The sequence below is a fragment of the Polynucleobacter sp. AP-Feld-500C-C5 genome (assembly GCF_018882265.1).
Lineage (GTDB): Bacteria > Pseudomonadota > Gammaproteobacteria > Burkholderiales > Burkholderiaceae > Polynucleobacter.
Genome location: NZ_JACVOW010000023.1, coordinates 112,786 through 170,456, shown reverse-complemented (window position 1 = coordinate 170,456; position 57,671 = coordinate 112,786). Strand labels below are relative to the sequence as shown.

Here is a 57,671-nt window from a genome sequence, read left to right as displayed (position 1 = left end):
TGCCAACCAAACTCAGTCTTTACTGGGTTACTCACTTCACCAATTTGCAAACGATTCATCGCTTGCTCAAACTCCGGAACCAAGTCTCCCGGCCCCATCCAACCTAGATCTCCACCATTTGGGGCAGAACCATCTTCTGAAAACTTTTTTGCTAACTCACCAAAATCTGCAGTCTTTGCGCGCACTTGATCGCGATACCCAGCAAGACGTCGCTCTGCATCTTGATCAGATAAACCAGCACGATTGCGCAATAAGATATGTCGCGACAATGTTTGTGTAATAGGAATATTTTGCGGCGAGCTAGTTGAAGCCTCCTGTGGGGCTGCTTGCTGCTGTGGATTTGCGCTGACGACTGCAGCCCTACGATCCAATACTTTTAGCACATGGTATCCCGCAGGGCTTTTAACCACTGCATTGGCGACTTGGCCGCCACCAGTATTTCGAATCGCCTCATAAAATAGTTGAGGCAACCTATCGGAAGTTCGATAACCTAAATCCTGAAACTTAATTTTAGGATTGTCTTTGGCTGCCAAGGCGCCTAATTGCAAAAAATCCATATCTCCTTTGGCATCGCGCAATAACTGCTCAGCCTTCTTTTTTACCTCAGCCTGAGCGCCAACGCCCGCTGAAGCATCAACTGGAATAAAAATCTGTGCCACATCAATTTCTTCTGCTTCGCCTTTAGCAGCAGGGGTTGAGCGGGGCGCTCCACCACCAACAGCACGGGTTCTCTCACCAATGAAATTATCAATTTCAGCATCAGAGATTTTAATCTTCCCCTCTACTTCACGTTCACGATATCGGCTAACGATAATATCGTCACGTAACATCTGTTTATATTTCTCAAATGAGGTACCGGATGCAACTACCTTCTCTTTAAATTCTGCATAACTAAGTTTATTTTTTGCAGCAATATCACCAATAATTTTATCGAGCTCTTTGTTAGTGACAACGACACCCTCTTGCTCGGCATTTTGCAGCTGAATTTTCTCAATAATGAGCCGCTCAAGAATAACTTTACGAATTGATCCATCATCAGGCAACTTGGCGCCCTGCTTTTTAAGGGCTGTAATTCGATCATCAATTTCTTTGCGAGTGACATAACCAGTATTGACGACGGCAGCTACGCCATCAATATTTCGGATTTTGCTATCCGCCAATATATTTGCTTTTGATGCGTCTTGAGCACTAGCAATCCCTCCAACAAGAGATATCCCAAAAAAAATCACCGGATAAATAAAAGGTTTCAACCTAATTCTGCAAAGCGTCATTGATAATTCTCATATATGGATGGTGGGATGGGCTTTGAAGTTGGCATGTATCCAGGAACATTTAACTTCATAATATCAACTGGATTACTTCCGGCGCTAGCAAAGCCCCTAAATTCGATCTGAAATAGCACTTGAGTGGTTGTTATGGTCGAAGTATTCAAAGCTTGAGAATAAGCCCCCCGGAAAGTCCAGCAATCTCGCGTCCACTCCAAACCTACCAAAGTATTTAATGTTCTAGTTGTCAAGGCATCATAACCCCACCGACCCAACACAGAAACTTCGCGTGTAACCGGCCATTGACCAGAAATATTGTATTGATCGGTAGTGGTAGCAGACGGTGTAGCAGTTTGATTATTTTGAGACGATGCTTGTATTGGTGGCGACCAAACATTGCGGTAACCAAAATTAAGACTTCTGCCAGGAGTTGGTCGCCAACTTCCTCCAACCGTAGTCTGAACAAAGCGATTTAATTGCGTATTGTATTGACCAAACATATCCGCACTGAAGTTACCAAGCAGACGCACCGAAGCTGAACCCAGAGTATCAGAATAAGTAGTTGGATTGGCAATGTTGCCATTTAAGCCAACTTTCTGTCCCGTAAACTGCTGCTTTTGTGCCAGTGTCACATTAGCGCGCTCAGCACCGGAATAGGCTTCAATCATGCGACTGGTTAAACCCAATGTCGCCGCATTGGAATCTGCAACACGGTCATTACCAATAAAGGTATTGGCTGTGAAAATTTGCGAAACGCCAAAACCTGCATCAGCAGTATCGAAGACTGGCGTATTAGCCTGACTTTGATATGGAGTAAAAGCATAAAACGCTCTTGGCTCCATGGTTAGTAACATATCGCGGCCGAAGAAACCCTTCAGCTCAGAGGCTTCTCTCTCAAATGCCAACCCAGAATCTAAACTAAAGGTTGGAATCGTAAACCCCTGCGCATTGGGAACGCTTCCTGATACATAAGGTGTGGCGTTATAAGTATTAGATTGAAAACTCACAGTGGGCGTAATGTAATAACCAGGGGTGATCTGTGGCAGGGCTAGCGCCCCTTTTAATACCGTTCTATCTGCCTGGGTATAAGCGCCTGGAGGAGGCGCATTAAAGTTACTCCCCAAAGCATAAGCAAAGCGGGTGTAGTCAGTCGAAAATGTTGACTTTGGCCCAGTCGGTAGAGCTAAATACTTTCCGCTTGCATCTGATACCACTGGACTCAGTTGACTGTTATAGGCAGCAGTGATATTCGGCAATACGTTGTATGGCGCCTGCACTAAATTATTGGGATCTGGTTGCAACGTTTGAAAACTAGCTGCTTTAGCGCCAACCGTCCAATTACTTAATTCACCAGTTAACTGTTTGGTAGTGCCAAGCTCTTGACGAAACTGACTGGTAACTTGCCCAGCAATACTTTGCGAAAAGTCAGTTGGATATAAGCTATCAGAGACTCTAGCCATATTTGCATATCCGCTCCATGAGCCCGGTAACGGGGCGCCGCCGGGTCCAACGCCACCCAAAAATACTTGTCTTTGTTGCCAATCGTATTTCCAACGATTAGTACCCGTCTGTTTGTCATAAGGTAAATATTCTCCCGTTGCTATGCCTGAATATTCCCTATCCAAGAATCGGTAAGAAGCGCCCAACATAAATCCGCGGTGGTTCATTTCGCGAGGCAATAAAAGTAAGTCACGATTTGGCGCGATATTGACGTAATAAGGCTGAGTGATATCTAAACCATTATTTTTGTTATAACCAACGACCGGAGCCAATAATCCCGAACGACGTTGTCCACCAGTTGGGGCAGTGAAATAAGGTAAATAAGCAATTGGTACGTCGAAGAAACGCATCACTCCATGTGTACCAACCATTTCTTTTTGTTCGTTGTCAATCTCCAAAGTACTTGCCGTGAAATACCAATCCATATTTTCTGGAGTACACGTAGTGTAAGTAGCTTTATCAAAAACAAAAATGTCAGTATTTTCAATTATTAATTTTTTTGCTGTGCCATTTCCACGAGTATCTCTAATCTCATAGGCAGGAGTATCCATGGAGCCCTCGCGAGCATCAACCCTAAATTGTCCCTTAGGCCCTTTAAAGGAAGTATTGCCTTTGGATAACTCTGCATTACCAAGCAAGTCTGCAATATCAGTATCTGGGTTGTATGTGATTTCGTCGGCTTTTAGAACAGCGCCATTGCGACGCATTTGCGCGCGTCCTTTCAGATGCATGTCGCGCTCAACCACACCATCAATCACATCACTAGAAGTAAAGGTAAGTGCTTCCCCATCGGAAATTGGCTTGCCTACTCGCAATTGATCATCTAGCTTGAGAACAGTCACATTTCCACGATCTGGTAAGAGCGTGAAATTTTGTGTCGCTTGTGAAACTGGGGGCAGTGCAGCAGGAGCTTGTGCTCTTGTCAGAAGCGCAACTTGAAGCAATATCGCCCCCAACATTACGCGCAGGGTGATGGCTAAAAAAAGAGGGGCGCAAAGGCCGGCGCGACGGCGATAATGACTCATGGATCCAGACCCGCCTTATTATACGAATCGACCATGACTGACGTTCGCTTAAATACCCTTCGAAGCTGGCTAAAAGCCCTGCAGCCTAGCTGGCAATTAGATCTTGATACCTTGGCGCCGGCCTCGGCGGATGCCAGCTTTAGGCGCTATTTTCGGGTTAAGTCAAAAAACTCAGACCTTGCCAGCCTAATCATTATGGATGCCCCTCCCCAGCACGAGCCCTTGGATGCCTTTATCAAGCTTGATTTTTTGCTCTCCGAGGCAGGTCTAAATGTGCCTAAAATTTTGGAACAAAACACTGCTGAAGGCTTTCTTCTCCTAGGCGATCTTGGTAATAAAACATACCTGAGCGAACTAAGCGATAAAACAGCAAACCACCTTTATCGGGGTGCAACAGAAGCATTAGTGAAAATGCAGTTAGCAAGTAAGCCAGACGTTCTACCAAACTATGACCAAGCACTCTTGCAACGTGAATTAGATTTATTTCCAGAGTGGTATTTGAATAAACATCTTGGCATGAAATTAACAGAGCCGCAACAAGGACAGCTCGAGAAAATATTCGAGCTCATCCTTGAGAATAATCTTGCGCAAGCTAAGGTCTATGTACATCGCGATTATCATTCTCGCAACCTTATGGTGACCGAAGAAAATAGTCCTGGCGTGTTAGATTTTCAAGATGCGGTGTATGGTCCCATTACTTATGATGCTGCTTCCTTATGGCGCGATGCATATATCGCCTGGCCAGAAGAAAAAGTGATTGATTGGGTGATTAAATTTTGGGAAGAAGGTCGTAAAGCCGGGCTACTAATGCCAGATGATTTCGGGCAGTTCTATCGCGACTTTGAATGGATGGGCTTGCAGCGTCATCTCAAAGTTCTCGGAATCTTTGCCAGACTCTTTCATCGTGATGGTAAAGACGGTTATCTCAAAGATATTCCTTTGGTATTGGAATATGCGATTGCCACCGCAAATCGTTATATTGAGCTAAAACCATTGGCACGGATTTTAGAATCTACGCGCACCCTTAAAGAATAAGTTGCAAATCATGTCTAAGAGCAATCTTCTTCCTTGCTTTTTATTAGCCGCTGGTAGAGGCGAGCGTATGCGCCCTTTAACAGATAATTTACCCAAGCCTTTGCTCACCATTCAAAATAAATCATTGCTTGCGTGGCATCTAGAAGCACTAGCAAATGCGGGGATTGAAAAGGTGGTAATAAATCACGCGTGGTTAGGTGAAAAGATTGAAGCCTCCTTAGGCAATGGACATCAATTTGGTCTCAATATCCAATACTCACCGGAAGGCACTGCTTTAGAAACCGCGGGCGGCATAGTCAAAGCGCTACCCATCCTGCAAGCTGAAGATTATTTTCTAGTCATCAATGGGGATGTATTTAGTCCGAACTTGCCAGTGAGCAAAATTTTGGGGATAGCTTCTAAGTTAAGAAATGGCCCCAACAAAATCTTAGCTCACCTCCTCATGGTGCCAAACCCTAGCTACCATCCTGATGGTGACTTTTATCTTAAAGAGGCGCAGGTAAGCCCTCAGGATCCTGGGGGAGCTGAAAAGTTGACCTTTTCAGGGATTGGCATTTATCACAAAGATCTCTTTAAAGATCTAGAAATGGGTATCCCAGCTAAGCTGGCGCCCCTCCTCAAAGCTGCCATGGCGCAAAATCAAGTGTCTGGTGAAAAATATGTCGGTCCGTGGCACGATGTAGGTACGCCACAACGCTTACAAGAGCTCAACGCAGCATATGAATAAAACCGATATTTATCAGCTTCGCAGAAATGCTTTAGCAAAACACATTTTTAGTAAAACTGGCGGTGGCATTGCTGTTATTGCAACTGCGCCAGAGCTCGCACGTAATCGCGATAGCGACTTTCCCTATCGTCATGACAGTGATTTTTACTATCTCACAGGATTTGAAGAGCCCGGCGCAACCTTAGTAATGAAAGTTGCTAGCAGTGGAAAAAGTTATCAACTCGAGTCACATTTATTTTGTAGGCCCAAAGATCTCGAACGAGAAATTTGGGATGGCATTCGTTTGGGGCCAGAAGCTGCACCAGAAATACTGGGCATCGAGTTTGCGCATAGTAACCAAGAGCTTGATCAAAAGCTTGGTGAATTATTAGCAGATCAAGATGCTGTTTATGTGCGATTAGCTGAGAGCGCAGAAGCAGATCGACGTATACGCCACTGGATGAAAAAAGTAAGAGGACAAGCTCGTAGTGGCATAAACCCACCGTCAGAATTTCATGATATTGAGGTACTGATTCATGAAATGCGCTTATTTAAAGATATTCATGAAATCGAGATCATGCGGCGTGCTGCTGCGATCTCTGCAAGAGCACATATCCGTGCGATTCAAGCCTGTAAACCTGGTATGCGGGAGTATCAACTCGAAGCTGAATTACTTCATGAATTCCGCAACAGTGGCTCACAAAGTGTTGCCTACAATAGTATTGTTGCTGGTGGCGCCAACGCTTGCATCCTTCACTATCGCGCGAGCTCTACTGAATTACTAAGCGGTGAACTTTGTCTCATTGATGCTGGTTGCGAGTTAGATGGCTATGCATCGGATATCACGCGCACATTTCCAGTCAATGGAAAATTTACCGGCCCACAACGTGCGCTCTATGACATTACCCTTGCGGCACAAGAAGCAGCCATTGCAGTAACAAAACCGGGGAATACTTTCATGCAACCCCATGAAGCAGCACTCAAAGTGCTTACCCAAGGCTTACTCGATGAAAAACTTCTCAAACTTACAGAATTAGGTTCTTTGGAAAACGCCATTGAAACTGCCGCCTACCGCCGCTTCTATATGCATCGCACTTCCCATTGGCTTGGTATGGATGTTCATGACGTAGGTTCTTATCGCGAGTCAATGCCTAGCTCAGAAGAAGAAAAACCTTGGCGCATTCTAAAAAGTGGCATGGTCATCACCATCGAACCTGGCTTATATGTCAGACCTGCAGACGATATCGATCAAGCGTTTTGGAATATTGGCATCCGCATTGAAGATGATGCTGTCATCACTGAATCAGGTTGTGAATTGATTTCTCGTGGCGTACCAGTAAAAGCCGATGAAATCGAAGCCCTCATGAAAAATAACTAAAGAATGAGTCCCAAAGACTGCGACATCTTGATTCATGGGGGCGGGCCTGTTGGGCTTGCCTGCGCTGCATGGATTTTGCAAAAGTTTCCCGAAGCAAAACTGACGCTACTAGACCGTAATCCTGCCGATGACGCAGAGCTTGTAGCTGCTGATAGTAGAGGTATTGCCCTCTCACATGGTAGCAAGCTCCTACTAGATACGATCCATGCATGGCCATCAGATTGCGCTGATATCCATCGTGTACATGTCTCGCAAGCGGGTCGCTTTGGTCGCGCACTCATGACACGCGAAGAGCTTCGTCAGGATGCACTTGGTCACATTATTCGTTATCGTGACATTCACATTACGCTTCGCCAAGCCTTAAGAAATATTCAGGTAAAGAGCCCGAATTTTATTTGGCAACCTATTGATAGCAATGTTGAGCATGACCATATCAATGCTCAGTGCGTAGTCCACGCCGAAGGCGGACTCTTTAAAAAACAAGATTGGGTGGAATCTGGTCGAGACTATGGGCAATCAGCCTTAGTAGGATTAGTTGAAGTAGAAAATGCCATACCTTATCAAGCCTGGGAGCGCTTTACTGCCGAAGGACCGCTGGCAGTATTACCGAGCCACTACGGACCCAACATTCTTAATCTCGTTTGGTGTGGCTCACCAGAATCCTCACAACAACGTTTGCAATTGAGTGATGCTGAATTTTTAACATCCTTACAAAATGAATTTGGCTCACGCATTGGCCGTTTTCTCAAAATTCAAGATCGTCGTTTATATGAACTTGGCCTGAACTATCGCAAACAAATTACTAAAGACCATGAAGTATGGATTGGCAATGCAGCTCAAGCTTTGCATCCTGTTGCAGGTCAAGGCTTGAACTTAGGTTTACGAGATGCTTACTTATTAGCGGAAAAATTGGCGGGGCTATTTTCCAGCGCGCTCAATCAGCAAACAGCAGTGCAGATTCAAAATACTTTGGAAAGTTATGCACAAAGTCGTAAAGTCGATAGAACCACAACGATTGGTTTGACAGACTTGATGGCAAGAGTGTTCACCTCAAATCTTGCCCCCGTAGTTGTCGCTCGAGGATTGGCCTTATCAGCCCTTCAGTGGCTTCCACCAGTCAAAACAGTCTTGGCTCGCCAGATGATGTTTGGCAGGCGCTAAGGGGCTTAAAAAGCCTTCAAACTCCAAGCATTCAATAGTTCATCTGAAGCAAGTAATCTGCCTAAAAAATAGGCAGATTTTGGTCTGACTGTGCTAAAGTGTCATGCTTTCCGCAAAATACCCACCGAGTCGCCCCAGCACAAACCCGCAATAGATGAAGATTGGCCCTCATACCCTCGCAAATAGACTCTTTGTCGCGCCCATGGCAGGAGTAACAGATCGTCCATTCAGACAGCTTTGCAAGCAATTAGGTGCTGGGTATGCCGTCTCAGAAATGGTGGCTTCCAATGCCCTTTTGTGGAAAAGCGAAAAAACCCAACGTCGTGCCAATCACATTGGCGAATTCAAACCGATTGCAGTCCAAATTGCTGGTGCAGATCCCGTAATGATGGCTGCAGCAGCAAAAATGAATGTGGGCCATGGTGCGCAAATTATCGACATCAATATGGGGTGCCCCGCAAAGAAAGTTTGTAACGTTGCTGCAGGCTCGGCACTACTCCGTGATGAACCACTTGTACAACAAATATTAGAAGCGGTTGTTAATGCAGTCGGCGTTGGCCCAGATGCAGTACCAGTGACTTTAAAAATTCGGACTGGCTGGGATCGTGAGCATAAAAATGCAATCGAGATTGCACGCCTTGCTGAAAATTCTGGCATCTCCATGCTTACCGTTCATGGCCGTACGCGTGCCGACCTTTATCTAGGTGAAGCAGAATATGAAACAATCACCGCCGTTAAAAACAGTGTGGATATTCCTGTGGTTGCGAATGGCGATATCAATAGCCCAGAAAAAGCAGTATTTGTTTTAGAAAGCACTGGTGCCGATGCCATCATGATTGGTCGTGCCGCACAAGGGCGCCCCTGGATCTTTCGTGAAATCAATCATTACTTAGAGACTGGTGGCAAGCTACCCACTCCAGAGATTAAAGAAATTCAGAAAATCATGAATGCCCATCTTTTAGATCACTATGAGTTCTACGGTGAATACATTGGCCTTCGCACAGCCCGCAAACATATCGGCTGGTATTGCAAAGGTTTGCGAGACTCACATGCTTTTCGTCAGCGTATGAATACTGCAGATGATTGCAAAACCCAATTACAAATGGTCAATGATTATTTTGATGAAATGAAATCTCATTCTGACCGCCTACTCTTTTTAGAAGCAGCCTAATTTTTCGACTTTAAGCACCAAATTCATATATCAATTCATATTTATGACCAATAAACACCCGATCACCGAATGCATTGAAACGCAATTACAGGTTTACTTAAATGATCTCAAGGGTACGCCACCAAACGGCATCTATCAAATGGTGTTGGCCGTGGTAGAAAAACCAATGCTTGAACTCGTTATGCAACATGCCAAACAAAATCAATCTTTAGCTGCTCAATACCTTGGTATCAACCGCAATACCCTGCACAAGAAATTAGTTGAACATCAGCTCATTAAATAAACAGTTATTTATTAAACCTTCCAAAACTTATGATCCGTACAGCGCTTCTCTCCGTATCCGATAAAAATGGCATTGTGCCTTTCGCTAAAGCTCTTCATGAGCAAGGAATCAAACTCATTTCTACCGGCGGTACAGCAAAGCTATTAGCCGAAAATAATCTGCCCGTAGTCGAAGTATCTTCTTTAACTCAATTTCCTGAAATGCTAGATGGCCGTGTAAAAACACTCCACCCAATGGTGCATGGTGGCTTATTGGCTCGCAGAGACTTTCCTGAGCACATGGCGGCCTTGAAGAAGTATGGCATCGACACAATCGATATGCTCGTAATCAATCTCTACCCCTTCAATGAGACAGTGGCAAAAGAAAGCTGCTCCTTTGAGGATGCAGTTGAGAACATCGACATTGGTGGCCCTGCGATGTTACGTGCAGCAGCAAAAAATCATCAAGATGTCACCGTCTTAATTTCACCAGAAGATTACGCGCCAGTTTTGGTTGAAATGAAAGCTAACAACAATACAGTTTCATATAAGACGAACTTAGCATTGGCTAAAAAAGTATTTGCTCATACTGCTCAATACGATGGTGCCATTGCCAATTATCTGTCCGCATTGGGCGATGACCTAAATCACAAAGCCCGCTCTACTTATCCAAAAACGTTGCACCTGGCTTTTGAAAAAGTACAAGAGATGCGTTATGGCGAAAACCCACATCAATCTGCTGCGTTCTACAAAGATATTTACCCAGTAACTGGCGCTCTTGCAAGCTATCAGCAGTTGCAAGGCAAAGAGCTTTCTTACAACAATATCGCTGATGCTGACTCTGCTTGGGAATGTGTCAAAAGCTTTTCTGGCAATGCTGACGGCGCAGCAGCCTGTGTCATCATCAAGCATGCCAATCCCTGTGGCGTAGCTGTTGGCGCAACAGCACTAGAAGCCTATCAAAAAGCTTTTAAAACAGATCCGAGTTCAGCTTTTGGAGGAATTATTGCCTTTAATGTTCTCTGCGATGGGGCTGCTGCTGAGGCGATTTCCAAGCAATTTGTCGAAGTATTAATTGCTCCAAGCTTTAGCGATGAAGCGAAAGCCATTTTTGCAGTCAAGCAAAATGTACGTCTTCTGGAAATTCCACTCGGCACTGCATTTAATCATTTTGATTTCAAGCGCGTTGGCGGTGGTTTACTAGTTCAATCGCCAGATGCAAAGAATGTTCTTCAAAGTGAGATGCGCGTTGTTAGTCAAAGACAGCCAACTCCAAGCGAAATGAATGACATGATGTTTGCATGGCGAGTAGCCAAGTTCGTCAAATCCAATGCCATTGTGTATTGCGCTAATGGCATGACCCTCGGTATTGGTGCAGGCCAAATGAGCCGGGTTGACTCTGCACGTATGGCTAGCATTAAAGCTGAAAATGCAGGCTTAAGCCTAAAAGGTTCAGCAGTTGCCAGTGATGCCTTCTTCCCATTTCGCGATGGTCTGGATGTGGTTGTTAATGGCGGCGCGAGCTGTGCGATTCAACCCGGAGGCAGTATGCGTGATGATGAAATCATTGCTGCAGCAAATGAACATGGCATTGCCATGATCTTTACTGGCACTCGTCACTTCCGTCATTAAGTAAGGGAAGAAAAAATACGCATGCGTTGGATTGGAATCGACCCGGGTTTGCGTACCACTGGCTTTGGTGTCATCGATGTTGACGGCCAAAAACTAACCTATATAGCCTCTGGAACGATTGAAAGTGGTGATCCTGCCAAGGGCTTGCCTGAGCGCTTAGGCGCCCTCTATGCTGGCCTTAAAGAAGTTCTAGAAACCTATCGCCCAGAGTCTGCTGCAATTGAAGAAGTCTTTTTAAACGTTAATCCACGTTCAACTTTGATGTTAGGTCAAGCGAGAGGTGCTGTTATCGCCGCACTCGTTGCAGAAAAGCTCCCCGTTGCCGAATACAGTGCCCTTCGCGTTAAGCAAGCCATTGTTGGAACAGGTCGCGCAGCCAAGCCTCAAGTACAAGAGATGGTGAAACGTCTCCTCAGATTAAATCGTGCACCAGGGACTGATGCTTCTGATGCATTGGGCGTCGCCATCTGCGCGGCCCATCACGCTCAAATACCAAAAGCTATTACTGCGGCATTAACTTCCAAGAAACGCAGTAAGTAAAAATACACTTCACAGGTTAAGATCTCTACATGATTGGTCGTATTCAAGGAATCCTCGTTTCAATTCATCCACCTCGCCTCTTGGTAGATTGCCAAGGCATTGGTTATGAAGTGGATGTGCCCATGAGCACCTTGTATCAATTACCCCAAGCAGGTCAAAAAATCACCCTTCTTACTCACTTCCAAGTGCGCGAGGATGCGCAGCAACTCTTTGGTTTTGCTACTGAGACAGAGCGCGAAGCATTTCGACAGCTCATTAAGATCAGCGGTGTTGGCTCTAGAACTGCATTAGCGGTTCTCTCTGGCATGAGTGTGAACGAGTTGGCTCAAGCAATCGCTCTTCAAGAAGCTGGACGTCTGACCCAAGTTCCCGGAATTGGTAAAAAGACTGCTGAGCGTCTTTGCTTAGAACTGAAAGGTAAGCTTGCCCCAGACTTAGGAATTGCTACCGGCAAACCTCAAGCATTAGATGCCAATAGTGAAGTGCTACAAGCACTGCTTGCTTTAGGCTATTCAGAAAAAGAAGCCCTCTTAGCCCTCAAGCAAATCCCGCCAGACACTTCGGTTTCCGATGGCATTCGGATGGGTTTAAAGTATTTATCTAAGACCTGATTAGCTAAACCCCACTAAACTGGCAGTATGGCAATTCATACAGACGACCTCAGCTCTATCCCTGAAGATTTACCGGAGAATAATGACCGCATTGTTAGTGGCGCAGTAGGTAATTCTGAAGCTGTCTTTGAAAGAGCTTTACGTCCAAAACAACTCGACGAGTATGTTGGTCAAACGAAAGCGCGCGCCCAATTAGAAATCTTCATTAGTGCCACTAGAGCACGTCAAGAAGCCCTTGATCATGTTTTGCTATTTGGTCCTCCAGGTCTTGGTAAAACTACGCTTGCACACATCATTGCGCGAGAGTTGGGCGTCAACTTGCGCCAAACCAGCGGTCCTGTTCTAGATAGGCCTGGCGACCTCGCTGCATTGTTAACGAATTTAGAAACCAATGATGTGCTCTTCATTGATGAAATTCACCGTCTCTCTCCAGTAGTTGAGGAGATCCTGTATCCAGCGCTTGAAGACTATAGCCTTGATATCATGATTGGTGAAGGGCCTGCAGCGCGTAGCGTCAAGATCGACCTCAAACCATTTACCTTAATTGGCGCAACGACTCGCGCAGGCATGCTTACCAATCCATTGCGTGATCGCTTTGGAATTGTGGCAAGACTCGAGTTCTACACCACTGAAGAGCTCACTAAAATCATCAATCGCTCCGCAAGTTTGCTTAAGGCTAGTATTGATCCAGAGGGATCTATAGAGATTGCAAAACGTGCCCGTGGCACTCCGCGTATTGCCAATCGCTTACTGCGTCGTGTACGTGACTATGCAGAAGTAAAAGGCACTGGCACGATTACCAAAGCCATGGCTGATGCCGCACTGAAGATGTTGGATGTTGATCCAAGTGGTTTTGATGTGATGGATAGAAAATTGCTTGAAGCTATCTTGCACAAGTTTGATGGTGGTCCAGTCGGGATTGATAACCTAGCTGCAGCAATTGGCGAGGAACGTGACACGATAGAGGATGTCTTAGAGCCTTACCTCATTCAGCAAGGTTATCTACAGAGAACGTCTCGCGGTCGTGTAGCAACTCGGCAAGCTTATGAGCACTTTGGTTTAACCCCACCTAGTGGCAGTGCTAGCCTAGACCTCTAAACTCATTAACTCAGCGTTACCTTAGCAAACTTACGCTTACCAACCTGCACAACATAGGTTCCAGCCTCAATTTTGGCTTGTTTATCTGTTACGGTAGCGCCATCAATCTTTACACCACTTTGCTCAACATTACGCATCGCTTCTGATGTAGATGGTGCTAAGCCGGCAGCCTTGAGGAGGCTGGCAATTCCCATGGGGGCTCCAGAGAGATTTACTTCTGGGATGTCATCAGGGACACCGCCTTTAGCACGGTGATTAAAGTCTTCTAAGGCCTTTTCTGCCGCAGCCTGAGAATGAAAGCGCGCAACGATTTCTTGGGCAAGCAATACTTTGCAGTCTTTTGGGTTTCGTCCAGCAGCAACTTCTTGCTTCATCAAATCAATTTCTGACATTGGGCGAAATGACAGCAATGTGAAGTAATCCCACATCAAATCATCTGAGATGCTTAAGAGCTTACCAAACATATCTCCAGCGGGCTCACTAATACCGATGTAATTCCCTTTGGACTTACTCATCTTCTCAACGCCATCTAAACCAACCAAGAGCGGCATAGTCAAAATACATTGAGGCTCTTGGCCATATTCACGCTGCAGTTCACGACCAACCAAGAGATTAAATTTTTGATCAGTACCACCAAGCTCTAAATCACTCTTCAGAGCAACCGAGTCATAGCCCTGCATCAAAGGATATAAGAACTCATGAATAGAAATCGGTACGCCATTGCGATAGCGTTTCGTAAAGTCATCGCGCTCTAACATACGAGCAACGGTATGTTTCGCAGCCAACTGAATCATGCCGCGTGCGCCTAAAGGATCACACCATTCGCTGTTGTAGCGCACTTCTGTTTTAGCTGGATCGAGCACCATGCTTGCTTGACGATAATAAGTCTCGGCATTAACAGCAATCTCTTCTGCAGTTAATGGTGGACGAGTAGCATTGCGGCCCGATGGATCGCCGATCATGCTAGTGAAGTCACCGATCAAGAAAATCACGGTATGACCTAAATCTTGCAACTGACGTAATTTATTCAGAACAACCGTATGACCTAAATGAATATCAGGAGCAGTTGGATCCAAACCCAGTTTGATTCTGAGTGGGGTCTTAGTGGCCTGGCTACGAGCCAGTTTTTGTACCCAGTCAGCCTCAACTAATAGCTCATCACAGCCACGTTTGGTGACTTCGAGTGCAGCAAAGGCTTCGGGGGTCAAAGGATATTTTTGTTCAGGTTTAGCCGTCATGCTGATTCGGTTAACTGTTTCAGTTAAATTAGTATTTAAATTGCTAAAGCATAATTGTCGCATCCTTGAGAGCTAAACCCAGAACCCCATGAACAAGTCCGATTCCCATTACATTGGCCTAATGTCTGGCACCAGCCTAGATGGGATTGATGCCGTTCTAGCTAAAATTGAGCCCAATGGTCAAGCGAGCGCAGTAGAGGCTGTTAGCACACCCTTTGTACCCGATCTTCGAAAAGCCCTTTTTGAGCTGCAAACTCCAGGCCCCAATGAGCTCGAAAGGGAGAAGCGAGCTGGTAACGCCTTGGCCCTAGCCTATGCCGAGGCTGTGGTCACATTACTTAACAAAGCGAATTTGCAGGCATCGGATATCACTGCTATTGGCGCCCATGGGCAAACTATTCGCCATCAGCCTCATCTTGGAGATTTAGCATACACACACCAAACCCTCAATCCAGCCCTCTTAGCCGAAAAGACCGGTATTGATGTCATTGCAGATTTTAGAAGTCGCGATCTTGCTGCTGGGGGTCAGGGTGCCCCATTAGTGCCCGCTTTTCATGCGCAACAATTTTCTGCAACAAAAAGCATCGCAGTCTTAAATATTGGTGGCATCGCCAATCTCACTCTTCTTCCAAATGGTGGTGAAATTACTGGTTTTGATTGCGGCCCTGGAAATATCTTGATGGACGCTTGGATACATCAACATCAAGGAAATGCTTTTGATGAGAATGGTAAATGGGCATTACAAGGTAAAGTGAATACAGAGCTGCTGGCAAGAATGTTGTCAGATTCCTTCTTTGCAAAAGCTCCACCAAAAAGTACGGGAAGAGATGATTTTCATCTTAACTGGTTGCAAGAAAAACTAGGGGATGTGAATCATTCCATTGAAGATGTGCAAGCAACCCTATTGCACCTAAGCGCTCATTCAGCGCTAGAAGCCTTGGTACGTCATGGCCCACAAACCCAGCAGCTGATTGTCTGCGGAGGCGGCGCCAAAAACCAAGCCTTGATGAATTTACTCAAAGTGAAGGCACAGCATTTCTTTACAGAGCCTTTAGAAATTACAACGAGTGATTCTGTTGGTATCGATCCGCAACTCGTTGAAGGCCTCGCTTTTGCTTGGCTTGCCTGGGCTCATAAAGAAAAACGGCCAGCAAATTTGCCAGCCGTTACAGGAGCGAAGGGCCCTAGAATTCTAGGTGCTTGCTATCCAGCGTAGTAGATTTTAAGCGGAGAAAGAAGAGCCACAACCACAAGTGGTTGTTGCATTTGGATTTTTAATCACAAATTGTGAGCCGTTGATGTCCTCTTTGTAATCAATCTCAGCACCCACTAAATATTGGAAGCTCATTGAATCGACTAACAAAGTAACGCCATTCTTTTCAAAAAGGGTGTCATCTTCATTCACAGCATCATCAAATGTGAAGCCGTATTGAAAACCTGAGCAACCACCACCTTGAACGAACACACGTAACTTCAACTCTGGATTACCTTCTTCAGCAATCAAATCAGCCACTTTTGCAGCAGCGCTATCCGTGAATACCAAAGGGGTTGGTGGCTCGGCTAAATCTTGTGCAGGTTGCGTAGCTAATTGGGTCATGATTTACTCCTAATTCAAAAGAAGATAACTCTATTCTAGGCTTTAAATGCCCAGTCTGCTGAAGGGTCATTACTGATCACCCAGATACCCGATTATGGAGAAACGGCTATTTGGTTAAGCCCAGTAGTTTCTGGTAAGCCAAACATGAGGTTCATACACTGTACGCCCTGACCTGAAGCACCCTTCACTAGATTGTCTTCCACTACCAAAATGACCAAAGTGTCCCCACCTCCTGGCCGGTGGATCGCAATCCGAATGCCATTACTACCCCGCACTGAACGCGTCTCTGGATGACTGCCAGCAGGCATTACATCAACAAAAGGCTCACCCTGATAGAAGTTCTCATAGAGCTTTTGGTAGTCAACATCCATTCCGGCATCGGTCAGGCGGACATATAAAGTCGAGTGTATGCCTCTTACCATTGGGGTGAGATGCGGCACAAATGTCAGACCAATCTGATCGTGACCTGCAATCGCCTTCAAACCTTGCACGATCTCAGGAAGATGGCGATGGCCTTTAACACCATAGGCTTTAAAGTTATCACTTGCCTCAGATAGCAATGTGCCAATCTCGGCTTTACGTCCAGCACCAGATGTTCCTGACTTGGAGTCAGAAATAATGTGATTACCATCAATCAACTGCTTGCCGCCAGTAGATTTTGGAGAGAGTAATGGTGCAAGCCCAAGTTGCACTGAAGTTGGATAACAACCCGCTAAGCCGACAACACGTGCTTTTTTAATAGCCTCGCGGTTTATCTCCGCCAAACCATAAACAGCTTCAGCCAAAATCTCTGGGCAGCTATGTTCCATGCCATACCACTTGGCAAATTCTTTGACATCTTTCAAACGGAAGTCCGCCGCAAGATCCAAAATCTTCACATTGCTTGCAAGCAATTCTTTTGCTTGTGCCATCGCAACACCATGCGGGGTTGCAAAGAACACTGCATCACATTCGTTTAATTTGGCTTCATCCGGTGTTGTAAATTTCAGATCAACACGACCACGCAAAGATGGGAACATTTCAGCTACTGGCATACCAGCCTCAGTGCGAGATGTAATAGCAACTATTTTGACTTCAGGATGCTGGGCCAATAAACGCAGTAGCTCAACCCCGGTATATCCTGTGCCGCCAACGATGCCAACCTTAATCATGTCTTTCTCCAAAATCCTGTATTCCCAATCACTCTATTTTTGCAGAGTAATACAACATTCTTACAATTTGCTTCATTGTAGAAACAAAAAGGGCCGCTTGCGCGACCCTTTCGATAAAACTGAAGCGACTGAAAGAATTAGCGCTTGCTGAACTGCTTACGACGACGAGCGCCATGCAGACCAACTTTTTTACGCTCAACTTCACGAGCATCGCGAGTAACCAAGCCTGCTTTAGACAGAGTTGGCTTCAGAGCGTTGTCGTAATCGATCAATGCACGAGTTACGCCGTGACGAACTGCACCAGCTTGGCCAGTTTCACCGCCACCAGAAACGTTTACTTTGATATCAAAGGTCGTTAAGTGGGCTGTGAGAGCCAAAGGCTGACGAGCGATCATGCGCGATGTTTCACGAGCAAAATAAGCATCGATAGGCTTACCGTTAACAGTAATTTCGCCTTTGCCAGATTTAATAAAAACGCGCGCAACAGAACTCTTGCGGCGACCGGTACCATAATTCCAATTTCCGTAATTAATAGCCATTTGGTTTCCTTAAATCTCTAACGCTTTAGGCTGTTGAGCCGTGTGCGGATGATTAGCATCACCATAAACTTTCAATTTCTTGATCATGGCATAGCCTAGTGGGCCTTTTGGCAACATACCCTTCACAGCCTTCTCCAAAGCGCGGCCTGGAAAACGGTCTTGCATCTTGTCGAAGTTAGTCGAGCTAATACCACCTGGGTATCCGCTGTGACGGTAATAAATCTTGTTCAAGCCTTTTGTGCCGGTGACACGCAGCTTAGATGAATTGATCACGACGATAAAGTCGCCAGTATCAACGTGTGGTGTGAATTCAGGCTTGTGCTTGCCGCGTAGACGGTGTGCCACTTCACTGGCGACACGACCGAGGACTTTGTCCGTAGCGTCAATCACGAACCATTCACGCTTTACCTCATGGGATTTTGCGGAAAAAGTTTTCATGATTTCTCAAATTGTTATAGTCAAAAAATTACCCCAACCAAACTACGTCCACCTTGGCCCTGCTTATGTTTGCAAGCTCGCAGATTCTGCAATCTAACTGGTACAACAAATTACCGCTGACTGGTTCGGTAATTCAGTAAAGCCCTGAATTGTAACCCAAAAAAAACCCAGGAACGAGTCCTGGGTTGGAATCCACCTATGTTTGGGTGGAGGAGACACTGGGTGGTAAGTCTCAGTCTTATACAAGACTGACTACCAATATGGTTATTCTACACAAGATTTATGGTGCAATGCAAGAAAATTGACCAAAATCAATTTTCTGATGTTTTTTAGCCCAAATTTAGGGCAATACTAATGTATAGAAATTGGTAAACTATTGATAATATTGATTAATTTATTAAGTTAGGGATCACTAATATGGAATGTCGAATCTCTTGGTTGGGTAATGGTGGTATGGCTTTTTCAGCTGAAACTGGCAGTGGGCACCTCGTCAATATGGACGGCGCCCCTGAAGCAGGCGGCAGAAACCTAGCTCCAAGGCCGATGGAGCTCCTTCTGGCTGGAGCTGGAGGCTGTTCCGCATTCGATGTGGTTTTAATCCTACAAAAGGCTCGCCAAGCAGTTACAGCCTGCGATGTCACCCTTCAGGCAGAAAGAGCCTCTGAGGACCCGAAAGTCTTTACCAAGATTAATTTGCACTTCATCGTTAAAGGCAAAGATTTAGAGCAAACCAAAGTGGATCGCGCCGTGAAGCTTTCTCATGAAAAGTATTGCTCCGCCACTACCATGCTGGCTAAAACTGCTGAGCTGACTTACAGCGTCGAAGTCATTACGGAATAAGTGCAGAGTCAATCGATAAGCCGGATTCTGTCGCCTAGATTCGCACCTAGGGGCAATCATTCCTCTAGGCCGTTAGTTACCTAACGGCTCAAGCTCCCTACCCGCAGACTCAGCGGGACGCCTCATCGTCTGCATACTTGGGATTGCTCCAGGTGGAGGTTACCGCGTTTCACCGTAACTAAATACGCTCGTCTCTGTGGCCCTATTCCTCACGTCACCGTGGATGGCCGTTAGCCATCACCCTACCCTGTGGAGTCCGGACTTTCCTCCCCCTCAATAAAGAGGCGGCGATTGCCTAATTGACTCTGCGCCTGCAGTCTAACGCAGACGGAGCAAATTGGCTTGAAAACGAAATACTAGCGTATGTAGATTTAAATCAGCGACCAGGCGATTGTTTCGCCTGCGCGTAGCGGAACAATCGTCGCATCACCTAAAGGCAATTCTGCAGGAATACTTTGCGCCTGTTTGGAAAGAGTAATTTTTTTACTATTGCGTGGCAAAGAATAAAAATCAGGGCCAAAGAAACTGGCAAAACCTTCCAATTTATCCAATTTACCAACACTCTCGAATGCCTCAGCATATAAACCCAAAGCATTAAATGCGCTATAGCAACCAGCACAACCGCAAGCAGCCTCTTTAGCGCCCTTCGCATGTGGCGCGCTATCGGTACCCAAGAAGAAACGAGGATTGCTGCTAGTAGCAGCATCTAGCAAGGCAACGCGATGCTCTTCACGCTTGAGTACTGGTAAACAGTAGTTGTGTGGACGAATACCGCCAGCAAAGATCGCATTGCGGTTCATGAGCAAATGCTGTGGGGTGATCGTCGCAACAATCGTATTCTTTCCGTCAGTCGAGGCATCACGCACATAGTGCGCCGCCTGTTTTGTCGTAATGTGCTCAAACACTATTTTGAGCTCAGGAAAATCTTTGCGCAATGGCTCAAGAACTTGATCAATAAATACAGCTTCGCGATCAAAGATATCAACATCAGCATGAGTTACTTCACCATGCACCAGCAAAGGCATTCCAACAGTTTGCATCGCCTCTAAAGCTTGATAGCAACGCTTAATATCACTAACACCCGCATCGCTATTTGTCGTAGCACCTGCAGGATATAGCTTGAATCCAACTATGCCTTCTGCCTTAGCTTTACGCACCTCATCCGCTGAAGTGTTATCAGTTAGATATAAAGTCATCAGCGGCGTAAAACTGCCAATACCTAATGATTTCAAATTCGATTCAATGCGAGCTTGATAAGCCTTGGCCAAATCTACGGTAGTGACTGGTGGCTTCAAGTTTGGCATGATGATCGCGCGTGCAAATTGACGAGCAGTGTCAGCTAATACATACTTCATTACTTCGCCATCACGAATGTGTAAATGCCAATCGTCTGGCTGAATTAATTCAATTTGTATCGGACTATTGGACATCATTATTTATCGAGCAAGATAATGCGGAAATCATTCACATTTGTGAGTGTAGGGCCAGTTTCCACTAAAGCTCCTAATTCTGCAAAGAAACCGTAGCAATCATGTGCCGCCAAGAATGTTTCTGGCACAAGCCCTTGAGGTTGAGCTAGTTTTCGAACTTCACCATCAAACCATGCGCCGGCATTTTTCTCGCTACCATCAATACCGTCGGTGTCTGCCGCTAAGGCAGCAATCTTGGATAAATCTGCACTGGCAGCAAAAAGAGATAAGAGATATTCACTGCAACGGCCGCCGCGCCCCTTAAGTCCTGCAGGAATCGTCACCGTGCATTCACCACCAGAAATAAGAGCCAAGGGCTTGTCACCTTTGGCTAAATACTCACGAGCCAAATTTGCTTGACTCACTCCAACCTCTTGAGCTTCACCGGTAATGGTGTCACCCAGAACAACAGGTTCATATCCTTGGGTACGTACATAATCAGCTGCTGCTTCTAAACTTTTATATGCGGTAGCAATCACATGATTGGCTACTTGCGCATCTACCAAGTCAATGTCTTTTAAGGTTTCTGGCTTCTCTCCGGCTAAACCTTGCTTGAGATGATTCAAAACAATTGTAGGTACTGCGTCAGTACCTAAGTGATATTTTTCTAAGATATTCAGTGCATCTAAATAGGTTGAATAGTCAGCAGCACAAGGACCGCTCGCAATATCTGCTGGAGAATCCCCAGTCACATCTGAAATTAATAAAGCTTCAACACGAGCACCGCGCGCAATCGCAACCCTTGCTAAATTGCCACCCAGAATTGCTGATAAATGTTTGCGCACTACATTCATCTCTTCAATCGGTGCACCACTGCGCAGGAGTACCTCAGTAGTCTTGCGCATATCTTCAATCGAAATGCCCTCGACCGGCAAGGTCAGAAGACTAGAGCCGCCGCCTGACACCAGAGCAATTAAGACATCCCCAGCTTGAAGCTCCTGAGCCAAAGCCAACACTTCCTTTGCGCCATCCATACCAGCTTGATCAGGTACCGGATGACCAGCCTCCACAATCTTGATGTGAGCTGTTGGAGAGCTGTGGCCATAGCGCGTCAGAACCACACCATTTATCTTTGTCTGGGGCCAGTTTACTTTTGCATAAGACTCTAGGGCACTTGCCATAGATGCACTTGCTTTGCCGGCACCAACTACCAAGCATTTACCTTGTGGCTCCTGCCCAGATGGGAATATCTTTGCTAAGTATTGCGGGACAATCATCTGCGGATCGGCTACCGATACGGCAGCAGCAAAGGCATTCTTGAGAATAGCCTCTGTAGTAACTGATGGATTCATTTGCTGCGTCATCAAGCTATTCTAATCAAGTGCCGCTCGTTCTTGCATTTGCCACATCTCGGCATACCTCCCATTAGCAGCCAGTAACTCAGGATGAGTGCCACGCTCCACAATCTGACCATGATCCATCACCAAGATTTGATCGGCATGAATAATGGTTGACAGTCGATGTGCAATGATCAGAGTTGTTCGATTTTTGGCCAAACCGAGTAATTCTTCCTGAAAAGCCCTCTCCGTTTTAGAGTCCAAGGCTGAAGTAGCCTCATCAAAAATCAACATTGCGGGTTTTTTAAGTAAAGTTCTGGCAATTGCCACACGCTGCTTTTCGCCACCTGATAACTTCAGGCCCCGCTCGCCTACTTGGGTCTCATAACCCTCAGGCAAACGTTTAATAAAGCCATCGATTTGCGCTGCCCTTGCAGCCTCATGAACTTCATCAATTGTTGCTGAAGGATCACCATAGGCAATGTTGTAACCAATGGTGTCATTGAACAAAACCGTATCTTGGGGAACGATGCCAATGGCTTTACGCAAACTTGCCTGTGTCACATCTTGAAGGTTTTGACCATCAATCAAGATTTTTCCAGACTGCACATCATAGAATCGAAAGAGCAATCTAGCTAAGGTACTCTTGCCTGCACCACTTTGACCCACAACCGCAGTAATAGTACCGGCGGGAATGTTGAAGCTGACATCACGCAAAATTTCACGCTTAGCATCGTAATGAAAAGATACATTCTCAAAACGGACGTCTGGCCCGTGACCACGATGATCGATTCGCAATGGATGTGCATTCGGTGAATCAGCAATCTCTTTATCGGTATTGAGTAATGAAAACATTCGCTCCATGTCCGTTAGAGACTGTTTGATCTCGCGATAAATCACACCCAGGAAATTGAGTGGAATATACAACTGGATCATTAAAGTGTTTACTAATACAAGGTCGCCAAGAGTCATGGTGCCGTCTACTACACCGAGTGTAGCGCGCCACAAAATTAGGACTAAGCCAATGGCAATGATTGTTTGCTGTCCAAAGTTGAGAACTGCTAAAGATTTTTGCGACTTAATAGCAGCGGCCTGGTAGCGCACTAAATTTTTGTCGTAACGACTAGCTTCAAAAGCCTCATTACCAAAATACTTTACCGTCTCAAAATTTAATAAAGAATCAATGGCTTTCTGATTCGCCTTTGAATCCATATCATTCATAGTCTTGCGAAAATGGGTACGCCACTCCGTGACTACTACAGTAAATACGATATAGAAAACCAAGGCGCATAAGGTAATTGCTGCAAACCAAATATCATATGAGTACGCCAAATAGCCCAACACCAAAATGAACTCAACAAGCGTTGGTAGGATGCTATAGAGCGAATAAGAGATTAGCGACTGAATACCTCGAGTACCACGTTCAATATCCCGACTGACTCCTCCAGTTTGACGAGCCAGATGAAAGCTCAGCGCCAAAGCATGTAAATGCTCAAAGACCTGGAGAGCCACTTTGCGGACAGCATTTTGGGTCACCCTAGCGAAGAGAAACTCACGCAACTCAGCAAACAAGGATGCAGCCATTCGGAGGAGCCCGTAAGCCAGAATGAGCCCCACTGGAACTACAAGTAAGACTTGTGGAGAGTCCGCCCTGAGGTTTAAATCATCAATTAAACGCTTCAGCAAAATAGGGATGCCTAGATTAGTAACCTTAGCAGCCACTAAGCAAGCCAGAGCAATCGCAACTCTAAATTTATATTCCAGTAGATAGGGAATTAAATCGCGAATAACCTTCCAGTCACTTCCCTGTGAGGGCTTGGAATCTGCGCTACCGTGATGGTGTCCCGATGAATGTCTCATCGCTCTATCTTATTCGCTTCTAGTTCAGTTCGCTGAAAACAATTTCAGAATCGCTTCACCATTGCTAGGAGAAAAACATTTCTGAGCTGCCTCTGCAAATGGCAACCAATCATAAGCAACATGCTCTCTTGGGGAAAGGTGAATGGAAGTATTTTCTGGAACCTGCAGCGCAAACCAATGTTCAGTATTTCTGGTGACGCCAGGCGCATATCGAAAGCGCCACTCTGGATAGATCTCATATTCGATCTGGTGATGCAAATTACGCAGCGCATCTGCTGGCAGCTGGTCAACGGCAATCCCCGTTTCTTCGAAAACCTCACGGGTAGCCGCTTGAGCTAAATCTTCATCTGACCTATCCAAGCTACCAGTAACCGATTGCCAAAAGCCTGCACGATCAGCGCGCTCTATCAATAAAACATCCCTATTCGATTTGTAGATAACAACTAAAACCGAGATAGGGATTTTCAAGATAGTGCCGATACTGCTTGAATTGTTTTAAGCAGCCGGCGCTGCTTGGCGCAAGCGGATATGCAACTCGCGCAACTGACGCTCATCTACTGGGCTAGGCGCTTGGGTTAATAAGCATTGTGCACGTTGTGTTTTAGGAAAAGCAATGACATCACGAATGGACTCAGCACCAGTCATCATGGTCACAATACGATCTAAGCCGAAGGCAATACCGCCATGTGGGGGCGCACCGTATTGAAGTGCATCTAATAAAAAGCCAAACTTTGCTTGAGCTTCTTCAGCACCAATCTTCAATGCGCGGAAAACCTGACTTTGTACCGCCTCTTGGTGAATACGAACAGAACCGCCGCCGATTTCACTACCATTTAGAACCATGTCATAAGCCTTAGCCAAGCACTTGCCTGGATCAGACTCGAGGTACTTCATGTGCTCATCCTTCGGGCTGGTGAATGGATGATGGCAAGCAACCCAACGGGCTTCGCCTTCGTCGTAATCAAACATCGGGAAATCTACTACCCACAATGGCTTCCATGCTTCGGTAAAGAGGCCATGCTCTTTACCCCAAGCAGAGTGGCCAATACGCAAGCGCAGGTTGCCGATGGCATCATTCACCACTTTTTCTTTATCAGCACCAAAGAAAATGATGTCGCCGTCTTTAGCACCAGTCCGTTTCAAGATGCCTTCGATCGCAGCATCATGCAAGTTTTTCACAATCGGTGATTGCAAACCATTGCGGCCTTCAGCGATAGAGTTCACTTTGATCCATGCCAAACCTTTGGCACCATAGATACTGACAAACTGGGTGTAGTCATCAATTTCACTACGACTGATCTCGGCGCCACCTGGTACACACAAGCCCACTACTCGGCCACCTTCTTGATTAGCTGCGCCTGAGAAGACCTTGAAATCAACGTCTTTCATCACATCTGTCAATTCAGTGAATTCAAAGTTGACACGCAAATCTGGCTTATCGGAACCAAAACGCGCCATACCCTCTGAGTAAGGCATGGTTGGAAATGGATTAGGCAATTCCACATTCATAGTTTTCTTGAAAATATGACGAATCATGTTTTCAAAGAGATCGCGAATCTCAATCTCGCTCAAGAAAGCCGTTTCACAGTCGATTTGGGTAAATTCTGGTTGACGGTCTGCACGTAAATCTTCGTCCCGGAAACACTTGGTAATTTGATAGTAACGATCAAAACCAGCCACCATCAATAGCTGCTTAAACAACTGGGGAGACTGTGGCAAAGCAAAGAACTGGCCATCATGCACACGGGATGGAACCAAATAGTCGCGCGCACCTTCAGGCGTACTCTTGGTGAGCATCGGTGTTTCAATATCAATAAAGCCCGCTTCGTCTAAATAGCGGCGGCACTCCATTGCAACATTATAACGCAAGCGTAGATTCTTTTGCATTTGTGGACGACGCAAATCCAATACACGATGAGTCAAACGAGTGGTCTCGGATAAATTCTCATCATCAATCTGGAACGGTGGAGTAATAGAAGCATTCACAATAACCAGGTTGTGACAGAGAATTTCTACTTTACCGCTAACCAAATCTGTATTCTCTGTGCCAGCAGGGCGTGCGCGAACTAAACCTTTAATCTGAATACAGAACTCATTGCGCACTTGCTCAGCAAGGGCAAACATCTCCGGACGATCTGGATCACAAACTACCTGCACAAAACCTTCGCGATCACGCAAGTCAATAAAGATGACGCCTCCGTGGTCACGACGGCGGTTAACCCAGCCTGAGAGTGTGACCTCTTGACCAATCAGTGAATCGGTTACTTGGCCGCAAGTATGGCTACGCATTGACATAACAATTTCCTAAAATCAAAAATGGCGTGGTGACTCATGTGAAGTCAGAGCACTAGAATTATTTGGTGGAACCGAGCCCATGGAAACAATATGTTTCAATGCCTCTTCTACACTCATCTCCAACTCAATCGTTTGCGCACGAGGTACGATCATAAAAAATCCGGAGGTAGGATTTGGCGTGGTGGGCAAAAATACATTGACGTAGTCTTCGCCGAGCTTAGCCGTCACTTCTTTTGCAGGCGTGCCGGTTTGAAATGCAATCACCCAAGAGTCAGCATGAGGATAACGAATCAACAGAGCCTTACTAAAGGCCTGACCATTTCCAGAAAATAAAGTGGAAGAAACTTGTTGAACGCTTGAGTAGATGGAACGAACAATCGGAATGCGATTGACAAACTTATCCCAAATCTTTAACCACCACTGGCCAGCAAAACTAATCGCCAGTAGACCGGTGAACATAATCACTGCAATCACAATCACAATTCCAACGCCTGGGAGGTCGCGGAAGTGTTGGACATCTATTGCAGCATCATGGGGAAGAACCATAATGATGGCGTGCATTACCGAGCCAAAAACACCGTCGAGTAAACCCAAGCCCCCGGCAATCACCCAAACGGTGATTGACAATGGTGCCCAAACCAGGATGCCAGCGATAAAGTATTTTTTCATGTGTTTTGCCTAACCTGCTATTTTAGCGGTTAAGGAGCCAATCGGCGAGAGGCTAATAAATGCCTAGGCTGATGATCAAAATTCCAGCCAAAAATCCTCCAGCAAAGAGCAAAGCCCCAGCTATCAGGCGGTGAGTACGTCTTTCTTCAAGCAAAAGGGCTTTTAAGACCTCTAATTCGCCATTTTGGTCTTTTGTTTGATGACGGCTTTGAGCCAAACTATCAGCAATTAAACGCGGCAAAGTAGGCAGAATTTTGGCCCAAGTGGGCGCCTCTTCCTTCAGTCCATCCAGCAAACCGCGCCAACCGAGCTGCTTATCAACCCATTTTTCCAAAATTGGCTTAGCGGTTTTCCAAAGATCCAAATCTGGGTCTAGCTCACGCGCCAACCCTTCTACATTTAAGAGTGTTTTTTGCAACAGGGTCAATTGAGGCTGTATTTCGATCTTAAAGCGACGTGAGGTCTGGAACAAACGCATCAACACAATTCCAAGAGAAATCTCTTTGAGTGGACGATCAAAGTAAGGCTCACAAACAGAACGCACAGCCCCCTCTAATTCTTCAACGCGCGTATTCGCCGGCACCCAACCAGATTCAATATGAAGTTCAGCAACGCGGCGATAGTCACGATTAAAGAACGCCAAAAAGTTCAGCGCTAAATAATTCTTATCCGATTCACTAAGCGCGCCAACGATTCCAAAATCTAAAGAAATAAATCGGCCAAAAGTTTCTGGCTCCAAACTAATCATGATGTTTCCAGGATGCATATCTGCGTGGAAAAATCCGTACTCAAATACTTGTGTGAAAAATATCTCTACGCCGTCAGCTGCCAACTTCTTAAAATCTACGCCAGCTGCACGCAAGTCTGCGGTGCGTCCAATTGAAATGCCATCCATTTTTTGCATCACAATGACATTGGTGTGACATAGATCCCAATACATCTCTGGAATCATCAACTTCTTAGAATCTGCAAAATAGCGACGCAATTGACTTGCGTTTCCTGCCTCGCGCATCAGATCTAATTCATCATGCAAGTAAGTATCAAACTCTGCAACGTTCTCAGTCGGCTTCAAGCGACGACCATCCTCAGAACTCTTTTCAATGACTTTTGCTAAGTCATACATCAAGGCCAGATCACCTTCAATTACTGGCAAGATTCCAGGGCGCAATACTTTGATGGCTACCGTTTTATGGGCCCATTCAGGATGTTTGTCGGTGGCGCGCAACACTCCAAAATGCACTTGTGCAACCGAGGCACTTGCTACCGGGGTCGCATCAAAGCTCATGAATACCTCTTCGATAGGCTGACCAATAGCCTCTTCAATTAAACGACGAGACTCTGCATTAGAAAACGGCGGCACTTGATCTTGTAATTTTGCCAACTCATTGGCAATATCTTCTGGTAACAAGTCACGACGCGTGGAAAGCACTTGTCCAAACTTTACAAAAATCGGACCAAGCGCTTCAAGGGTTAAGCGAATGCGCTCTCCTCTTGGTAATTTAGTGCCAGGAGAAGTCCAACAAACGACTGTCAAAAAGCTACGGCCAACTCCTGATTTAAGAACATCGCGCAATAAAGGCAATAAACCATAACGCCAAGCAGTAAAAAATATAAAACAGATACGAGCAATTCGACGCACGATTTATTTAGCCTTTTGCTCTATGAGTTGAATGCGTTTTTCTAAACGATCTACTGAATCGCGTAAGTCATTTAACTCGGATTTGCGAACCATAAAATCGCGTTTATTTAAAAGGATCTTTCGCTCTTCACTGACGTACTCAATCACATTGTCTAATAAGTCACTGACGGCAGAACGCGTAGCAGAAACAAATTTCTTACCTTGTCTGACAGCAAAATTTGCAGGCGCATCACCAACTATACGCGCCAGATCTTCCTCATACTCCCAGCGCAACTGGCCCGCTAAACGTCCAATCAATTGAGCCAAATCTGCATCACCAGTAATTTTGACAGCTTTGAAAGCTTGTTCCTTTAAATTGCCAGGGCTAGCCACCAAATCACTCATCGCTTTTGCAGACACCTCTAAGGCAAGTGTAGGGCTTTCCAACTCTCTTAAGACCTCTAAGCGTCCAACAGGATTAATCTCAAAACACAAGCGCCCAAAAGGAAGTTGAATAAGCACCGTCTTCTCTGCATGCTTTGCTAACTCAGCGCACGCCCATGGCTCTCGCCCCAAGACGTGGTTAATTCCTCGGCAAGCAGCTCCGGCAGCAATCGTATGTGTTGAAGAGGATATTGTGTTCATAAGTGTAAAAAACCCGCACAAGTGCGGGTTTTCCGACGGAAATTACCTAAAGCTTAAACTAACTGGGAGATACCCGCTAGTACCCAACCTCCAGGACCCTCTACTGGCTTGCTTAAATTCCAGATTTCTGAGAAATCACTGGCTGGCGCTCCCTGTTGCTCACGGATCATGCCGCTAAACTGAACGCTGCAGAAGTAATGCGCATCTGCAGTTTCGATTCCCAACAACCGCGCATTAACCGTTACAACGTCAGTTTGGTTGGCGCTATCAGTCCGACCCGCTAAGTCCTGCTGAATGGTTGCAAACATTTCAGGGGTAGCGAATTCACGCAATGCAGCAAGATCCCCTTGATCCCAGGCCTTTTGCAAGGTCACAAAATACTGTTTTGCATTCTCTAAGAAAGCTTGCTGATCAAAGCCTGGTGGCAGCGTGGAATGAAATAGCTCAGGCTCCTGTGAAACGCCAGCAAAAGCATTTGCTACAGGAGCAAAAGCCGGGTCTTGTCTCGGATTTTGATTAAGGCTAGCTCGCTGCATACCAGGGGTAGGTGCATTTGCATTCTGCCCTGCGCCTGACATGGCAGGCAAGAACCTGCGAATCACAAACATGATGACAAAACCAGCCAGCACCGCAATCAACAAACCGGTAATCAGGGAAGAGGCTGCCTCACCCAGACCAAAATGCGATAAGAGATAGCCAATACCTAAACCAGCAGCTAACCCACCTAAGAGACCACCCATGCCACCAAAACGACTAGGCGCTGGCGCTTGTGGTGCTGGAGCTGCAGGTTGAGCTTGCTGAGCTTGCTTTTGTGCAGGTTGAGCTTGCTTTTGAATTGGAGCACTGGGAGCTTTACCGATACTTTTGCCGCCACCAAGACGCGCAGCATCAACGTGACCCACTGTTGCGAATATCAAAGTAAAGCTTAATAAAACTGCTTTAAAAAAATGTTTGTTCATTGCTTTTACCCCTTCTAATAACTTCTTCAATACTTGAGTTTTTAAGAGCTTAAAAACTATACAACTATCAGTATTTAATACCAATATGTAAGGCAACGATACCCCCAGTCATTCTATGGGTTTGCACTTCGTCAAAACCAACCCCCAGCATCATCTCTTTGAGGGTATCCGCGTCAGGGTGCATGCGGATAGATTCTGCCAAATAGCGATAGCTTTCTGAATCTTGCGCTATTTTTTCGCCCAACCAAGGCAGTACTTTGAATGAATACAGGTCATATACGGGCTGCAGGAAGGCATCTGGCTTGGAAAATTCCAAGACGAGTACGCGGCCCCCTGGCTTAATCACGCGACACATTTCGCCAAGTGCAAGCTCTTTATGAGTCATATTGCGCAAACCAAAAGCAACGGTTACCACATCAAAATGGTTATTAGGGAACGGAATTTTTTCCGCATCAAATTGCACGCAAGGCAAGGCCATGCCCTGGTCTAATAAGCGATCTCGACCGACGCCTAACATTGAAGCATTGATATCACTCAACCAAACTTGAGCATCAGGATTACGGCCCCAATCCGTCGCCTTGGCAAATGCGCTAGCTAGGTCGCCAGTACCGCCAGCAATATCCAGCACTTTTTGGCCAGGACGTACATTTGCACTTGCAATCGTGATCTTTTTCCAAACGCGATGTAGACCGAAAGACATTAAGTCATTCATCACATCGTATTTACTAGCCACCGAATGGAATACCTCGGCAACCTTACCAGCCTTCTCGGCTTCGTCAACGCTTTGATAGCCAAAGTGGGTTTTACTCATTAGTGACTTCCACAAGAGTGGCCATGTGAGTGTCCTGCCTGCACCATCGGCGCATCACGATCAAGACCTGCAGCAGCCAATTTATCCAAATGCTCTTTCCATACTTGCTCTTGGTTTTCGCACAAGAAATACAAGTAATCCCAAGAATATAAGCCTGAATCATGTCCATCAGAAAAAGTGGGTTTCAGTGCGTAATGACCGACAGGCTCCAGACTGGCAATCAATACCTCGCGCTTACCCGTTTGCAAAGTCTCTTGACCAGGGCCGTGACCCTGAACTTCTGCTGATGGAGAAAGTACCCTCAATAATTCAAAAGGCAGTCGATATGAAGAGCCGTCCTCATAGGAGAGCTCAAGAACCTTGGACTGCTGGTGCACCACAACATTCGTTGGAATCATTAAACCAACACCCTTTCAATACCGCCTTGGTTAGCTTTGGTGACGTAGTCTTGCATCCAATTTTCACCGAGTAATTTTTGCGCCATCTCAACTACGATGTAATCAGCAGTAGTATCACTATCTGCATCAAAGCGGGTTAAGCCTTGCAAGCAAGATGGGCAGCTTGTTAATACTTTAACGTCGCCAGTGAAATCGCCCTGACGCAAATCATTGGCCGCTTTTTCCATTTCAATTTGTTTGCGAAAACGGACTTGAGTAGAAATATCAGGACGAGTAACCGCTAAGGTTCCAGACTCACCACAGCAACGATCATTTTTCACAATCGCTTTACCGTCTTCCAATTGGATGAGCTCATTCACTGTCTTCAAAGGGTCCTGTAGCTTCATGGGGGAGTGGCAAGGATCGTGATACATATATTTCACGCCTGTTACTCCAGTGAGCTTGACACCCTTCTCGGCTAAAAATTCGTGGATGTCAATAATCCTGCAACCAGGGAAGATTTGCTCAAACTGATAGCCCGCTAATTGGTCGTAACAAGTGCCGCAAGATACGACTACCGTCTTGATATCTAAGTAGTTCAAGGTATTAGCCACCCGATGAAATAAGACGCGGTTGTCCGTAATCATCTTATCCGCTTTGTCAAAATCACCATTACCGCGCTGTGGGTAGCCGCAGCATAAATAGCCTGGTGGCAACACTGTCTGCACTCCAACATTCCAGAGCATTGCTTGGGTTGCTAAACCCACTTGCGAAAATAGACGCTCGGATCCGCAGCCCGGGAAGTAAAAGACCGCCTCAGTATCGGCAGAGGTTGTTTTAGGATCCCGAATAATGGGGACGTAGTTTGCATCTTCAATATCCAATAAAGCACGCGCAGTCTTTTTCGGCAAATTGCCAGGCATCTTCTTATTTACAAAGAAAATAACCTGTTCAGTGATGGTCGGTTTCCCAACAGTTGCAGGAGGATGTGCAGTTTGCTTTTTAGCAAACTTACGCAGAAGATCATTGCCTAAGCGCTGTAACTTATAGCCCCAACCAATCATAGCCGTACGAACTAAATGAATAGTCTCTGGACTGGTGGTATTCAAAAAAAACATCGATGCTGCTGTACCTGGATTAAAACGCTGCTGACCCATTTTACGCATGAGGTTGCGCATATTCATCGTCACATCACCAAAGTCGATTTTGACTGGACAAGGTGTTAAGCACTTATGACAGACAGTGCAATGCGCTGCGACATCATCAAACATTTCCCAATGCCGAATTGAAACACCGCGACGAGTTTGCTCTTCATATAAGAAGGCTTCAATCAATAATGATGTCGCCAAAATTTTGTCGCGGGGGCTGTATAAAAGATTTGCGCGTGGTACGTGGGTCGCGCAAACTGGCTTGCACTTACCACAGCGCAAGCAATCCTTCACGCTATCAGCGATGGCGCCGATATCACTTTGCTGCATGATGATGGACTCATGCCCCATCAAGCCAAAGCTTGGCGTGTAAGCCATGCTCAGGTCGGCATGCGGCATCAGCTTGCCCTTGTTAAATCTGCCTTCAGGGTCTACACGATTCTTATAGCTACGGAAGTCTTTTAATTCTGCTTCTGTCAAGTACTCCAACTTCGTAATACCAATACCATGCTCACCAGAAATCACGCCATCTAAGGAGCGGGCTAACTTCATAATACGATCGACTGCACGATGGGCATCTTGCAGCATCTCGTAGTCATCAGAGTTCACCGGAATATTGGTATGTACATTACCGTCACCAGCATGCATATGCAATGCAACGAATACGCGCTTACGCAGAATATTTTTATGAATAGCCTCAAGTTCAGCCAATATCGGCTCGAATGCAAGACCGCCAAAAATAATACGTAATTCAGAACGAACTTCCTCTTTCCATGATGCCCGCAAGCTGTAGTTTTGAAGTTGTGGGAAATGGGTATCCATCTGCGTCAGCCAATCAGCCCAACGAGTGCGCACCCTCGTAATTAATTCAAGAGCCTGCTGAACCCGATCACCTAAAATCTCTGCTGTAGGGATTTCATATTCCGCATCACTCTTGCCTAATGGCAAAGCGCTCTTTTTCAAGAACGACTCCAGGCCGTCGAGAACTTGTAACTTGTTTTTAAGGGATAGTTCAATATTGATGCGATCAATCCCATCGGTGTACTCACCCATCCGTGGCAAAGGAATTACCACATCTTCATTGATCTTAAATGCATTGGTATGACGAGCAATGGCGGCTGTCCGAGCACGGTCGAGCCAGAACTTCTTGCGGGCTTCTGCGCTCACTGCAACAAAGCCCTCGCCAACCCGCAGGTTTGCCATGCGTACTACTTCACTAGTAGCTGCTGCGACTGTTCCTTCATCATCGCCAGCAATATCGCCAATCAATACCATCTTTGGCAGACTATTGCGCTTAGATTTTGTGGAATAGCCAACTGCGCGCAAATAACGATCGTCCAAGTGCTCCAGACCAGCCAGAATGGGACCGCCTTGCTTACTTAAACCATCCAAGTAAGCCTTGATTTCGACAATACTTGGAATGGCCTCGCGCGCTTGCCCAAAAAACTCTAAACAAACAGTACGCATAAATTTTGGCATGCGATGCAATATCCAAGTTGCGCTAGTAATCAAACCATCGCAACCTTCTTTTTGTACGCCAGGCAAGCCTGATAAAAATTTATCAGTAACGTCTTTACCTAAACCCTCTTTGCGAAAACGCTTGCCTTCTACTTCGAGCAATTCTGTTTTTAGAATTCGCTGACCAGGCTCGCTATTACCATCAGACCAAGTTAACTGAAAGCGCACGGTTGCAACATCATGAATCTTGCCAAGGTTGTGCTCAAGGCGTTCAACATCGAGCCAATTGCCCTCTGGATCCACCATGCGCCAGCTAGCGAGGTTATCTAGAGCAGTGCCCCAAAGAACTGCTTTTTTACCACCGGCATTCATGGCAATGTTACCGCCAATGCAACTCGCATCAGCAGAAGTAGGATCAACTGCAAACACTAAGCCAGCTTGCTCTGCAGCATCAGCTACACGGCGAGTGACAACACCAGCACCAGTAAAGATGGTTGAGACCTCATGAGCTACACCAGGCAGATGCTTAGATTTCACGCCGCCGATATCTTGTAATTTCTCAGTATTAATCACTGCAGACATGGCATACAAGGGAATCGCACCACCGGTATAGCCAGTGCCACCTCCACGAGGAATAATCGTGAGACCCAATGCCACGCAGGCTTTCACCAAACCAGGAATCTCTGACTCGTAATCAGGCTTAAGTACTACTAGTGGAAACTCAACACGCCAGTCCGTTGCATCAGTAACATGCGCTGCGCGCGATACGCCATCAAAACAAATATTGTCGCTAGCGGTATGGCGGCCTAATTCTTTACGTGCGCGTTTACGAATTTGTTCAACTTCCTTAAATCCATTTTCGAAATTTTCAATGGCGCGATAAGCAGCGCTTAATAAAATTTCGACCTGTTCTGCAGAATCTCCACTATTACGCTTTTTAACTTCACCCAAGCGATGCCACAGAGCATCGATTAATTGTTTGCGACGAACCGGGCTATCCAATAAGTCATCCTGCAAAAAGGGGTTGCGTTGAACTACCCAAATATCACCCAGGATCTCAAACAACATGCGGGCAGAGCGGCCAGTACGGCGAACACCGCGCAACTCATTGAGAACCCGCCACGACTCCTCACCTAAGAGGCGAATCACAATTTCTCGATCAGAAAAGGAGGTGTAGTTGTAGGGAATTTCGCGAAGACGGGGAGAGCCCGCCTCAGCATCCAACAACTGGTTTAAAGCCAATGGTGCGTTCATAGCGACATATTTGATAAATAAGCATTTTAGTTGAGCGAACCTGATAGTGTCAGTAAACGGATAAAGTTGCTCCCTAAATCGATAAACCCTTGCAAATCTAAGGGCTTAGCAGCCATCCGTGGTACGCTCATTGGATGGCAACGAACTATTTAAAGAAAATTTTATCGGCTCGCGTCTATGACGTAGCCAGAGAAACTGAACTTCAGCTCGCCCCCGAACTGACTAAGCGTTTGGGCAACCAGGTCCTTCTCAAAAGAGAGGATAACCAGCCGGTTTTTTCCTTCAAAATCCGTGGCGCCTATAACAAAATGGCCCATTTGCCCCCAGAATCTTTAAAACGCGGTGTGATTGCAGCTTCTGCGGGCAATCATGCTCAAGGCGTAGCCTTATCGGCTGCCAAAATGAAATGTAAGGCTGTCATCGTGATGCCGGTGACGACTCCCAGCGTCAAAATTGATGCCGTTAAAGCGAGAGGTGGTTCTTGGGTCGAGATCATTCTCCAGGGTGAGTCGTACAGCGACGCATTTCAACATGCGGAACTATTGGGCAAAAAACGAGGCTTGACCTTTGTTCATCCATTTGATGACCCAGATGTGATCGCTGGACAAGGCACCATTGCCCACGAAATTTTTACTCAATATGAAAAACCCATCGATGCAGTATTTGTCGCCATTGGTGGTGGCGGTCTCATATCCGGTATTGGCGAATACATCAAAGCAGTAAGCCCAAAGACTAAAGTCATCGGCGTGCAAGCCTCAGATTCTGATGCCATGAATCAATCACTCAAAGCGAACAAACGAATTGAGATGAAAGATGTTGGCTTATTTTCTGATGGCACTGCTGTCAAATTGGTCGGCAAAGAAACTTTCCGTATCTGCAAAAAAGTAGTTGATGAAATCATTACTGTCGATACCGATGAAATCTGTGCAGCCATTAATGATGTCTTTACCGATACCCGAAGCATCCTTGAGCCTGCTGGCGCCCTAGCCATTGCAGGCATGAAGAAGTATGTTGATAAAAAACGTCTCAAGAAGAAAACCCTGGTAGCCGTTGCTTGCGGAGCCAATATGAACTTTAGCCGTCTCCGCTTTGTAGCAGAGCGTGCAGACGTTGGTGAGTTCCGCGAAGCAGTATTTGCCGTAACGATTCCTGAAGAGCGTGGCTCTTTCAAACGTTTCTGTGAATTACTTGGTAAACGCAATGTGACTGAGTTTAACTATCGGATTGGTGATCAAAGCGAAGCACATATTTTTGTAGGCATCAGCACACAAAAAGCGGGAGATAGCGAAGCCATTGCAAAACATTTTCGTAAAGCGAAGTTTGCAACGATCGACCTCACCCATGATGAGTTAGCAAAATCGCACTTACGTCATATGGTAGGCGGTCACTCTGAACTGGCTAAAGATGAATTGCTCTACCGTTTTGAATTTCCAGAGCGCCCGGGTGCTTTGATGAAGTTCCTAACGAGCATGGCACCCAACTGGAACATTAGTCTCTTCCACTATCGTAATCATGGTGCTGATTACGGCCGCATTTTGGTAGGTATCCAGGTACCCAAAAATGAGCAGAAGAAATTCCATAACTTCTTGGCAACATTGGGTTACCCTCACTGGGATGAAAGTAATAACCCTGCATATCAGCTGTTCCTGAAATGAGATGTAATTCTTAAATGTCATACACGCTTACCGGAAAACTCGTCGTTGCGATCTCATCGCGCGCCCTATTTGATTTTGAAGAAGAAAATCGCATCTTTGAGTCAACCGATGACAGCGCTTATATGAAATTACAACTTGAGCGCTTGAGTGAGGCCGCTCAAAAAGGAGTGGCATTTCCATTAGTTAAAAAACTTCTCGCTTTTAATGAAGAAGGTGAGCAACGGGTTGAGGTAGTGATACTTTCCCGCAATGATCCTGTCAGTGGTCTGCGCGTCTTCCGTTCCGCCGAGCACCATGGTCTACATCTTGAACGTGGCGTATTTACCAGAGGTCGTCCTCCCTACCATTACCTTCGCTCATTACACGCCAACCTCTTCTTATCGGCCAACGAAGATGATGTAAGGGCGACGATTGATGCAGGTTTCCCAGCTGCACGGGTCTACCCAGAGTCTAGTAAAACTGCTGAGTCTCACCCCAATGAAATTCGGATTGCATTTGACGGAGACGCAGTCCTGTTCTCCGATGAAGCCGAGCAAGTATTTCAGAAAAAAGGGCTTGAGGCTTTTGTTGATCATGAGAGCAAGAAGGTCGACATTCCATTACCTCCGGGACCCTTCAAACCTTTATTGGAAGCATTGCACAGACTGCAGCGCTCCACTAGCGAAAACGGTATGCGCATTCGTACCGCGCTAGTCACTGCACGCTCCGCCCCAGCACATGAACGTGCTATTCGAACACTGATGGCATGGGGTATTGATGTCGATGAAGCCATGTTCTTGGGTGGCTTATCAAAGAGTGAGTTCTTGCGAGAATTTGAACCCGACTTTTTCTTTGATGATCAAACGGGCCATTGCCAATCAGCTGCATCCGTAGCCCCAACAGGACATGTCGTATCAGGTGTATCGAATAAACCTAAAAGCTAAAAGCAATTAATGGCAACGCTTCCACTTGGACAATCAACGCAATACCCAGATCAATATGATCCGAGTTTGCTCTTTCCCATTCCCAGGGCTGAAAACCGCAAGAAGATCGGACTTAAAGAGGGTCAATTTTTGCCATTTGTGGGTGTTGATACATGGAACGCATTTGAACTAAGCTGGCTCAATCAAAAAGGAAAGCCACAAATTGCCCTAGCTGAGTTTCAGATTCCCGCAGACTCTCCCAACATGATTGAGTCTAAATCTTTCAAGCTCTATCTCAATAGTCTCAACAACGCCCGCTTTGAAGATGAGAATGAAGTCAAAGAAAAACTCACTGCGGATTTATCAGTAGTGGCTGGCAGCAAGATCACTACTCGCATCAACGCCACTGAAATCATTTCCAAAAAAGGAATGCAAGAGATGGGCGGCATCTTGATGGATCGACTAGATATCGAGATTGATCCAAGCTTGCCTGCAGATTCAAGCCTATTAGGTGTTAATGAATCTTTTGGTCCGATTGAACAGTGCTTGGTATCGCACTTACTCAAATCAAACTGCCCTGTTACCGGTCAACCGGATTGGGCTAGCATCCAAATTCGTTATCAAGGACGCCCCATTCTTGAAGAAGGCTTACTGCGCTACCTGATTGGCTTTAGGCAATTGGGTGAGTTTCATGAGCATTGCGTAGAAACAATCTTTACTGACATCAAACGACAGTGCAAACCAGAAAAACTTTCTGTCTACGCCCGCTACACCCGACGCGGGGGCCTAGACATCAACCCATTCCGCACGGATCATAATTCTCCCTGGCCCGTAAATATTCGACACGCAAGACAGTAGGTAAATAAAAACCCCTTGTAGAAAATCCTAGAAGGGGTTTTTTAATACTACGATATCTACCGCATTATTTGATGTTGCTTAAAACGGAATATCGTCGTCCATTGCACCGAGCGATGCGGCATTAGACGATGCGGGGGCAGACTGCTCAGCCGGCTTTGAGCGAGCATAGCTTTCACCACCGTCACCACTTCCGCCTACTGGCTTACCACCAAGCATTTGCATAGTTTCTGCAACGATCTCGGTAGAATACTTTTCTTGTCCACTGGCATCAGTCCATTTGCGTGTTCGCAAACGGCCTTCAACATAAACCTGCGAACCTTTTTTGAGGTACTGGCCAGCGATTTCTGCAAGCTTGCCAAAGAATGCAACGCGATGCCATTCTGTGGTTTCTTTCATCTCACCAGTTTGTTTATCTTTGTAGCGATCAGATGTTGCTACTGAAATGTTTGTAACGGCGTCGCCACTTGGCATATAACGCGTTTCTGGATCACGTCCTACATTACCTACGATGATGACCTTATTTACCGAAGCCATGTTGTCTCCCGAAGAAAAATACCACTGTTATTACTGCTGAAAATGAACTGCTCGCTTTAATTAAATTGATGAAGCTACGGCTATGTCTTTGCGGCTAAACCCTTTGATTCTGCTGCTTTCGCTGGCATTTCACCCATCGACCAGGCAATTATAAGCCAGCCAACTAGCATAGCCGCCCCGACTGCAAAGACCGATACATTGCCAAGGCTGTCCATTAAATAACCCCCTAACAACGCACCAGAAAAGAGGCCAATAGATTGTGTGGTGTTGTAAACCCCCAAAGCAGTGCCCTTTGATTCTTTTGCATAACGAGTGACCAATGATGGTTGTAATGCTTCCAAAAGATTGAAGCCTACAAAATAAATCAGCAATGCCACCGTAATGAGAGTCACAGATGCAGCTTGAGTGAAAATGATTTCAGCAATAACCAGCAAAATGATCGCAATTAACAGAATAAGTCGTATGCGCTGTTTTTTCTCACCGTAGACTAAAAGTGGAACCATAAATACAAACGAGAGTAAAACCACTGAGAGATAAATTTGCCAGTGGGCAGTGAGCGGAAATCCTGCTTGCTCTAATAAACGTGGCACCACTAAAAACATAGCTACTTGGGTAGCATTCAATACAAATACACCTACATTTAGTCGCATGAGCTCTGGGCGAAGGAACACAACTTTGAGTGAATCTTGTTGCGCATGAACTTCAGGTCTGTTATTTGGCAATACAAAATAGGCCACTAACATCGCCAAGACACCTAGAATTGCCAACACAAAAAACATCCCACTTAAGCTAATCATGCGATAAAGCGGAGCAGCCACCACTAGCGAAACTGCAAAAGAGAGAGAAATACTGGCGCCGACTAAAGCCATCGCTTGACTGCGCACCTGCTCTCGAGTCAGATCGGCAACCCAAGCAGAAACAGCTGCAGAAATTGCACCGGCGCCCATTACCCCTCGACCGATAGAAATCCATAACAAATCATCTTTGGTTGCGCAAATTAAAGCCCCGGCAACAAACAAGGACAACCCCCATAAAACGACCGCTTTTCGGCCGATTCGATCAGAAAGTCTGCCTAAGGGAATATGGAAGCAGGCCTGAACAATATTGAAAATTCCGAGTGCCAGCCCTATCAAGAAGGCTTGATCACCTCCTGGCAAGTCTTTGGCGTGGATGCTAAAAACGGGCAACAGCAAAAACAGGCCCAGCATACGTAAGCCGAAGATGCCCGCTAAGGCCAGAGTGGAGCGAAGTTCAGAAGAATTCATGGGAAAGAGCTATATTAACAAGTTACGCAAAAAAATCATGAATAACGAAATCAAGATCCGCGGTGCCCGCACCCATAACCTCAAAAATATCAATCTAGACATCCCTAGAGAGAAACTTGTCGTCCTGACTGGCCTATCTGGTTCAGGTAAGAGCTCACTGGCCTTTGACACGCTCTATGCCGAAGGTCAGCGTCGTTATGTCGAATCGCTTTCCGCTTATGCGCGTCAATTTTTGCAGTTGATGGAAAAGCCCGACGTTGACACCATCGAAGGTCTATCACCTGCAATTTCCATTGAACAAAAAGCAACGAGCCATAACCCACGCTCCACTGTGGGTACTGTTACTGAAATTCATGATTATTTGCGTTTGCTATTTGCACGCGCAGGCACACCTCACTGCCCAGACCACGACCTACCTCTAGAGGCGCAAAGCGTCTCTCAAATGGTAGACACGGTGCTCTCTATGCCTGAGGACACAAAGTTGATGATTCTTGCGCCAGTGGTAAGTGAGCGCAAAGGCGAGTTCGTTGATCTCTTCCAAGACCTACAGGCCCAAGGCTTTGTGCGTTTTCGAGTGCGCTCCGGCGGTGGCACAGCAAACGTAGCTAAGGCAGAAATTTTTGAAGTCGATCAATTACCAACCCTCAAAAAGAATGATAAACATTCCATTGAAGTAGTTGTTGATCGCATTAAAGTGCGCCCTGACATTCAGCAACGTCTTGCTGAATCTTTTGAGACAGCGCTACGCCTCGCGGATGGCAAGGCCATGATTGTGGATATGGACACTGGTAAAGAGATGATTTTCTCCAGTAAGTTTGCTTGCCCCGTTTGCTCTTACTCTCTTCAAGAACTAGAGCCACGCCTCTTCTCATTTAATAATCCAATGGGTGCATGCCCTTCATGCGATGGTCTTGGACATCAATCTTTCTTTGATCCAAAACGTATCGTGGCACATCCTGATTTATCCCTAGCGTCTGGGGCGATTAAAGGCTGGGATCGCCGCAATCAGTTCTACTTCAAATTACTGCAAACTCTTGCCAAGCATGGCGGGTTTGACGTAGAAAAACCATTTGAATCCCTTAGCAAGAAACAACAAGACCTCATCTTGTTGGGCTCTGGTGACATCACCATTCCTTTTGAATACATTAATGAGCGTGGCAAAAATAGCATTCGCGAGCATGCTTTTGAAGGGATTGTTGCTAACTTTGAACGTCGCTATCGCGAGACAGATTCTGTCACCGTGCGTGAAGAACTATCTCGCTATCAAAATGTGCAAACCTGCCCAGAATGTAACGGCAGTCGTTTACGCAAAGAGGCGCGCTTTGTCAAAGTGGGTGAGAAGAAACAATCTCGCGCTATTTATGAAATTAGCGCTCTCCCGCTAAAAGAAGCAAAGGAATACTTTGAGGCACTTGAACTGAAAGGTGCCAAGAGAGAAATCGCCGATAAGATCGTGAAAGAAATCAGTGCACGTCTGCGTTTCTTAAATGACGTGGGTCTTGATTACCTCTCTTTAGAACGCAGTGCAGACACTCTATCGGGCGGAGAAGCCCAACGTATTCGGCTCGCAAGTCAAATTGGCTCAGGCTTAACGGGTGTAATGTATGTACTCGATGAACCCTCAATTGGTCTACATCAACGCGATAACGATCGCTTGATTGGCACACTCAAACACTTACGTGACTTAGGTAATAGCGTATTAGTGGTTGAGCATGATGAAGATATGATTCGCGCTTCTGATTGGGTCATCGATATCGGCCCAGGAGCCGGTGTTCATGGCGGCGAAATTGTTGCAGAAGGCACGCCTGCTGAAGTCGAGGCCAATCCCAAATCCCTTACTGGCGCCTATCTTGCTGGTCGCGAAGCCATTGAAGTTCCCCAAAAACGTATTCCGGTAAATGATCGCTTTTTAGAAATCATCGGTGCGCGTGGCAATAACTTGCAATCAGTACATGCCAAAATTCCAGTCGGTTTATTAACCTGCGTCACTGGAGTATCGGGTTCCGGTAAATCTACACTGATTAACGACACCCTGCATCATGCAGTTGCACAACACCTCTATGGCTCTAATGCAGAGCCTGCTGCACATGATGCAATGAAGGGCTTAGAACACTTTGACAAAGTGATTAGTGTTGATCAGTCTCCCATTGGCAGAACACCTCGTTCCAACCCCGCTACCTATACCGGCCTCTTTACGCCCATTCGTGAACTTTTTTCTGGTGTTCCAGCCTCACGTGAACGTGGTTATGAAGCCGGTCGCTTCTCCTTTAACGTCAAAGGCGGACGCTGCGATTCCTGCGAAGGCGATGGCGTACTCAAAGTAGAAATGCACTTCTTGCCAGACGTTTATGTACCCTGCGATGTCTGCCATGGCAAACGTTACAACCGTGAAACTTTAGATATTCGCTACAAAGGCAAAAACATTCATGAAGTGCTCTCGATGACGATCGAGCAAGCCCATGAATTCTTTGAAGCCGTTCCAGTAGTCAAGCGCAAACTCAAAACACTGTTAGATGTTGGCTTGGGTTATGTGAAACTGGGACAAAGCGCTACAACTCTATCTGGCGGCGAAGCCCAGCGCGTGAAGTTATCACTTGAGCTTTCTAAACGGGATACTGGTCGAACACTTTATATCTTGGATGAACCAACCACTGGTTTACATTTCCACGATATTCAACTATTACTCACGGTGATTCAGACGCTCAAAAAGCAAGGCAATACGATTGTCATCATTGAGCACAACTTAGATGTGATCAAGACTGCTGACTGGATTATTGACTTAGGACCAAAAGGTGGTGCAGGTGGTGGTCAGATCATTGCCACGGGAACGCCGGAGGATGTGGCAAAAAATGAAGCCAGCTTTACCGGTCACTACTTGGCACCATTACTCACTCGCAAACCCGTTGCAACTAAGAAAAAGAAATAGTCAATAAATCTCAGAGTAATTTAGCTTCAGCCAAGTCAGTCGCCTCAGAGTTACCTGAGATCACCAAGATATCGTTAGCTTGCAGTTGCAATTCGGGCGTCAAGACAAGTTTCACATAGTCTGCATTGCGCCCCTTACGACGCACTGCTTGAACGCTGACACCTGCACTACCCAAATCAAGCTCTTCTAGAGTTTTACCAACGGCTTGAGAATTGGGCAGCAAAGTAATCGAATGTAAACGCCAAGACTCATTCGAGCCAAAGTCATCATCGCCTGCGCCTCGGAAATACCCTCTTAGCAAGCTATAACGCTCTTCACGTGCAGTCGTAATCCGCCGAACTACCTTACGCATAGGCACACCCATAATCAACAAGACGTGCGAGGCAATCATGAGGCTTCCCTCAATCAACTCAGGCACTACTTCGGTAGCGCCAGCCGCTTGCAACTTAGCAATGTCGGCGTCGTCTTTGGTGCGAACCAATACTGTCATGCCGGGACGCAGGTGTTCAACCTGACGCAACACACGCAAACTGGCAGCAGTATCTGCATAAGTAATGACAACTGTCTTAGCTCTTGAGAGACCAGCAGCAACTAAATAATTTTCACGACTCGCATCGCCATACACCACGTTATCGCCTGCAGTAGCAGCCTCTTTCACGCGATCGGGATCCAAATCTAGGGCAATGTAAGGAATCTTTTCTTGATCGAGCATACGTGCCAAGCTTTGACCAGAACGGCCAAACCCACAAATGATGACGTGATTCTCATTGCGTACGCTCTTTGCAGCAACGCGTGTCAACGCAAGCGATTGCAATAGCCATTCGTTACTGGAAAAACGCATTGCAATGCGATCACTATATTCAACCAAAAATGGCGCGCAAAACATCGAGAGCAACATCGCGGCAAGAACCGCTTGGCTCAGAACGGGATCAATTAAATCTAAGCCATCAATTTGGGTCAGCAATACGAAGCCGAATTCGCCCGCCTGAGCAAGGCATAAGCCCGTTCTAATCGAGATGCCAGGGCTTGAGCCAAACGCTCTCGAGAGTAAGGCGATCAAGCCAAATTTAAATAGTAAGGGGCCAATCAGAAGTGCTACCACCAACATCCACTGTTCACGAATGACATTGAAGTCAAGCAGCATGCCAATCGTAATAAAAAAGAGTCCCAATAAGACATCACGAAATGGTTTGACATCCTCTTCAACCTGATGACGATATGGCGTCTCAGCAATTAACATCCCAGCCAAAAATGCACCGAGCGCTAAAGACAAACCAAAGTGCTCTGTTAAACCTGCCATACCGAGCACAATCAACAAGAGGTTCAACATGAACAATTCTTGCGAGCGTAGCTTAGCAACCAATCTAAACCAGCGACTCATGAGCGATTGGCCAATGAAGAAAATTAAGGCCAAAGCAACCGTAATCTTGATTGAGGCCGCAGTGAGAGCAACAAACAGATCTTTTGGGTTTTTTCCCAAAGAGGGAATCAAGATCAATAAAAAGACCACCGCTAAATCTTGGAATAACAAAATACCGACCACATTGCGACCATGCTCTGTTTCTAATTCGGATCGATCAGAAATGAGTTTTGTCACAATCGCGGTGGAAGACATCGCCAAAGCCCCGCCCAAGGCAATGGCTGCCTGCCAAGAAATTGGGTAAATCCAGTTCATCAAGAGGCTGACCGGCACCGCTAAAAGCATCGTCAAGACCACTTGACTGCCACCCAGACCAAATACGATGTTCCGCATCGATCGCAGCTTGTTAAGATTAAATTCCAAGCCGATCGAGAACATTAAGAAAACTACCCCAAATTCAGCTAAATACTTCACTGTAGAAGAGTCGCTCGCCAAAGCCAGGGCATTGGGGCCAATCAGCACCCCAATCGCTAAATAGCCCAAAATAGGGGGTAAGCCAAAATAGCGGAAAATAACCACTCCAGCCACACCTGCGGCTAGGAGAATGAGGGTTAATTGAAGAACTGACGGCATATACTTACTCGATGATAGCTAAGACTCGTGAACGTACCCTAAAGCTTGCACGCGATACCCTCACTATTGAGGCTGCTGCGCTGCAAACCATGCGCGATCGCCTAGAAGGCATCAACGCCGATGCACTCGTATATGCCGTGGAATTACTGCATGACTGCAAAGGGAGAATTGTGGTTTCTGGCATTGGTAAATCGGGGCATATTGCTCGCAAAATTGCTGCTACCTTTGCCTCGACAGGCTCACCTGCTTTTTTTGTGCACCCAGCCGAGGCTAGTCACGGTGATTTAGGTATGGTTACTAGAGACGATGTTTTTGTTGCTCTCTCGAACTCTGGAGAGACCGAAGAATTATTAACTATCGTACCGATCGTGAAACGTACTGGTGCAAAACTGATTGCTTTGACTGGCGCACCAAATTCTTCGCTTGCCCAATTAGCAGACTCCCATTTAGATACCAGTGTTGAAAAAGAGGCGTGCCCACTGAATCTTGCCCCCACAACTAGCACTACGGCTGCATTAGCTATGGGCGATGCATTAGCAGTTGCTTTATTAGACGCCCGTGGATTTCAGGCAGAAGATTTTCAGCGCTCCCATCCTGGTGGTCGCTTGGGCCGCAAACAATTAATGCATGTCAGTGAAGTAATGCGTAGCTTTGATGAGACGCCAAAAATTTCTATCCATGCTTCACTGCAAGATGCCCTACTAGAAATGACTGCTAAGCGCATGGGGATGGTAGTGACATTGGATGACAAGCAAAAAGTGTTTGGCATTTTGACAGACGGTGATTTACGCAGACTGCTAGAGAAAAACACGAATCTTAGTGGCATCACTTTACAAAATGCCACTACTGCCAGCCCTCGCACCATCCCACCAGAACTGTTGGCTGAAGAAGCCATTGAAATGATGGAAAAACATCGCATCAATCATTTAGTTGTTACCGATCAAGATGGCTGCCTACTAGGCGCCCTCAATCTACATGATCTCTTTGCAGCCAAAGTAATTTAATACCGTCGTTGATTGAGACTTATGCCCAACGCTTTTACTACACACAACACCAACCCTCTGTCACAGTATCCACAAGCCTGGGAGCGCGCTGGCAAAGTGAAGCTGCTAGTTTTAGATGTTGATGGGGTCCTCACCAACGGACAGGTATGGATTGGCGCTGATGGTAAAGAATCTTTAAAGGCATTTGATATTCAAGATGGGTTAGGGATCAAACTTTTAGAGCAATGTGGTATTCCGACAGCCATCATCACGGGTAGAAACTCCAAAATGGTCTTAGCGCGCTGTGATGAATTAGACATCAAACAGGTTCATATGGGTGTTGAAAATAAAGCGTTAGCTTTAGAAGAAGTTCTAAAAACACTTGGACTGAAAGCCAGTGACTGCGCTGTCATGGGCGATGACTGGCCAGATCTAGCCATGATGAAAAACGCTGGACTACGAATTGCTCCTGCGCAAGCGCATGAAGCCGTGAAAGAATTTGCACATTATGTCACTACGTATGCGGGTGGCAATAGCGCAGTTAGAGAAGTGTGTGATCTGATTCTCAAAGCACAAAGCCGCTACGAGGAATTGCTCAATCAGGCTCGTCAATAAGCAATGCAATTGAATTCTCAACGGATCAAACTCAACATTGGGCGTACATTGCTGGGCCTCATGCCTTTACTATTGATGAGTGCCTTAACCCTCATGACTTTTTGGTTGGTTAAAAAAAATACTCCTCCAGAAAGCTCAATGCTTGAACGCATTCGCCTGCATGAGCCTGACTACATTATTAAAAACGGCACTCTTTCCGCTTTAAACGAACAAGGCAATACCAAGTACAGAATTTTGGGCAATAAAGTGACTCACTATGATGACGATGCCTCCATTGATATTGATGCTCCACGGATGCGCCTCTTTCAGCCAGATAAAGCTCCTGTGACTGTCAAATCGAATACCGGTCATCTAGATGGTGACCTAACAATCTTGGAGCTCTTTGATAATGCTTCTATCTTTAGACCCCAACAAGCAGCTACTGCCACAGAGCCTGCAAGCTTACGGATGCTGGCCTCGTCTAGTTATTTCAAGGTCTTGATTAACAACGATATCGTTAAAACTGATCGGCCAATCACATTAGAGCAAGGCATGTCGATCATGAACTCGACAGAAGGTGGAACATTCGACAACATTCAACAAAGCATGACACTTTCCGGTCAAGTTAAAGGTCGAATCGAACGCGCTCCTCGGGGTGCACAATAAAATGTTTAACATGTATCGTCTACTTCATATTGGATTCACCCTCTCCTTACTGGTGCTGAGCCCTATTGCTAACGCCGAGAAAGCCGATCAAGACAAGCCCATCATTCTTGAGGCTGAAAAAGTTTCAGTAAATGATGTACAGCAGGTGTATGACTTAAAAGGTCAAGTTTTATTGATTAAAGGCAGCATTATCGTTACAGGCGAAGATGGTCATATTCAAGTTGATCCTGAAGGCTATGAATTAGTTGACGTCAAAGGATCCGCCGACACTACTGCAAGTTTCAGGCAGCGCAGAGAAGGTCCTGCCGATGAATTTATACAAGGACGCGGGATCCAAGTTACCTACAATGCCAAGACTGAGATTCTGACTATCACAGGAGACGCCAGTCTTAAGCGCTCTCTGAATATGCAGATGCTAGATCAACTGCAGGGCTGGAAAATTGAGTACGATGATATTAAAGAGCGCTATCGTGTAACACCTCCCGCGAATGCAAAAGCGGAGGACTTGCCTTTAGCTAGAGCAATCCTTTCACCAAGACGAAAAGCCACATTAGAGAAATGACAACGGATTTAGCTCAAAACCATCCCAAAGCAACACTCATCGCTAGCAATCTTCAAAAACGTTATGGCTCTCGAACAGTAGTACGAGATGTTTCGATTGAAGTGGAATGTGGTGAAGTAGTTGGACTATTGGGTCCAAACGGTGCGGGTAAAACGACATCGTTTTACATGATTGTTGGGCTGGTTCCACTGGACGCCGGTCAAATTATTTTAGATGGGGTCAATATCACCCATCTTCCTATTCATGAGCGAGCGCGTATGGGGCTCTCTTACCTTCCTCAAGAGGCTTCTGTTTTTAGAAAGCTCAACGTTGCTGAGAATATACAAGCAGTCCTAGAGCTCCAAGTCCAAGGTGGAAAACCCTTAAGCAAAGGCGAAATTGCGGATCGTCTAGATGAATTATTAGGCGAACTACAAATTGGCCACCTCCGCAATAATCCAGCCCTGTCATTGTCTGGAGGAGAGCGTCGCCGTGTTGAAATCGCGAGAGCATTAGCGTCCCAACCAAAATTTATCTTGCTCGATGAACCATTTGCAGGAGTTGACCCTATTGCCGTAGGGGAAATTCAGCGGATTGTTAGATTCTTACGAGACCGTCAGATTGGCGTGTTGATTACCGACCATAACGTTCGAGAAACCTTGGGTATCTGCGACCACGCCTACATCATTAGCGAAGGAAGCGTTCTAGCAGAAGGCAAGCCCGATCAAATTATTCAAAATGATGCAGTCCGCAGAGTCTACTTGGGTGAAAACTTCCGGATGTAAGCCGGACAAGGCATCTGTCCGTATAAGTAATAAAAAGTACTTTCCCCTCTTGGTTTTCGGCAAATTCGCTGATACGCTGGAGGTTCATGGTTCACTTTCCAAAAAAAACAGCTCAAAAAGACAGGGGCTTGCTGCGCACCCCCGGTATTGCTATGCGCACGCGTTGATATAAGGAGTTGCTCATGAATTTAAAAATTAATAGCCGTCATGTAGAAGTTACCCCTGCTATGCGCACGCATCTTGAGGCTGGGTTAGCTAAAATTCGCAAGCACTTCGATCACGTCATTGATGCATCTGCCTTTTTAGTGATTGATAACGCCAAAGAAAAAGATCTTCGTCAAAGTGCCGAGATCACGATTCACCTTAAAGGCAAAGAACTGTTCGCTGAAGCACATAATGCCGATCTCTATCACGCTATGGATGCAGTGGTCGATAAGCTTGAGCGCCAGGTTGTGAAACACAAAGAAAAGATTCAAGATCATCATCACGAAAAGCATTTTGAGTAAGCGTGAGCGTGAGGACACCTATAATCATCTGTAATGAATGTGCTGACTAATCTTTTTAACCCTGACTGCATTGCATTAGATAACCCCGCCAAAAACAGGGCTGATGCTTTTGCAGCTGCTGGGGAGTTGTTTGCCAAGCAAGTTGGTATTGATGCAAGCTCAGTAGTAGAGTTTCTCAATGCCCGAGAAAACTTAGGCTCAACAGCCCTCGGGGCTGGTGTTGCGATTCCTCACGGTCGTGTAAAAGGCCTAAAGCAACCCACTGCAGCCTTCATGAAGTTGAAAGACCCGATCGAATTTGCAGCACCTGATGGTGATCTTGTGTCGATCCTCATTTTTTTGTTGGTTCCAGAAAAGGCAACCCAACAACATTTAGAAATTCTCTCCTCTATCGCACAACTGCTATCAGATTCAGAGGCAAGAGAAAAATTGATTTCTGCTACCGACCCCACATCAGTCTGTGAACTATTGCAGCAATGGGGAAATACAAAATGACCCAGCCATTACTCCTCGATCGAGTAACTGCGCAACAAATCTTTGATGACAATGTTTCTGATCTGAAGCTCTCCTGGATTAGCGGCCTTGAAGGTGCTGATCGTACCTTTCCACCTGAGGCAGTCAAAGCTGCTGCAGCCAGCTCAGACTTGGTGGGTCACTTAAATCTGATTCACCCAAGTCGCATCCAAATTTTTGGTGTACAAGAAGTTGACTATCACGCAGCGCTTGAGCCCGAACAAAAACAAGAGCAAATTGCTAACCTAATTTCTAAAACTCCGCCTTGTGTGATTGTGGCTGATGGCAAGTCCGCAGATCCAGATCTACAACTATTCTGCCAACGCTCATCCACCCCGCTGTTTACCACGAGTATTTCAGCCGCAGAAGTCATTGACCATTTGCGCACCTATCTCACCAAAATTGGCGCTCCGCAAATTACGATGCACGGGGTGTTTATGGACATCTTAGGCTTGGGCGTTTTATTAACGGGTGAATCTGGCTTAGGCAAAAGTGAGTTAGGTTTGGAATTGATTTCTCGCGGGCATGGTTTAGTTGCTGATGATGCGGTAGATTTTGCACGCTTAGGACCCGACTATATCGAAGGTCGTTGCCCCGTAATTCTTCGTAATCTTCTTGAGGTGCGCGGACTTGGCCTCTTGGACATTCGTACGATTTTTGGTGAAACAGCCGTTCGTCGAAAATTAAAACTGCGCCTTATTGTGCAATTGGTTCGGCGAACCGATGGTGAATTTGAAAGATTGCCACTGGAAGCTCAACATATCGATGTTTTGGGAATTCCGATTCGAACGGTAAAAATTCAAGTGGCTGCTGGACGCAACTTAGCGGTACTGGTAGAGGCTGCAGTCCGGAATACAATTTTGCAATTACGCGGTATTGATACCCTCAAAGAATTTATAGAGCGTCAACGAGCCCAAATGAATACCGAGGCAGATGCGATTAAATCCCAAGGGCGCTTGCTTTAAGTCATGCAAATTAATCTGATTACCGGAATCTCAGGCTCAGGTAAATCAGTAGCCCTGAGGGCCTTTGAAGATGCTGGCTATGATTGCGTCGATAACCTTCCCGTCTCGCTCCTAGAAAACCTTATCAGCACTCTTGAAAGCGAAAAGTGCGAGCGCGTAGCAGTAGCTATTGATGCACGTCGTGGCCAATCGATTGCAGAGCTTCCTTTCATTCTTGAAAATCTGAAGCGTACGCACCAAGTACGCATCTTATTCTTAAATGCAGATACCAATACCTTGGTACAGCGCTTTTCAGAAACTCGCCGACGACATCCCTTATCAACGAATGCCAAGCAATCCCAATCAGCGACATTGATAGAAGCGATTAATAAAGAACGGAGCTTGCTTGAACCCCTGCGCACGCAAGCTCATAGCATTGATACTAGTAACCTACCATCTCACGCCCTACGCTCTTGGATTCAGGACCTACTGAAAGATAAGCCCGTTGGTTTGACAGTCATTTTTGAATCTTTTGGATTTAAAAAAGGCGTGCCTAGCGAAGCAGATCTCGTCTTTGATGTTCGTTGCTTGCCCAACCCCCATTACGACAAAATTTTAAGGCCCTTAACAGGGAACGATAAACCCGTAAAAGAATTTTTAGAAAAAATTCCAGAAGTCATCAGCATGGAAAGTGACATTACACAATTTATTGAGAAATGGTTGCCGCACTACATTGCAGACGGACGCAGTTACTTAACGGTTGCAATTGGTTGTACTGGTGGTCAGCATCGCTCGGTCTATCTTGTGAATCGAATTAGCGAACACTTCCGCACCCAAAGAGAATTGATTGATCTACAGCTTAATTTTTTAGACCGTCACCGCGAGCTAGACTCAATCCCTGCAGCAAAATCTTAATCGGCTGCGGTAGGCCATAGCGCCCTAATTGGCTCAGGGGTACCCACTTCAAATTTGCACTTTCAGGCTCTACGCTTTTTAAAGCATTCACATCCCAAATCTGCATCCACAAACGTCGATGGGTAAAGACATGCTTAATTTGAGGACCTACTTGGACCGCCTTACAGGCCTTTAGCCATACAGCTGCCTTTTCTTCAGGTAAAGCCGCTTCCAAGAAGCTCTTGAGGCTGGGTGCTACTTTTCGAGGAGTGGATTTCGCCACCCAGATAGATTCTGGTAAAGACCATAATCCACCCCAAATTGCCTTGCTTGGGCGCTTTTGCAGCAGAATCGCATTGCCATGCCTAACTAAGAGCATGTCGCAGTCAAACTCGGGTGACTTTGCTTTTACTACCTTTTTCGGCAAGGCCAATACTTGATTGCTTAAATTTGCTTGGCAGTATTTTTCAAATGGGCATTTTTTTTCACCACTAAGACAAACTGGTTTACGAGCAGTACACCAAGTAGCGCCAAAGTCCATCAATGCTTGGGTATACACCGGCATATCCTGAGGCTTGCTTGGTAAGATCTGATTAGCTAGCCCCCATAAATGGTCATTCACAGCCTTGTCTTGTAGCGTGCCTTCTACAGCAAATAAGCGCGCCAGAATTCTTTTGACATTCGCATCTAGAATTGGCGCTCTTACATGGAAAGCAAAAGCAGCGATTGCGCCTGCGGTTGACCGACCAATCCCCTTGAGTTGCTCGAGTAAAACTGGATCGCTCGGAAATTGTCCAGCAAATTGTTGCATCACTTGCTGGGCACATGCATGTAAATTTCGAGCGCGAGAGTAATAACCCAAGCCAGCCCACTCAGCAAGCACTTCATCGATATGAGCAGCTGCTAATTTTTTAACCGTTGGAAAGCGCTTCATAAAGCGAGGGAAGCGCTCTAGAACAGTAGCTACCTGAGTTTGTTGCAGCATGATTTCTGAAACCCAGACTGCATAAGGGTCTCGATTGCCTTGCCAAGGCAGACCTGAGCGGCCACTGCGTGCATGCCAAGCAATCAACTTTTCAGAAAAAGTAGTGATTAGCGCTTTTGACATGTAGGGCAAAAATAAGTGGAGCGCTGTCCCTGCACAATTTGCTTGATGGGTGTTTTACAAACTTTACAGGGTTCATCTTTACGATCATAGACTTTGGTTTGCACCATAAAATGTCCTGGATCTCCATCACTGTTCACAAAATCTTTCAAGCTACTGCCGCCAGCAGCAATGGCTTTTTTCAAAATCAATCTCACTGCTTCAGCTAGACGAACACATTTAGGGCGCGTGAGTTTTCCAGCAGCCTTAGCAGGATGAATGCCTGCCTCAAACAAACTCTCGGAGCAATAAATATTGCCAACACCAACGACCGCTTGGCCAGCCAGCAGAAATTGCTTAACAGCGACGGTGCGCTTGCGTGATGCCCGATACAAAATTTCAGCACCAAGCTCTCCAGCAAATTCTGTTGAAAAAGGCTCTACTCCCAACTTTTGCAATAGAACATTTTTCTCTATCGGACCTTTAGTTCTTGGATGCCACAACACTGCACCAAATTTTCTGGGGTCATGCAAACGTAAACTCAACTTCCCAAACTCTACAGTCACGCGATCATGCAACTTCAAAGGATCAGTACTGGGCAATACCCGCAAGGTGCCTGTCATTCCCAAATGAATCAATAGATGCCCTATATCCAGCTCAATTAAGAGGTACTTTCCGCGCCTTTCAATGGTGTGCACTTTTTGACCAGGCAAAATCTTAGTCAGGGTGCTGGGGACAGGCCAACGTAAACGCCCATCAAGGATTTTGACGGCACTAATCACGCGCCCCTGAAGGTGAGGGGCAATTCCCAAGCGGGTGACTTCAACTTCTGGAAGTTCTGGCATAAATCAATTGTAGATTCGCAGATTAGAATGTGCTTATGAGCAAATTGTTACTTAAATCCTATTTGAAGGGTTTATTACTCTTCTCCATCGCTTACGCAAGCGCCCTGCCTGGTCAGGCATCTGCACAAACCGACGATATCCAAACGGGGCAGGCAGTTTTTGAAGTCTTAGCTTCAGAAATTGCCCTGCAAAGAGGCGAAGCGGGCCTAGCCTACAACACCTATATGGAAATGGCACGTCAATTCAAGGATCCTCGCTTGGCCCAAAGGGCGATGGAAATTGGGATTGCAGGTGGCTCGCCTGAATTAGCTTTAAATGCTGCTAAAACTTGGGATAGTTTGTCTCCAGCTTCCCAAACCAAACCCAAAGAAGTTTTGATTACGTTGCTGGTTTTAAATAATCGCTGGTCAGATGCCGTCAAACCTGCCATCGCGTTATTGCGCCAACAAACTCCAGCGCAGCAAGAAAATACACTACTGCAACTGCAAGCTTTGCTCAGTAAAGCCAAAGATGAGTCAGATGCTCTACGGGCTTTCTATGAAATTACGTCTACTGCAAAACCGACCTCCAAGGATCCAGCGTTGCTTTATACCTATGCCATGTCAGCAGAAAAAGTAGGTCGCTTAGATGTGATGGAAAAAACCTTGCGGGAAATTTTGCGCAAGAATCCAAATGATGCGAATTCTTTAAATGCTTTGGGCTATTCTTTTGCCGACCGCAACATCAAACTACCCGAAGCATTTGCACTCATCACTAAAGCGCACCAACTCTCCCCTAAGGACAGCTTCATCTTAGATAGCTTAGGCTGGGTCAACTTCCGTCTTGGAAAAAATGAATTGGCTCTAGAGCAACTTCAACAAGCCTTCAGAATGAAACCGGAAGCTGATATTGCGGCACATACTGGTGAGGTATTGTGGGCAATGGATCGCCGCACTGAAGCAGAAGAGATGTGGCAACAGGCTCAAAAATTAGACGCTAATAATCCCACACTTAAAGAAACGCTCAAGCGCTTAAAACCAGATTGGTCAACCACTGATCAAGCCTCTGCAGGCTCTTGGGACGGCCGCTTTGCCGTTAAAGTTACAGGGCTTACTGATGCTCATAATCAAGGTGGATCAGGTGGCTTTACGCTCACTCAAGAACAACTCAAAGACGTTTTAGAGATACGCAATCCTGTTGGCGGATCTATCGCAAAAATTACCATCATGCCAGGCGAAGCGACTCTTGAACGTGATGGACAAGTAGTCACAGCAATTGATGCAGATACCCTCGTTCAAAACACTTTGGGACTTCCATTACCAGCAAGAGGTTTATCAAACTGGCTCAGAGGCGAAGTAAGGCCCGGTAGCGAAGCAAGCATAGAAAGAAATGCCAAAGGGCAAGTGAGCAAAATTAACCAGGATGGCTGGGACTTAATTTATACCTGGAGCAATAAGAACCGTCTTGAGAAATTAAGTATGACTCGCAGCTCGAATATTGGATCGATTGATATTCGCCTAGTCTTTGATAGCCCGAATGAGTGAAATCAGTCATCATTCCTTAACGCTACGCTCACCAGCCAAGCTGAATTTATTTCTTCACATTGTTGGTCGAAGAGCAGATGGTTATCACTTACTGCAATCCGTCTTTCAGTTAATTGATTGGTGTGACACGATCCACTTAAAACTGATCCCCCAAAATGAGATTCTTCGTATCGATCCCATTTCGGGAGTAGAACCCGAAAATGATTTAGTGGTCAGAGCTGCCAAACTATTAAAAGACTTTTGCCAGATTGAATCTGGGGTTGAGATTGGCCTGCAAAAAGAAATCCCCATGGGGGCTGGAATGGGTGGCGGATCTTCCGATGCTGCCACCACCTTAATTGGTTTAAATACCCTCTGGAATCTCAAGTTAAACCAAAAGACACTTTGCGAACTTGGTCTTCAGCTCGGGGCAGATGTACCATTTTTCATTTTTGGCAAAAATGCATTTGTTGAAGGTATTGGCGAACAAATTCAAGAAATTGACCTGGAAACTCGTGATTTTTTAGTGATCTTCCCCAATCAAGGGATTCCTACTATCAGCATTTTTCAGGACCCTGAATTGACCCGAAATCATGGTCAGATTACAATAGATGGCTTTCTTGCATCGCCATGGTCCGATCTTTCAAATGATTGTCAGGCAGTAGCGATGCGGATTTGTCCTGAAGTGAAGCAAGCTTTGGATTGGATTAGTCAGGCAGTACCGGGCTCTGAGCCCCGTATGTCAGGCTCTGGAAGTAGCGTGTTTACAGTCTTAGACTCTAAGACGAATGTCGCAAAACTGGAAAATCTTCTACAAAATCTTCCTAAAGGGTGGATAGGTCGGGTTGTTCGGGGGCTAAATAAAAATCCCGCTTACAATTTGATTTCTTCAGATTGATCCGAAGGGGAATCGCCAAGCTGGTTAAGGCACTGGATTTTGATTCCAGCATGCGAAGGTTCGAATCCTTCTTCCCCTGCCAATTACTGTAGAAATGACAAAGAAAACCTTTTGACCCCTCAAAATCCTTAAGACTATGTCCTCCACAAACACAGATTTATTGACTTTATTTACAGGCAACGCAAATCCGGTTTTGGCTGAGGCTGTAGCCAAAGAGCTCAATTTGCCGATGGGCAAAGCCTTTGTAGGTCGTTTCTCGGACGGCGAGATTCAAGTAGAAATTCAAGAAAACGTTCGCGGCAAAAATGTCGTGGTCATTCAATCAACCTGTGCACCAACCAATGACAGCTTGATGGAACTGATGATCATGATTGATGCCTTGAAGCGAGCCTCCGCAAGCCGCATCACTGCGGTGATTCCGTACTTCGGTTACGCCCGCCAAGACCGTCGTCCACGCTCCGCCCGCGTTGCAATCTCTGCCCGCATCGTGGCAAATATGCTGCAATCGGTCGCTGGTATTGAGCGTGTTCTGACCATGGACCTCCATGCTGACCAAATTCAGGGCTTTTTTGATATCCCGGTAGATAATATTTATGCCTCACCCGTTCTCTTGGCCGATCTGGAAGCGCAAAAGACAAAAAAAGATCTGATTATTGTTTCCCCAGATATCGGCGGTGTAGTGCGCGCCCGTGCCATGGCAAAACAATTAGGTATAGACTTGGCGATTATTGATAAACGTCGCCCTAAAGCCAATGTATCGGAAGTAATGCACCTCATTGGCGAAGTAGAAGGTCGCCATTGCGTGATCATGGATGACATCATTGATACCGGCGGAACCCTTTGCAAGGCCGCTGAAGCGCTTAAAGAGCGTGGTGCAAAGGGTGTTACCGCTTACTGTACTCACGCTGTTCTATCAGGCGGTGCAGTGGCTCGAATTGCCGCCTCCGAATTGGATGAACTGGTTGTTACCGACACCATCCCATTGACTGCAGAAGCGTCCAAAGTGGGCAAAATCCGTCAATTGACCGTAGCGCCATTGCTAGCAGAGACCCTTTCTCGTATTAGCAAGGGCGATTCAGTCATGTCCATGTTTGCCGAATAAGCAAAAAATCCTGTTTTACCCCGTTTTTTGCGGGTTCTTAGGCGTTTTTTGAGCATTTGTAGGCAAAAATCCCCATTCACACGATATAATCGAAGGCTTTTCTGTTTGGTCGCGAACGGAAATTAACCTTAATAGGGAAATTGAATATGAAAGTTGTAGCCTTTGAAAGAAGCGTACAGGGAACGGGTGCGAGCCGCCGTCTGCGCAATTCCGGTAAGACTCCGGGAATCGTTTACGGTAGTAAAGATCCAGCCTTGGTCATTGAGTTAGACCATAACGCGTTGTTCCATGCTCTCCGCAAGGAAGCATTCCACTCATCCATTTTGGATTTGGAAATTAGTGGCAAAACACAAAAAGTGTTGTTACGCGATTACCAAATGCATCCATTTAAGCCATTGGTTTTGCACATTGACTTCCAGCGCGTTTCTGCGACTGAGAAAGTTCACATGCGCATTCCATTGCACTTCACTAATGCTGACACATCGGCTGCTGTGAAATTGCAAGGTGCTGTTATTAGTCACATCCTCAATGACATCGAAATTTCTTGCTTACCAGCAGACTTACCAGAGTTCATTGAAGTGGACTTGAGCAAAATTGAAGTGGGTCATTCTGTTCATGCGAAAGACCTGACATTGCCAAAAGGCGTTACTTTGGT

Annotated in this window: 53 protein-coding genes, 1 tRNA gene and 1 other RNA gene (2 of these 55 only partly in view); 30 read left to right on the top strand and 25 right to left on the bottom strand. The window is 46.0% G+C overall.

Features of this window, described 5'->3' with window-relative positions; genetic code table 11:
- Together ICN21_RS08610 and ICN21_RS08605 are read right to left on the bottom strand one after the other, a co-directional pair.
- Positions 1-1,160, bottom strand: the 5' portion of a protein-coding gene (locus ICN21_RS08610; RefSeq protein WP_255534274.1) for a peptidylprolyl isomerase. 187 nt of this gene lie to the left of the window's left edge; only the first 1,160 of its 1,347 coding nucleotides appear in the window; the start codon lies at positions 1,158-1,160; the stop codon falls past the left edge of the window.
- Positions 1,161-1,267: 107 nt separating this feature from the next.
- Positions 1,268-3,790, bottom strand: coding sequence for an LPS-assembly protein LptD (locus ICN21_RS08605; RefSeq protein ID WP_216178114.1), 2,523 nt, complete (start codon positions 3,788-3,790; stop codon positions 1,268-1,270).
- 33 nt (positions 3,791-3,823) lie between these two features.
- Here ICN21_RS08605 and ICN21_RS08600 point away from each other — a divergent pair, with 33 nt between their 5' ends.
- From ICN21_RS08600 to ruvB, 10 genes are all read left to right on the top strand, one after another.
- Entirely contained in the window at positions 3,824-4,825 is a 1,002-nt protein-coding gene (locus ICN21_RS08600) for an aminoglycoside phosphotransferase family protein (protein WP_216178113.1), read from the top strand.
- 10 nt (positions 4,826-4,835) lie between these two features.
- Entirely contained in the window at positions 4,836-5,552 is a 717-nt protein-coding gene (gene murU / locus ICN21_RS08595; RefSeq protein ID WP_216178112.1) for an N-acetylmuramate alpha-1-phosphate uridylyltransferase MurU, read from the top strand.
- Positions 5,545-6,909 carry an aminopeptidase P N-terminal domain-containing protein gene (locus ICN21_RS08590; RefSeq protein ID WP_216178111.1) on the top strand — a complete coding sequence of 455 codons (1,365 nt, stop codon included), beginning with the start codon at positions 5,545-5,547 and terminating at the stop codon, positions 6,907-6,909. Before murU ends, ICN21_RS08590 begins: the two co-directional genes overlap by 8 nt.
- 3 nt (positions 6,910-6,912) lie before the next feature.
- Positions 6,913-8,070 (top strand): FAD-dependent monooxygenase, encoded by a 1,158-nt coding sequence (locus tag ICN21_RS08585; RefSeq protein ID WP_216178110.1) that lies wholly within the window; start codon positions 6,913-6,915, stop codon positions 8,068-8,070.
- A 154-nt stretch (positions 8,071-8,224) separates the two neighbouring features.
- Positions 8,225-9,241 (top strand): tRNA dihydrouridine synthase DusB, encoded by a 1,017-nt coding sequence (dusB, locus tag ICN21_RS08580; protein WP_216178109.1) that lies wholly within the window; start codon positions 8,225-8,227, stop codon positions 9,239-9,241.
- Positions 9,242-9,284: 43 nt separating this feature from the next.
- Positions 9,285-9,524: a helix-turn-helix domain-containing protein gene (locus ICN21_RS08575; protein WP_215295867.1), complete on the top strand. Its 240-nt coding sequence runs from the start codon at positions 9,285-9,287 to the stop codon at positions 9,522-9,524.
- Positions 9,525-9,553: 29 nt separating this feature from the next.
- Entirely contained in the window at positions 9,554-11,134 is a 1,581-nt protein-coding gene (gene purH / locus ICN21_RS08570) for a bifunctional phosphoribosylaminoimidazolecarboxamide formyltransferase/IMP cyclohydrolase (protein WP_216178108.1), read from the top strand.
- 21 nt (positions 11,135-11,155) lie between these two features.
- Positions 11,156-11,674 carry a crossover junction endodeoxyribonuclease RuvC gene (gene ruvC / locus ICN21_RS08565; RefSeq protein WP_215295869.1) on the top strand — a complete coding sequence of 173 codons (519 nt, stop codon included), beginning with the start codon at positions 11,156-11,158 and terminating at the stop codon, positions 11,672-11,674.
- 29 nt (positions 11,675-11,703) lie between these two features.
- Positions 11,704-12,285 (top strand): Holliday junction branch migration protein RuvA, encoded by a 582-nt coding sequence (gene ruvA, locus ICN21_RS08560; protein WP_216178107.1) that lies wholly within the window; start codon positions 11,704-11,706, stop codon positions 12,283-12,285.
- A gap of 27 nt (positions 12,286-12,312) precedes the next feature.
- Entirely contained in the window at positions 12,313-13,383 is a 1,071-nt protein-coding gene (gene ruvB / locus ICN21_RS08555; RefSeq protein WP_216178106.1) for a Holliday junction branch migration DNA helicase RuvB, read from the top strand.
- Positions 13,384-13,388: 5 nt separating this feature from the next.
- Here ruvB and tyrS read toward each other — a convergent pair whose 3' ends face one another.
- A complete protein-coding gene (tyrS, locus tag ICN21_RS08550) occupies positions 13,389-14,621 on the bottom strand; it encodes a tyrosine--tRNA ligase (RefSeq protein ID WP_215319047.1) in 1,233 nt (410 codons plus the stop codon).
- Positions 14,622-14,709: 88 nt separating this feature from the next.
- Between tyrS and ICN21_RS08545 the strand changes: the two genes are divergently transcribed.
- A complete protein-coding gene (locus ICN21_RS08545) occupies positions 14,710-15,837 on the top strand; it encodes an anhydro-N-acetylmuramic acid kinase (RefSeq protein ID WP_216178105.1) in 1,128 nt (375 codons plus the stop codon).
- Between the two features lie 6 nt (positions 15,838-15,843).
- Here ICN21_RS08545 and erpA read toward each other — a convergent pair whose 3' ends face one another.
- From erpA to rplM, 4 genes are all read right to left on the bottom strand, one after another.
- Positions 15,844-16,218: an iron-sulfur cluster insertion protein ErpA gene (gene erpA / locus ICN21_RS08540; RefSeq protein WP_215295874.1), complete on the bottom strand. Its 375-nt coding sequence runs from the start codon at positions 16,216-16,218 to the stop codon at positions 15,844-15,846.
- 92 nt (positions 16,219-16,310) lie between these two features.
- Complete coding sequence (gene argC, locus ICN21_RS08535) at positions 16,311-17,369, bottom strand: N-acetyl-gamma-glutamyl-phosphate reductase (protein WP_216178104.1); 1,059 nt, start codon at positions 17,367-17,369, stop codon at positions 16,311-16,313.
- 137 nt (positions 17,370-17,506) lie between these two features.
- Positions 17,507-17,908, bottom strand: a complete 402-nt coding sequence (gene rpsI / locus ICN21_RS08530; RefSeq protein ID WP_015422033.1) for a 30S ribosomal protein S9 — start codon at positions 17,906-17,908, stop codon at positions 17,507-17,509.
- 9 nt (positions 17,909-17,917) lie between these two features.
- Complete coding sequence (gene rplM, locus ICN21_RS08525) at positions 17,918-18,346, bottom strand: 50S ribosomal protein L13 (RefSeq protein WP_068949468.1); 429 nt, start codon at positions 18,344-18,346, stop codon at positions 17,918-17,920.
- 417 nt (positions 18,347-18,763) lie between these two features.
- Between rplM and ICN21_RS08520 the strand changes: the two genes are divergently transcribed.
- On the top strand, positions 18,764-19,186 hold the full coding sequence (locus ICN21_RS08520) for an OsmC family protein (protein ID WP_216178103.1): 423 nt from the start codon (positions 18,764-18,766) through the stop codon (positions 19,184-19,186).
- Here ICN21_RS08520 and rnpB read toward each other — a convergent pair.
- The 13 genes from rnpB to ICN21_RS08455 all read right to left on the bottom strand — a co-directional run bounded on the left by rnpB (position 19,187) and on the right by ICN21_RS08455 (position 35,026).
- An RNA gene (rnpB, locus tag ICN21_RS08515) (RNase P RNA component class A) lies at positions 19,187-19,493 on the bottom strand.
- 64 nt (positions 19,494-19,557) lie between these two features.
- Positions 19,558-20,616 (bottom strand): dihydroorotase, encoded by a 1,059-nt coding sequence (gene pyrC, locus ICN21_RS08510; protein ID WP_216178102.1) that lies wholly within the window; start codon positions 20,614-20,616, stop codon positions 19,558-19,560.
- 2 nt (positions 20,617-20,618) lie between these two features.
- A complete protein-coding gene (locus ICN21_RS08505; RefSeq protein ID WP_255534273.1) occupies positions 20,619-21,959 on the bottom strand; it encodes a glycerate kinase in 1,341 nt (446 codons plus the stop codon).
- Between the two features lie 9 nt (positions 21,960-21,968).
- Positions 21,969-23,792, bottom strand: coding sequence for an ABC transporter ATP-binding protein/permease (locus ICN21_RS08500; protein ID WP_216126929.1), 1,824 nt, complete (start codon positions 23,790-23,792; stop codon positions 21,969-21,971).
- 24 nt (positions 23,793-23,816) lie between these two features.
- Positions 23,817-24,260: a dihydroneopterin triphosphate diphosphatase gene (nudB, locus tag ICN21_RS08495; protein ID WP_216178101.1), complete on the bottom strand. Its 444-nt coding sequence runs from the start codon at positions 24,258-24,260 to the stop codon at positions 23,817-23,819.
- Positions 24,261-24,287: 27 nt separating this feature from the next.
- Positions 24,288-26,087 carry an aspartate--tRNA ligase gene (gene aspS, locus ICN21_RS08490; RefSeq protein WP_216178100.1) on the bottom strand — a complete coding sequence of 600 codons (1,800 nt, stop codon included), beginning with the start codon at positions 26,085-26,087 and terminating at the stop codon, positions 24,288-24,290.
- A 15-nt stretch (positions 26,088-26,102) separates the two neighbouring features.
- Complete coding sequence (locus ICN21_RS08485) at positions 26,103-26,756, bottom strand: DUF502 domain-containing protein (protein WP_215295882.1); 654 nt, start codon at positions 26,754-26,756, stop codon at positions 26,103-26,105.
- 52 nt (positions 26,757-26,808) lie between these two features.
- Positions 26,809-28,395: a ubiquinone biosynthesis regulatory protein kinase UbiB gene (gene ubiB, locus ICN21_RS08480; RefSeq protein WP_216178099.1), complete on the bottom strand. Its 1,587-nt coding sequence runs from the start codon at positions 28,393-28,395 to the stop codon at positions 26,809-26,811.
- A gap of 3 nt (positions 28,396-28,398) precedes the next feature.
- On the bottom strand, positions 28,399-29,019 hold the full coding sequence (locus tag ICN21_RS08475) for an SCP2 domain-containing protein (RefSeq protein ID WP_216178098.1): 621 nt from the start codon (positions 29,017-29,019) through the stop codon (positions 28,399-28,401).
- 53 nt (positions 29,020-29,072) lie between these two features.
- On the bottom strand, positions 29,073-29,978 hold the full coding sequence (locus tag ICN21_RS08470; protein WP_216178097.1) for a Tim44 domain-containing protein: 906 nt from the start codon (positions 29,976-29,978) through the stop codon (positions 29,073-29,075).
- A gap of 67 nt (positions 29,979-30,045) precedes the next feature.
- A complete protein-coding gene (gene ubiE, locus ICN21_RS08465) occupies positions 30,046-30,789 on the bottom strand; it encodes a bifunctional demethylmenaquinone methyltransferase/2-methoxy-6-polyprenyl-1,4-benzoquinol methylase UbiE (protein ID WP_215295886.1) in 744 nt (247 codons plus the stop codon).
- The gene (locus ICN21_RS08460; RefSeq protein WP_216178096.1) at positions 30,789-31,187 is read right to left on the bottom strand and encodes a gamma-butyrobetaine hydroxylase-like domain-containing protein; all 399 of its coding nucleotides are present in this window, start codon (positions 31,185-31,187) and stop codon (positions 30,789-30,791) included. Before ICN21_RS08460 ends, ubiE begins: the two co-directional genes overlap by 1 nt.
- On the bottom strand, positions 31,187-35,026 hold the full coding sequence (locus ICN21_RS08455) for an FAD/FMN-binding oxidoreductase (protein ID WP_216178095.1): 3,840 nt from the start codon (positions 35,024-35,026) through the stop codon (positions 31,187-31,189). Before ICN21_RS08455 ends, ICN21_RS08460 begins: the two co-directional genes overlap by 1 nt.
- A 134-nt stretch (positions 35,027-35,160) precedes the next feature.
- Here ICN21_RS08455 and ilvA point away from each other — a divergent pair, with 134 nt between their 5' ends.
- From ilvA to queF, 3 genes are read left to right on the top strand one after another with little or no spacing between them, the layout of a single operon-like run.
- Positions 35,161-36,681 carry a threonine ammonia-lyase, biosynthetic gene (gene ilvA, locus ICN21_RS08450; RefSeq protein WP_216178094.1) on the top strand — a complete coding sequence of 507 codons (1,521 nt, stop codon included), beginning with the start codon at positions 35,161-35,163 and terminating at the stop codon, positions 36,679-36,681.
- A 14-nt stretch (positions 36,682-36,695) separates the two neighbouring features.
- Positions 36,696-37,604: a 5'-nucleotidase gene (locus ICN21_RS08445; protein ID WP_215295890.1), complete on the top strand. Its 909-nt coding sequence runs from the start codon at positions 36,696-36,698 to the stop codon at positions 37,602-37,604.
- A 9-nt stretch (positions 37,605-37,613) separates the two neighbouring features.
- The gene (queF, locus tag ICN21_RS08440) at positions 37,614-38,441 is read left to right on the top strand and encodes an NADPH-dependent 7-cyano-7-deazaguanine reductase QueF (protein ID WP_216178093.1); all 828 of its coding nucleotides are present in this window, start codon (positions 37,614-37,616) and stop codon (positions 38,439-38,441) included.
- Positions 38,442-38,519: 78 nt separating this feature from the next.
- Here queF and ssb read toward each other — a convergent pair whose 3' ends face one another.
- Positions 38,520-38,975 carry a single-stranded DNA-binding protein gene (gene ssb / locus ICN21_RS08435; protein WP_215295892.1) on the bottom strand — a complete coding sequence of 152 codons (456 nt, stop codon included), beginning with the start codon at positions 38,973-38,975 and terminating at the stop codon, positions 38,520-38,522.
- Positions 38,976-39,055: 80 nt separating this feature from the next.
- The gene (locus ICN21_RS08430) at positions 39,056-40,240 is read right to left on the bottom strand and encodes an MFS transporter (protein ID WP_216178092.1); all 1,185 of its coding nucleotides are present in this window, start codon (positions 40,238-40,240) and stop codon (positions 39,056-39,058) included.
- Positions 40,241-40,277: 37 nt separating this feature from the next.
- On the opposite strand from ICN21_RS08430, the gene uvrA reads away from it, so the two are divergent.
- A complete protein-coding gene (gene uvrA, locus ICN21_RS08425) occupies positions 40,278-43,166 on the top strand; it encodes an excinuclease ABC subunit UvrA (protein ID WP_216178091.1) in 2,889 nt (962 codons plus the stop codon).
- A gap of 10 nt (positions 43,167-43,176) precedes the next feature.
- Here the strand turns inward: uvrA and ICN21_RS08420 are convergent, their stop codons facing one another.
- Entirely contained in the window at positions 43,177-45,159 is a 1,983-nt protein-coding gene (locus ICN21_RS08420; RefSeq protein WP_216178090.1) for a monovalent cation:proton antiporter family protein, read from the bottom strand.
- Positions 45,160-45,170: 11 nt separating this feature from the next.
- On the opposite strand from ICN21_RS08420, the gene ICN21_RS08415 reads away from it, so the two are divergent.
- From ICN21_RS08415 to rapZ, 9 genes are all read left to right on the top strand, one after another.
- Complete coding sequence (locus tag ICN21_RS08415) at positions 45,171-46,163, top strand: SIS domain-containing protein (RefSeq protein WP_216178089.1); 993 nt, start codon at positions 45,171-45,173, stop codon at positions 46,161-46,163.
- A 21-nt stretch (positions 46,164-46,184) separates the two neighbouring features.
- Positions 46,185-46,757, top strand: a complete 573-nt coding sequence (locus ICN21_RS08410; protein ID WP_216178088.1) for an HAD family hydrolase — start codon at positions 46,185-46,187, stop codon at positions 46,755-46,757.
- A 3-nt stretch (positions 46,758-46,760) separates the two neighbouring features.
- Positions 46,761-47,402, top strand: coding sequence for an LPS export ABC transporter periplasmic protein LptC (gene lptC, locus ICN21_RS08405; RefSeq protein WP_216178087.1), 642 nt, complete (start codon positions 46,761-46,763; stop codon positions 47,400-47,402).
- Positions 47,403-47,412: 10 nt separating this feature from the next.
- Entirely contained in the window at positions 47,413-47,964 is a 552-nt protein-coding gene (locus tag ICN21_RS08400; RefSeq protein ID WP_255534272.1) for an LptA/OstA family protein, read from the top strand.
- Complete coding sequence (gene lptB, locus ICN21_RS08395) at positions 47,961-48,728, top strand: LPS export ABC transporter ATP-binding protein (protein WP_215295900.1); 768 nt, start codon at positions 47,961-47,963, stop codon at positions 48,726-48,728. The genes ICN21_RS08400 and lptB overlap by 4 nt, the downstream gene beginning before the upstream one ends.
- A gap of 182 nt (positions 48,729-48,910) precedes the next feature.
- Positions 48,911-49,234: a ribosome hibernation-promoting factor, HPF/YfiA family gene (hpf, locus tag ICN21_RS08390; protein ID WP_215295901.1), complete on the top strand. Its 324-nt coding sequence runs from the start codon at positions 48,911-48,913 to the stop codon at positions 49,232-49,234.
- 33 nt (positions 49,235-49,267) lie between these two features.
- Entirely contained in the window at positions 49,268-49,729 is a 462-nt protein-coding gene (locus ICN21_RS08385) for a PTS sugar transporter subunit IIA (RefSeq protein ID WP_216178085.1), read from the top strand.
- Complete coding sequence (gene hprK / locus ICN21_RS08380) at positions 49,726-50,712, top strand: HPr(Ser) kinase/phosphatase (protein ID WP_216178084.1); 987 nt, start codon at positions 49,726-49,728, stop codon at positions 50,710-50,712. Before ICN21_RS08385 ends, hprK begins: the two co-directional genes overlap by 4 nt.
- Positions 50,713-50,715: 3 nt before the next feature.
- Complete coding sequence (gene rapZ, locus ICN21_RS08375) at positions 50,716-51,606, top strand: RNase adapter RapZ (RefSeq protein WP_216178083.1); 891 nt, start codon at positions 50,716-50,718, stop codon at positions 51,604-51,606.
- Here the strand turns inward: rapZ and mutY are convergent.
- Both mutY and mutM read right to left on the bottom strand, forming a co-directional pair.
- Positions 51,551-52,693 (bottom strand): A/G-specific adenine glycosylase, encoded by a 1,143-nt coding sequence (gene mutY / locus ICN21_RS08370; RefSeq protein ID WP_216178082.1) that lies wholly within the window; start codon positions 52,691-52,693, stop codon positions 51,551-51,553. The genes rapZ and mutY overlap by 56 nt on opposite strands.
- Entirely contained in the window at positions 52,678-53,514 is an 837-nt protein-coding gene (gene mutM, locus ICN21_RS08365) for a bifunctional DNA-formamidopyrimidine glycosylase/DNA-(apurinic or apyrimidinic site) lyase (protein ID WP_216178081.1), read from the bottom strand. Before mutM ends, mutY begins: the two co-directional genes overlap by 16 nt.
- Positions 53,515-53,549: 35 nt before the next feature.
- Between mutM and ICN21_RS08360 the strand changes: the two genes are divergently transcribed.
- The 5 genes from ICN21_RS08360 to ICN21_RS08340 all read left to right on the top strand — a co-directional run.
- Positions 53,550-55,037 (top strand): outer membrane lipoprotein LolB, encoded by a 1,488-nt coding sequence (locus ICN21_RS08360; protein WP_216178080.1) that lies wholly within the window; start codon positions 53,550-53,552, stop codon positions 55,035-55,037.
- Entirely contained in the window at positions 55,030-55,914 is an 885-nt protein-coding gene (gene ispE / locus ICN21_RS08355; protein ID WP_216178079.1) for a 4-(cytidine 5'-diphospho)-2-C-methyl-D-erythritol kinase, read from the top strand. Before ICN21_RS08360 ends, ispE begins: the two co-directional genes overlap by 8 nt.
- Positions 55,915-55,919: 5 nt before the next feature.
- Positions 55,920-55,996, top strand: a tRNA-Gln gene (locus ICN21_RS08350).
- Positions 55,997-56,050: 54 nt separating this feature from the next.
- The gene (locus tag ICN21_RS08345) at positions 56,051-57,016 is read left to right on the top strand and encodes a ribose-phosphate pyrophosphokinase (RefSeq protein ID WP_216178078.1); all 966 of its coding nucleotides are present in this window, start codon (positions 56,051-56,053) and stop codon (positions 57,014-57,016) included.
- 146 nt (positions 57,017-57,162) lie between these two features.
- A protein-coding gene (locus ICN21_RS08340) for a 50S ribosomal protein L25/general stress protein Ctc (RefSeq protein ID WP_216178077.1) crosses the window boundary here: on the top strand, positions 57,163-57,671 show its 5' portion. The gene runs 142 nt beyond the window's last position; only the first 509 of its 651 coding nucleotides appear in the window; the start codon lies at positions 57,163-57,165; its stop codon lies beyond the right edge, outside the window.

Bases quoted from the DNA above. Each gene is read 5' to 3' on its own strand.
- ICN21_RS08605 (WP_216178114.1), bottom strand. From the start codon at position 3,790: ATGAGTCATTATCGCCGTCGCGCCGGCCTTTGCGCCCCTCTTTTTTTA.
- ICN21_RS08600 (WP_216178113.1), top strand. From the start codon at position 3,824: ATGACTGACGTTCGCTTAAATACCCTTCGAAGCTGGCTAAAAGCCCTG.
- murU (WP_216178112.1), top strand. From the start codon at position 4,836: ATGTCTAAGAGCAATCTTCTTCCTTGCTTTTTATTAGCCGCTGGTAGA.
- ICN21_RS08590 (WP_216178111.1), top strand. From the start codon at position 5,545: ATGAATAAAACCGATATTTATCAGCTTCGCAGAAATGCTTTAGCAAAA.
- ICN21_RS08585 (WP_216178110.1), top strand. From the start codon at position 6,913: ATGAGTCCCAAAGACTGCGACATCTTGATTCATGGGGGCGGGCCTGTT.
- dusB (WP_216178109.1), top strand. From the start codon at position 8,225: ATGAAGATTGGCCCTCATACCCTCGCAAATAGACTCTTTGTCGCGCCC.
- ICN21_RS08575 (WP_215295867.1), top strand. From the start codon at position 9,285: ATGACCAATAAACACCCGATCACCGAATGCATTGAAACGCAATTACAG.
- purH (WP_216178108.1), top strand. From the start codon at position 9,554: ATGATCCGTACAGCGCTTCTCTCCGTATCCGATAAAAATGGCATTGTG.
- ruvC (WP_215295869.1), top strand. From the start codon at position 11,156: ATGCGTTGGATTGGAATCGACCCGGGTTTGCGTACCACTGGCTTTGGT.
- ruvA (WP_216178107.1), top strand. From the start codon at position 11,704: ATGATTGGTCGTATTCAAGGAATCCTCGTTTCAATTCATCCACCTCGC.
- ruvB (WP_216178106.1), top strand. From the start codon at position 12,313: ATGGCAATTCATACAGACGACCTCAGCTCTATCCCTGAAGATTTACCG.
- tyrS (WP_215319047.1), bottom strand. From the start codon at position 14,621: ATGACGGCTAAACCTGAACAAAAATATCCTTTGACCCCCGAAGCCTTT.
- ICN21_RS08545 (WP_216178105.1), top strand. From the start codon at position 14,710: ATGAACAAGTCCGATTCCCATTACATTGGCCTAATGTCTGGCACCAGC.
- erpA (WP_215295874.1), bottom strand. From the start codon at position 16,218: ATGACCCAATTAGCTACGCAACCTGCACAAGATTTAGCCGAGCCACCA.
- argC (WP_216178104.1), bottom strand. From the start codon at position 17,369: ATGATTAAGGTTGGCATCGTTGGCGGCACAGGATATACCGGGGTTGAG.
- rpsI (WP_015422033.1), bottom strand. From the start codon at position 17,908: ATGGCTATTAATTACGGAAATTGGAATTATGGTACCGGTCGCCGCAAG.
- rplM (WP_068949468.1), bottom strand. From the start codon at position 18,346: ATGAAAACTTTTTCCGCAAAATCCCATGAGGTAAAGCGTGAATGGTTC.
- ICN21_RS08520 (WP_216178103.1), top strand. From the start codon at position 18,764: ATGGAATGTCGAATCTCTTGGTTGGGTAATGGTGGTATGGCTTTTTCA.
- pyrC (WP_216178102.1), bottom strand. From the start codon at position 20,616: ATGTCCAATAGTCCGATACAAATTGAATTAATTCAGCCAGACGATTGG.
- ICN21_RS08505 (WP_255534273.1), bottom strand. From the start codon at position 21,959: ATGACGCAGCAAATGAATCCATCAGTTACTACAGAGGCTATTCTCAAG.
- ICN21_RS08500 (WP_216126929.1), bottom strand. From the start codon at position 23,792: ATGAGACATTCATCGGGACACCATCACGGTAGCGCAGATTCCAAGCCC.
- aspS (WP_216178100.1), bottom strand. From the start codon at position 26,087: ATGTCAATGCGTAGCCATACTTGCGGCCAAGTAACCGATTCACTGATT.
- ICN21_RS08485 (WP_215295882.1), bottom strand. From the start codon at position 26,756: ATGAAAAAATACTTTATCGCTGGCATCCTGGTTTGGGCACCATTGTCA.
- ICN21_RS08475 (WP_216178098.1), bottom strand. From the start codon at position 29,019: ATGAACACAATATCCTCTTCAACACATACGATTGCTGCCGGAGCTGCT.
- ICN21_RS08470 (WP_216178097.1), bottom strand. From the start codon at position 29,978: ATGAACAAACATTTTTTTAAAGCAGTTTTATTAAGCTTTACTTTGATA.
- ubiE (WP_215295886.1), bottom strand. From the start codon at position 30,789: ATGAGTAAAACCCACTTTGGCTATCAAAGCGTTGACGAAGCCGAGAAG.
- ICN21_RS08460 (WP_216178096.1), bottom strand. From the start codon at position 31,187: ATGATTCCAACGAATGTTGTGGTGCACCAGCAGTCCAAGGTTCTTGAG.
- ICN21_RS08455 (WP_216178095.1), bottom strand. From the start codon at position 35,026: ATGAACGCACCATTGGCTTTAAACCAGTTGTTGGATGCTGAGGCGGGC.
- ilvA (WP_216178094.1), top strand. From the start codon at position 35,161: ATGGCAACGAACTATTTAAAGAAAATTTTATCGGCTCGCGTCTATGAC.
- ICN21_RS08445 (WP_215295890.1), top strand. From the start codon at position 36,696: ATGTCATACACGCTTACCGGAAAACTCGTCGTTGCGATCTCATCGCGC.
- queF (WP_216178093.1), top strand. From the start codon at position 37,614: ATGGCAACGCTTCCACTTGGACAATCAACGCAATACCCAGATCAATAT.
- ssb (WP_215295892.1), bottom strand. From the start codon at position 38,975: ATGGCTTCGGTAAATAAGGTCATCATCGTAGGTAATGTAGGACGTGAT.
- ICN21_RS08430 (WP_216178092.1), bottom strand. From the start codon at position 40,240: ATGAATTCTTCTGAACTTCGCTCCACTCTGGCCTTAGCGGGCATCTTC.
- uvrA (WP_216178091.1), top strand. From the start codon at position 40,278: ATGAATAACGAAATCAAGATCCGCGGTGCCCGCACCCATAACCTCAAA.
- ICN21_RS08420 (WP_216178090.1), bottom strand. From the start codon at position 45,159: ATGCCGTCAGTTCTTCAATTAACCCTCATTCTCCTAGCCGCAGGTGTG.
- ICN21_RS08415 (WP_216178089.1), top strand. From the start codon at position 45,171: ATGATAGCTAAGACTCGTGAACGTACCCTAAAGCTTGCACGCGATACC.
- ICN21_RS08410 (WP_216178088.1), top strand. From the start codon at position 46,185: ATGCCCAACGCTTTTACTACACACAACACCAACCCTCTGTCACAGTAT.
- lptC (WP_216178087.1), top strand. From the start codon at position 46,761: ATGCAATTGAATTCTCAACGGATCAAACTCAACATTGGGCGTACATTG.
- ICN21_RS08400 (WP_255534272.1), top strand. From the start codon at position 47,413: ATGTATCGTCTACTTCATATTGGATTCACCCTCTCCTTACTGGTGCTG.
- lptB (WP_215295900.1), top strand. From the start codon at position 47,961: ATGACAACGGATTTAGCTCAAAACCATCCCAAAGCAACACTCATCGCT.
- hpf (WP_215295901.1), top strand. From the start codon at position 48,911: ATGAATTTAAAAATTAATAGCCGTCATGTAGAAGTTACCCCTGCTATG.
- ICN21_RS08385 (WP_216178085.1), top strand. From the start codon at position 49,268: ATGAATGTGCTGACTAATCTTTTTAACCCTGACTGCATTGCATTAGAT.
- hprK (WP_216178084.1), top strand. From the start codon at position 49,726: ATGACCCAGCCATTACTCCTCGATCGAGTAACTGCGCAACAAATCTTT.
- rapZ (WP_216178083.1), top strand. From the start codon at position 50,716: ATGCAAATTAATCTGATTACCGGAATCTCAGGCTCAGGTAAATCAGTA.
- mutY (WP_216178082.1), bottom strand. From the start codon at position 52,693: ATGTCAAAAGCGCTAATCACTACTTTTTCTGAAAAGTTGATTGCTTGG.
- mutM (WP_216178081.1), bottom strand. From the start codon at position 53,514: ATGCCAGAACTTCCAGAAGTTGAAGTCACCCGCTTGGGAATTGCCCCT.
- ICN21_RS08360 (WP_216178080.1), top strand. From the start codon at position 53,550: ATGAGCAAATTGTTACTTAAATCCTATTTGAAGGGTTTATTACTCTTC.
- ispE (WP_216178079.1), top strand. From the start codon at position 55,030: ATGAGTGAAATCAGTCATCATTCCTTAACGCTACGCTCACCAGCCAAG.
- ICN21_RS08345 (WP_216178078.1), top strand. From the start codon at position 56,051: ATGTCCTCCACAAACACAGATTTATTGACTTTATTTACAGGCAACGCA.